Origin of the sequence: Mucilaginibacter sp. 3215 (assembly GCF_050433785.1) — a bacterium.
In the GTDB taxonomy this organism is placed as follows: domain Bacteria; phylum Bacteroidota; class Bacteroidia; order Sphingobacteriales; family Sphingobacteriaceae; genus Mucilaginibacter.
Genome location: NZ_JBNPWO010000008.1, coordinates 1 through 57,671, shown reverse-complemented (window position 1 = coordinate 57,671; position 57,671 = coordinate 1). Strand labels below are relative to the sequence as shown.

Below are 57,671 nucleotides of genomic sequence, written 5' to 3'. Positions count from 1 at the left end.
AGCTGGATATATACAAACCGCAAAAAAACCGATACATTATCCCGAATTCCCTTACTTCCTTCCGCCCTTGAAATTATGGAACGATACCAGGAAAATCCACAATGTCAATGTGATGACAGGGTATTGCCGGTATTAAGCAATCAAAAGATGAACGCCTATCTTAAGGAAATAGCTGATCTGTCCGGAATCACTAAAGTACTTACTTTCCATATTGCCAGGCACACATTTGCTACCACCATCACGCTGAATAATGGAGTGCCAATAGAAAGCGTTGCTAAAATGATGGGACATACCAGTATCAAAACCACACAGATTTATGCTAAGGTGATGGATCATAAGATCAGTGAAGATATGAGTCTGCTGAAGCAAAAGTTAGCTACAAGTTGATCTGTGATCGAACATGGGGTTCTTACCCCTAATCATAAATTTGCCCGTGTGGTGCGGATTGAATGTCCCGGCAATGTCACCACATGGGTGAGCGTTACATAATCAGGATAGAGTTCTTGCGGTAACTTCTCATAAAGAATACAGAGTTTTATCAAGTTGGTACCGCTTGGCATTGTCTTGCCGGTTTCCCACGCGCTTATTGTAACGGTGTTGTTGTGCCCCAACAGTGTTGCAACGTGTTCCTGCGTATAGCGGGCTTTTCGGCGGATTACTCTCAACTTATTTGGATATTGTTGTTGTTTGTAATCCACGCTTATACGATACCAATAGTCGCAAGTATATTGTAAGTACCCTAAAATTAAATTAAAGTTTATGTTGAAAGCATTATTAGAAAATAAAAAAGCGAAGCTGTTAAAGGCTTCGCTTTCTTTCGACTCTATGCAGATTATTACTCCGTTATTTTAAGTCGAACGGGTGTACCATCTGGCAGATTATATATCTGACGAGCTATATTCGCATTGGAAGAAATGTACCCGGGAAAACTCCGGCTTGACAAGTTGTCCACCTCATATTCTCCGCCAATGATAAAAGGTTTTGTTGGACATAATCTCTTATTTAAATCTAATATGCCTTGCTTTTCCTTCCATTCTCTTGATATATCCTGTCCGGTGTAATATGAGATGTCATCCAAAACAACATCGATCCATTCGTCAAAGTTCTTGGCAATAACTTCCTTCTCTCCTGTTTCTATATTGAGAAAAACAATTCCCTGTTTTGAGAAACCGAACTGGTTGGAGAAAATTTCCTGAGCAAAAAAGAAGATGCCTTCTACTATCTCTTTGTACTCATCCGCGATAACCTGATTTATGCGAAAGATATTATTGTAATCTCTATCGGTGTTAATAGAATAGATTTGCAGTGAACGGTCGTAAAAATACCCCCCATTACAGATTGTATCTATAAAAGATATATAAGCGTCATCTTTGGTTATTTTCCGCAACTGTTCCAAGTTAGCCGAGTCGACCGTAGGGTTAGCGAAAAGCTCATTTGAATTATCAAGCAAATCTTTATAATTTTTCATTGTGTTACTACCATTTTAACTTTAGTACCATTGGGGAGCGGTTTTAGTTGTTGACCGATTGATCCACCTGCGCCCCTATTGTCAGATGGAGTAATAGGCCGAACACTGGATCCGCCAGTGCCGTTGTCGATTACAGCAGGAGGGACCTCATCCCGGTCTTTTCCTGGAACAACGTCAACGCTTTTCAATTTTTCTTTTCTTCGTTTCGGACCGCCTGTACGATCAACAACTCCTTCTGGATTAACTCCGTTTTTTATTGCATCTTCCAAATGTTGAGCTGATTCGGGGTATTTACTTTTAGAAATTCCAATTTCTACTGGTGGAGGATCGCCCTTATCTTCCCCCTTTCCAGTAATAATGTTCACTATAGCATTTTTTATAGTAAATGCTCCATGAGTTATCAAAGTACCTCCCGCTGCTGTTAGTCCCAATGAAACGCCCCCTGTTTCAGGCGCAGCTACAATACCTGCTGCACCAGCGGCACTGCCTCCTTGCATTTCGCCTCCGCCAACAAAGAGAGCCGCTACGTGCCCAAGCCTGCGTCCAAAGTTATATACAGTGCGACTTGAATGTCGAGACATTGGTGCATTTGCCCCCGTCATATCGGAAGCCAATGCATTAACAGCTCCTGCTAAGATATCGTTAGTATTACGTGCAATCCGCCCCCAATCAGGCCACATGCCATCGGGATCTTCAAATCTAATGGGATCATCGAAGCCATAAACATATGGCCCCCACCTTCTTCCTTTCTCCGCTAATGGGTCTACGCTCGTCCACCTTCCTATTATTGGATCATAGAACCTTGCGCCATAATCATACAGCCCAGTTTCTTCCTGCAACTCCTTATGGTTATAAAGATACTCATTTTTAGGAGATATGGTTTGCTGTGTCGACTGGATGCCATACCCAAAAGCGTAGTAATCATTCTCCTGTAACAATTTTGCTGTTTGCTGGGTACCATCATTCGGGTCAGGCGTCAGGGTTACCCTCGTGTTACCAAGATGGTCTTTTAGGTCATATTCATACACATAATTGCTTCCGCTTTTCCTGGCACGGCCTTCCTCGGTCTGGATGAACGCAATGGTAGAAGTACTGTTATCGTACTCGATGCCATCTTCATATTCTGTAGTCGTCGTAAGACCACCTGCTACAAGTATTTTTCTCAGCTTGGTACCCGATGCACTGTAAACATAGGTCACCGTGCTGCCGTCACTTTTAGTGATCGTTTGTGGCAGGTTCAGCATATTGTAGCTAATACCGCTGATTCCTTTGTTCTGGTCTTGCAACTCGTTACCATTGCCGTCATAGGCGTATTCATGGGTCGCCTGTACGGCATCTTTGAAACCCGCGTTCCCTGTATAGCCTGTTGCTGCGTCATCGATTTTGTCTACCAGATTGGTATTGGGTGTATAGGTATAGGTGAGGCTGTCGATCCGGGTCCGCACCGGACTGGCCGTGGTTCCGGTATTATCATACCTGCCGAGACCAGTAATGTTTCCCATATTGTCATAGGTCACATTTTCCCCGTATAAGTTGTCTTTGGGGCTGCTGGTGTTCGTTATCGACACCGCAGATAGAAGCCGGTTCAGGTTATCGTACCCGTAATTATAGGTTTGCTTTACCGGCGTTATCGTTGATCCCCCGATGACAATTGGGGCCGATTTCCAAACTGCCGTAGCTATGTTACCGCTATATTGTTTGGCCGCCGTTGTCGCTCCGTCATAGCTCAGCTCCTCGCCAAACTTATCGTTACTGTCATTATTGGTCAGCCCGCCGTCGCTGTTCAGGTTCGCGTTGTTGATGCTGCTTAGCCAGCCCCTCGGGTTATACCTATAATCAATGGTTTGCAGATAGTTTGCACCGCTGTTCTTTGAATGCAGCCTTTTGGTCTTAAGCTGCGCTACCTCGTTATAATCACTCCGGGTCAGGATCACTGAATCCTGTGCGGCATTACTGCCATCCTGTAACTGGTTGACGGTTCTTTGCTTACGCCCCATGTGATCATAGGTATAGCTGTTCCGTTCGGTTAGTGTCAGTACACCTGCAGTTCCATTCGCGTTTTTCAGGTAATGTAGCCGTTTTAGCACCGTAGGCTGTTTTACAAAGTTGTAGGTGGTTTGGATATCATCATAATTGTACAGGCTCAGCAACGCGTTACCGCCAACATAATGCTGGTCAAATGTCCTGATCACCTGTCCCTCATTATCATAATACGGAACACTCCATAGATAATCCCCTGTATTCAGTACCAATGTTTTCGAAGCCGTCAGTAGGCCGGTTGTCTGCTTGCTGTACGCGGTGTTGGCCGTTTGGTCATAAGCAGCCGGAAAGCTCGGGATACCCGCATAGCTGTCATAATAGTTCACGCTCAGCGGGGTTGCTATGGCTCCCGGCCAGCAATTGGTGGTATAACCGTTGCCGGTGTTAACCGGTGTTTCCCATTGGGCACTCTGGTTATCCACCAGTCCCTGGATCGCCGCGTGGATATCCGTACCTGCGGTACTGCCCGGGTGCTGATAAATGCCCGTCAATACCGTCCTGCCCATCGCGTCATATTTAGTGATCGTCCACTCCTGTGTAGCTTTCATCCTTTGTACAGAATCCTGGGTCGCTACCGGTTGGTCGAGTTTATTATAAATAATGTATTCCCAGCCCTTGCCCGGGATTTTCTTCTGCACCAGCCTGTTCCGCGCATCATAACGGTACTGGTAACAGCGGTTGTCAAGGGTTGTTTGGGAAATAGCCGTACCTTGTGCATCCGGGTTCGCACCCGGCGGCAATACAAAGCACAGGTTGCCGAAGTCATCATACACATAATAGGTCGAGAGCATCTCTGCTGCCGTTCCCTTGATATTATACGTGCGTTTCAGCACCACGTGACCTTCCTTGTCTTTATATTCCTCGGTGGTATTGAAACAGCCGTCAGATGATGGCAGCGACTTCCAGTTTTCGTTACGGGTGATCGTTACCATTAACTGGTTAGGAGAATAGGTGGCGCTGCTATTACTTCCCCGCCCCAGCGTCCGGCTTTGGTTCGCGTTGATGCTTGCCGTATACAGCGCTGCCATTCTGCTGCCGTTGTTGCCTGTTACTGCTGCGGTATTAAAGTTACTGATTTGGTCATTAGTGGTGTATACCATCCGTACTGAATGGCTGTTGCTACCGGCATCAGGTGTAGTGCCTAACTGCCAGGCCGTTCCCGGTGCACCCTGCTCAATCACCCGGTTAAGCGGTGATGGCTCGAAGCCCGTTTGCGCAAATGGAAATGAGGTGTTCGGCACACCGTTCGTTTGCTGTGTTGCCGATGTGTTGCCAGGGTTATAAAAAGTGGTCAGCGCTCCTGTCAGCGCATCGCTCTTGTAGCTGCCGTCGGTTGTCGTAGCCGCATAAGGCAGGTATTTCATCGCTTCCCTGCCATATTGATCATAGGCAAAGGGCTGCACGATATCTTTTTTCAATGGTGAGCCTTTGATCTGTACTGTTTGCAGCGGCCGGCCCAAGCCGTCCATATACTGCACCGTCTGCACCAGCTCGCAGGTGGTGCGGTTGGCTAAATCACCGGTATTGATCCCTGTTCCTGCATTCTTCATGCCGCCTACCTGCGGTACCGAGGTGAGGATATAGTTCTGATTCGCACTTAACGATATCGTCTGCGGAACACAGTCTGGCGCTACGATATAAAAGTTCAGGCTGCTTCCTGCGGCGGCTGTAAAAATAAAGTTCGGGTTTAAAGTGATACTGCTATTGCTGTAATAGGAGCCCGCTGCCGGTGCGGTAGTTAGCGTTGCCGGTGGCGCGATATAGGTCTGCGCCGAGACCTGCATAGCGAACATAAACAGTAGCAAAATGATGGCTACCGTAAAACGGCCATGATAATGAGCATTTCTTTTCATGCTTCAAATATTAGTTGTGATTGGTTTGGTTAGTTTTTATACCCTTTTTGGATAGCGGTGAGTTGCTCCTTCAACAGATTGATCTGCTCCTGAAGTGAAGCCAAAAGCTTATCCTTGGTTGTTTCCCTTTCTTTATCCTGCCGCTCGTTCTCAATTGCGTATAAAGTCAGCTCTTCCACCTTCTTCATCAGCAGCTTGTTCATCTCGCCGAGATTCTGCCCGTTTTTTTCAACTTCCTCTGCGGATGGGATTTCCGGCAGGTGCTGGTTCTGGTCGATGTACGATTTTACTTCTGCTAAAGACGGAAGTTGATAGGTTGGCTTGAAAACATAGTCCGGCCAGTTCGCACTTAGTTTAATGGTCATTGAGGTTGCGACCGCACTTCCATTCACTGCAAACTTATAACCTTTGGAATCGTTGGTACCAATGCTAACATTCCCCATGAAATAGCTTGTTTGACCAGGCAATGCCCCTAAACTGACATTGGCATTACTTGCAGGGTATAGCCAACCCGATAATAAAAACGAATTACCTGACAAGGAAATTCTACAGGCACTTTCGTTAGACCACCACATCATACTTGCGTCATGTCGTATACCGCCTTGGTCACTACCAATTACGATATCAGCAGAATACGGATTAGTGGGATCAATCGGGTTATTACCGGTTGTAACAACCTTAGTTTGCGCAAATGTAGCTTGTACTACCAGCGTCGCTATAATTGAAAAGACTGTTGTAATATTTTTCATTTTTGAGTTGCGTTATTTTGAATGTCTTTTTCCAATTGCGCCATCCGTTTACGGAGCTCTTCCAATTGTTTGTCTTTCTGCTTGTCCTGCTGGTCTTTTTCAATCAGGTACAATGTTAACTCCTCTACTTTCTTCATCAGCAGCTTGTTCATTTCGCCCACGTTCAATCCATCCTTTGCTATTTCATCCGCAGATGGAATTTCAGGCAAGTGCTGGTTCTGGTCGATGTAGGTTTTCACTTCCGTTAAGGACGGAAGTTGATAGGACGGTTTGAAAACATAGTCAGGCCAGTTTGAGTTCAATTTTATAGTCAAAGACGTTACTATTGCACTGCCATTGACCGCCAGCTTATAGCCGGAAGGCATAGTTTGAGTACCGATAGACATACCATTATCATTGATGTTTAGAATATCAAAGGTGTCACTGGTGCTTCTGAATGCAAAACCATAGCCGGTAACAGATCGTAATTTAACACGACCGTCATTATCTAACCAAATACCTCCCCGTCGGTCATTGGTGGTATTTGCGGCGTTCGGATTGGTAAAGAGATAATTGTTATTGTCGCCACCTGCTCCGACTACAGTAGATGTTACCGTACCCATTACTTGTAACTTCCCCATCGGATTTGCCGTACCGGTGCCAATACCTACGTCGTTACTTGTAGAGGTAATTGTTCCAGTTGTGCTCCATTGGGCATGAGCGATGACTGTAGCAAAGAATATAAATATTAGTGATAATAAGGTCTTTTTCATTTTTGACGTCTTTTATGCTTTGAAGTATTATTTTCCAACTCGGTTAAGCGTTTCTGCATGCCTTCCAGCAACTTGTCCTTTTCCTTGTCTTTTCGCTCATTCTCAATCAGATATAAAGTCAGTTCTTCGACTTTCTTCATCAGCAACTTGTTCATCTCTCCCACATTCAAGCCGTTTTTTACTATCTCCTGTTCTGATGGAATGTCCGGCAAATGCTGATTTTGGTCGATGTATGATTTTACTTCGCTCAATGCAGGCAACTGGTACGTTGGCTTAAACACATAGTCCGCCCAGCCATTGAGGTCTATCTGAACTTGCTTGGCATGAACAGTACCGTTCACGTCCAACTTGTTTTGCGGATGAGCTATCCCAATGCCCACATTCCCGTTATACAGAATGCGCATTTTCTCAGTGTTGTCATTGGTATTGAAAGAAATGCTTCCTCCGGTCGTACCGCCACCCCGCAAAAAATTGATGGAGCTGTTGGTCGATCCGTAGAAGCTGTGCTCAATCGCAAAGCTTTTCACGTCCGTCACATCAGTGATTGTTCCGCTCGGTTGCGTGTTATAGCCTACAGTACCGAGATACGTCCCACCACCAGCGCTATAGCCTTCAGAGAGTCGGGCCAAAATGGTACTTACCTGCCCAGGGTTCAATGGTTTGCCCATATCCAAAATTGCCTTCGGGGTCGACGTTCCAATCCCCACATTACCGGTATTGCTGTTATAAATATCATTTCCACTGGGCGTCCATTGAGCAAAAAGATAGTTCGATATGGAAACGAACAGAACTGTGATTAGCGTTAGTCTTTTCATATTGATATTGTTTAGGTGTTATTGTCCGCTGTAGTGGTAGTCGAAATGCTTGACGATATAGCCGCCCTTGTCTTTGATGTTTATTAAGCGCTGATAAACGTCATATTCGTAATAAGACACCTGGCTTTTTACATCAGTTGAGCTGGTTAATCCGACCAAAGGATCATATGTATAAGTAGTCATCTGGCCACCTAAAGGATAAACCCGTATCTCGTCGATATTACCCGTACCGGACATCGTGATAGTTGTCTGCCCTGTCACCAAATGTTGATAATATGTCCAGCCATTATTGGAAGCTCCTTTTACAGGGTAGCCAGCAACTGTTCCTGTTATAGATAAGGCGGCGGCATTACGTGTCCAGTAAGAAACGACGTATGTTTTGGCAGCAGTCAGCCCGCTTTTACTTATCGATCCATTTGACAATACATATGAGTTTTTGCCGGTCAGCGCTGTGGTGTTATCACGAAGCATAGACCCGACTGACCATCCCGGATCGCCGTCAGCTTCAAAACTGGTAAAAGCAATTTCGCCGGGACTTGCATTTTCGGCTTTTGCCAAAGGATAAGAAAGGCTGCTTCCCCAAAGAAAGGCTGCTGAACTGCCTTTCTCTAGGTATTGTTGTTGCAATCGTCCCAGATTGTCATATTTCATCCGCAACCGGGTCGCATAAGCTGAGTTCTTTGAAAACGTTGAGCCTGCTATTGAAGAAAACGCAAAGGAATTCAAAGGAGTACTCGATTGCAGCACCTGTATTTCTTTTACTGTTGGCTGATCCAGGTTAAAAAGGTTAAGTAACCCGCCAAAGTATTTTTTGGGGTCAGACGCTGTGGTTGTTTTACGTTCAGTATAAGATTCCACAGGTACGATGATGTGTTTTTGCTGCAACAATTTGATTCCCGCAGCCGCGGAGTCAAGCCCGGTCGCATTTGTTAAATCCTGGTAATCCTGCGGATAGCGGTAAAAAGTACTCAGCGTATCATTTCTGGATGTTCCGGTCGCTTTTTTTATTAATTGAAAGTGCCCCTGTGTTTTATCGTATGTATAGTTTTCATAAGTAGATAATGTTTGATTTCCCGCTACATCGTATTCAAAATGTTCTTTCCGTTTCACGATATTCCTGTAAACGGGGATTGGGAACTGATGCGCATAAATCCTGAATATTTGTCCGTTGTCAAAGCCCGGAGAGGTATAGTCGCTCAGCCCGGAATTAAAAAGCATTTGCCATATCTTTTGCGGATTGTCCCTGTCATAATAGTAATAATCACTTGAGACGGGTACCAAATTGCTTCCTGACGTTTTATAATGCTTTTCCTCAATCAGGTCTCCACGCCCTCCGGGAACAGAAGGAACGGTTGCCATTATCGGATTGACAATTCCTGGACTGCTTAGCGTATTGCCATAATACAGCATCGTATTCACATTAAAGTTGCTGGACGCATTATAGTTAAATTCAGATATTCCGTTCAGGTTATTGCTGTCACTCTCCGACACTTGCACTTTGGAGTACCCGAAACAGGCAGCGTCGCGACCATCGCAAAAAGGATATATCGATTGCCCGTACAGATATCTGAAATTATTGGCGACATCAACAACGGGAGGGCCGGAACTCTGCAGGTAATTATCGGTTCCTTGCTGGGAAACATAGATAGGCATATCATCTTCCCTGCCATCAATGTACGTGAACTTCTTGATATTGCTTGTTTGCGTTGCCGGGTCATAGTTTGTGATCTTGCTGACCCTGAGCCCGCCCGAATAATGGGTCTTGTCCACATAAACGGTCGTGCTGCTGACTTCCTTAAAATAAACCTGCAACCTGATCTCGCAGTTGTTAAAAAAAGTCTGTGAATACGGTTCAAAATAGACCCGGTAGGTGCTTCCTGGAGTTACGACGATGGATGAGTCAATGATGGGTGTATAACTACTAGCTGACGTTGCGATTCGCTTGAGAAAATTTCCGTCTTTGTAAACCAGTATGTTTAAAAAGTAGTCTGCTGGATAAGTTCCGTGCCGGTCGACAAGGCAGAAAATGTTCATTTTCCTCGGGGCCCCCCAATTGGGTTGCGCGACGAAATTGCCGTTGGCATCCATGAAACCGGAGTAGGACACGGCTGTTGCGCCAGAGGCCTTATACCCGTTGCTTACCGTATCCCGATACGTTGTTACCGGCTCATTTCTGATATAATTGTTTGTTTCGTAACTAAATGTTGTCGTTCCCCCCGTAGGATGTTGAATTGATGTTAAAATGTTCGCCTGCATATAATCTGGGTTTGCGTCTCGGTTGGCTCCGGGTACGCTTTGCCAGGCGCCATTTAAATAGATATTGGCAGACGGCACTAGCTGGCTGTTGCCCGGGCCGTTGTAATATCCCCAATGATCTACAGCTAAAGAAAGCTTCGCCGGAAGGTTGAGGGCTTCATTGTATGTGTATAGGGTTTGTTTGAATTTAATCAGGCCTAAAGAATCAGTTTCAGAAACACCTTTCAGCTTTAAGCGCTTATAATGGTTATCACTGGTATACTGGCTCAGGTTATTGAAAATCGCGCTAAATGCTATGTTTCCTGAAAAGCCTGCGGTAGCGGTGAAATAAGCATCATTATCTAATACTACTTTTCTTACCAGCGACCCCTTCTTGTTTCGGATCTCAATTGCCTGTAAACGTCGTGCGCCCTGAAGGTCGGCACGGGTCTCGGCATATACGAATTTCACGAAACCATCTGAAAACCTGATCTTGTCGATGTTGAGTTGCTGGTAGATCGAATAGCTGGCAGTCACGTTGTCGCGGTTTTGTTGGGTGTGCGGTGACGGGTTTCCAACCAGGTAGGTCTCGCCGATGTTCGGCAAAGGATGGGTGAAGTTTTGAGTGGAGTATAAATAATCAAAATTAATTTCTCCATTGAGCGGAGAGACGATCTTCGTTAAATGCCAGGTGTTTAACGTAATCGAAACGCGGTTTTCCACAAAATAGGGGTCCGACGAATTTGTTGAATTCAACTGCCTCTGCGTGAAAAAATAAATGATCCCTTTCTCGTCAGTTATCTTCCAATCGGGATAGATGCCGTTTGGGAGTAGCTCGATCTTCAACGCGCCGTCTCCTAAAACAACGGGTTTGAAATTATTGTCAAAAATAAACTTATAGCTGCGGTCGCCGATGCTTACAGTGTACAGATCCGACGCGAAATCGGGGCCGTTGCCGTTGTATCCCACCTGAAAGTAGTTGAAATACTCTTTACTAACACCGTTATGAGGAAGCGATAAGCCGCTGTAAACCGTTCCGGAAACGCCATTGGCAGTGAACTGGTTTTGATTATTGTTCCAGAGGTAGTAAAAATTGTCGATACTGCTTAAGGGCGATTTTGAAGACAGTATCTGATCGGGGTTATCCGGCATGTCGACATATGTATTTGCGAACCCAAGCCCTTCGAAATCAGGCGCCCCCCTGACGGTGCTAACAATCGATCCGGACGCGCTCAGTGCCCAGCCCAATCCGATCTCGCTGGCATCTTCTTTCACCTTTATTCCACCAGCATGGTACAGCAACGAGATGGGAAAGCTAAGATTTCCTTCATTGATCGTATAAACGGGGTAACTGACCGATGGTATGCCGGAAAAGTTACTGACAGGGATTAGCCCAAACTTCCCTAACGCACTTACATCAGGGGGTGGTGGAACAAGTACTTGAGGTTTGGGCCCGGTTTGGGCAAAGATAGACACGGCGGTCAATAGGCATACAGCCAGGCTTGCTGAGTGTAAGACAAAGGCACGAAAATTCATGTGATCTTGGATATGGTAAAAAAATAGAATTTAAAACAGGAATTTACATTGAAAAACAGCACATAAATGGCGTTAAAGCCATTTATGTTCAAGTGCTCGATTAGGAAATCAATGACTTATTCTCAATTTGATTGCTGAATATATCTCGCGAAAAGGCGTGCAAAGTTAGAATGAATATTAATGTTGAGTGTTGCTGAAACAAGGAGATTTATCATTGTAGTAAGATAAAGGTTAACGCAATAAATATATGTGTATTATTTACAATTATCCAAATAATATCGAAATATCATCTACAATAAGTTTCATGCTACATCCCACACCACATCAAGCAATCCATTTGCTATATCTGCTGATAATCGTAAACGCGGTGAGTTAAAAAATTGCTCTACCTCGCAATGGATTTTGTGTGCTTTTATAAGGAGCCTTACGAATAATAAATGATAACAAAGCGAATATTAGCTGAATATTCATGGTATTTGTGATATGAGGTGTATGGTATTTTATATAATTGCGCTAAAGTCAAATATTGTTCTTTTAGAATCCAATATGTGTTTTAAACAAAGAACAGGGGTTAAAACACCGATTAGCCCTTACTTTGGTAATCGTCGACAAATGATTTATGTTTACTTTTCCCCATCGCAAGAGCACTATACCTATATTACTTAAGATTTGCAAAAAAATCCCCTGAATCTATCTCAAGACTTTTGTGCAACTTATGCATTTCCCACAACGGAACGTCGCTGGCTCCTCGCTCTATCTGAATCAGGCTAGCGACCTTGATGGCCACCGTGTTGGCCAATTCTTCTTGGCTCAACATTTCTAACCAGGCATTGACCTAATGGGAGAGCCTGTCGATTCTGAAGCAACTGTCTTTCCAAAGGTTAACTATAATTATACCAGGGACCTTTTAAAAGTCTGGCCAAAAGAGGCAGGCATAAATAAACATCTAACTTTCAGTTGCCTCCGGCATACCTATGCTACTTTACAGCTTGACCATGGAACAGATATTTATACCATATCAAAGCTATTAGGGCACCGGCACCTTAAAACCACCCAGCGGTATACCCGTGTTATGGACAAGGCAAAAAAAGAAGCGGCGAACCGGATTGTCTTCGACTTTTGAACTGCGCACACCCAGTCATATCACCGCTTAAACAACAGGCGCTGTTAGCAGGAAAACTGTCAAGGCCCGGCGATAGCCGGTTTATATAGCCTTGACTGTTTTCCTGCGTAGCTAACTTTGTGACTGCGGTGCTGTGACTAACCAATAATCAGCGGGCGGGACAGGCAGGTGTGTATGAGGAACGAATACACTCCTGCACGCGCGGCGGCAAGGCTGGCGGCGCAATGAAACCCGGAGTGAAGCGCGTGGTGTAATGGAGCCGCCTGCCGCAGCCGCATGGCCCTTGTGATCATACTTAGCGTGATAGCTGTTGTCCCCGATCATAATCCTGTCCCGGTCGTTTTTTCTTTTTGCGCCTTTTTCCGTCGTCTACTGTCGGCGGATCATAGTTTTTGGCGGCACCATCAAGCAATACCTCCAGGATCCCTTTGCTATGGCTTTGCTGGAACAGGTTACCAGACTCCTGGACCCTCTGTTTTTCCCTGAACTCAACCTTTTGTTCGTAGCTTCCATTTTTCATAGCATTCGCATATCCAAACGATTCTTTGATCTCCCTTTCATAATTAAACATCCGGTCAAAGATCTGCTCCGCCGACTGCTTAAAAGCTACCCGGTCAAACTGCCCGACGATTTTACTATGTTCAGCATTCGTCCCTTTTGAATTATTCAGCGGGCTTAACTTGATGGTGTTACTGGCATCCTTCCTGCTGACAATGACCTGTACATGCATCTGCTCCCCCGGCTTGACATCTCCTCGGCTGGCCATGCCCTTCCTCACTTCAAGGTCTTTGTAAGTGTAATACCTTTTGTTTTCCAGCTTGGCATAATAAACCAGGTCCTGGTTACCTTCTACCCGGTCACGCTTAAAGTTTTTAGCATAAGCATCCATTACCTCATTGGCATAAGCTTTTAAATAGTTCTTCGCGCCATCCTTTCCAAACTTCTCTTTCAGGTATAATAACTCTTTTTCACTCGGGCTGATGTTCACCAGGAAAAACTTGGCATCGTCCTTTGAAAGTTTCGCTACGTTATTATCGATACCCGACCTTACCTCATAGGGCTGCATATTATTCCGTTCGTGGTTAAACCAGTACTCAGGCTTGTAATGCTTACCTTGTGCTTCGGCCATACGGTTCTCTTTTTCCAGGTAGGCTACCAACTGGCTGCTGCTTCCTTTATTGTTCCCGGTTTCACTGGTTGTAATATTAATGTGCATTCTTTTCTTGATTAGTTGTAAATAAATACCCCAATACGCGCTGGCTCATTATTGCTGTCAAAGACTTTCCAACTGTTCCCTTGCAAAACGTACCAGCTCATCCTTATCTGCCTGCTTCGCAAATACATTTAAGTTCTCCCGCTGGGAAACGTAATGGTCCAGGATTGATTTGAAACGGATTTTCAGGTTTCTTTTTTCCAATTGCAGCCTGTCTATGGTTTGCAGGTATTTTACGATCTCTTCAATTGCTTTTCGTTGGGCTGCATAAGCTTCTTTCTGCTCCTTATTATGCGCGATGATATATTGGCTAAAATAATCCACGATCTTCAATTGTGAATTGATCATACGTTCCGAATCTTTTTTTAAGGGCATCAAAAGTTCCTGCTCCTGTGTCCTGATAAATGCAACGATATTGTCCGTCTTCCTGTTGATCGCATTTTTCAATAGCTCATCATTCAAATCCCTCGGATCTTTCTTTGTCTTATAAAAATAGTCCACCATGAACACAAACAGGTTAAGCTTCGAAAGACCGCATTTATTAGCAATGATCACCAGCTTTTCATCTGTCTTCACCGGGAACCGGATCGTTTTTACATTTTCATCCTTGCTCATAAGATCTTTCGTATTACAATAATTGAGTATACCGCCAGGTATACTGTTTTCTTTATCTGTAGTATAAAAGCGGGGGGAAAGTATACCGCATGTATACGCAAAACCGCGTTAGCCCCGCAGGGCGAGCGGAAAAGTCGGGTGTGCCCGACTTCCGCTCGCTCCTTTCGCGAAGCGACCACCGCTTTTTTTCCTGATTTGCAAAGCAAATCATTACCGGTGCAGCTATTGGCTGCACCGGATTTATAGATTATATAGCTGGATATCTGACTAAGCCTATATCGGTATAACCGGTTATTCAGATATACAGTTATCCGTATAGCCCGATATACAGCTATGCCGATATAAAATACTGGGCTACACTTCCCAACCGGCAGGCCAGTAAACCTGGCTGCCGAGTCTGGGATGGTATGACGGCTGATAACGGATATATCCATATTCATCGAGTTCCTTGATACACTTGTGATACGTTGCAATAGATGCGATCCGGCTAAAAGCCATCAGCGTTTTTCTGGTGACAGAAAACGGGCTTTTAAAACCAGCGCGCTGCCATTGGACGAACAATGCGCTGAACAAGCTGATGTGTGTCGTATTCAGCCGCCCGTCCATGCTCATGCGTTTAAGCAGCTTACCATAACCAGCAAGTTCACTCACCGCGATTTTATTGTTACTCATTGCATCCCCCCTTCCAGTAGCTTGTTGATGTCATCGAGCTTGTAATACATGATACTACCAATACGGGTATAACTCAGTGTCCCGTTGATGCGCAGGTTCTGTAAAGTGCCTGGTGATATTTTTAGCAGCTTTCGAACCTCGTTACTTTTGAGCCATTTTTTGGACTGGCCATGGCCATCCAGCTGAACCAGTTTCTTGATTTCTGTTAACAGTTCACTTTTAAATTCATTCAGATCTCCTTTAGTGATCAGTTCACTTGCTTGCATAGTCGCCTCCTTCGTTAAATCATTACCTAATACTTGTACCGCCGGTACCGGGTACGAAGCAAAGGTGTGGGCAAAGCGATATTGTTCATTACCATAAACCAAGCTATGGTAATGGCACACAAAGCTTAGTGCTGAAAAAGAGCGTACTGAATAGTTTAAAGGCAATTGTTAACGTTTGCCCGCAAAAGAAAAATGAATCTAAAATCCGATCTTAACTTGCTCTGCGTTTTGCCGGAATTATATTGAAATGCTGGTTTTCGGAGGGGATAGCAGATGACCTGCCGCTCGGGTTACCAGCATCGCGCGGGTAGTAGCGCCGCACGCGGTCTAATTTGATGGGTTCACCATCTTCCTGGAAGTACCGGGAGATCAATTTGGCCCATGTGATGGGCATCTGCGAAAATACCAGTTCCTTATCACCAACTTTTAGCGCCTCGATCTTCTTGAAAAGGTCAACCACAGTGAGGAAATGACCGCTTGAAATATTGATGGGATAGTCGGTATCCAACTTCTCAGCCTCCCTGCGCTCATCAATCAGGCGTTGCACTTGTTCTTTAAGTATCTTGATCTGGCCTTCCTTCTCTGCAATAATTTCAGCCTGTGTACGGCCGAGGTTCCACTCATCGATGCTTTGAAGATATTCTGAAAACCGATTAAGGTGAAACTTATTCCGGAAGTTGTCGGCGTGGCCGGAGGTATACCGGTCCTTATGTCTTAATTGTGCAATGGCATCCTGTATGACCTCCCACACATACTTGAAGAACTCCTGTTCGGTTGCATTATCGTATTTTGACAGAAAAAATTGCAGATGGTGGTTATACAATTCATTGAATTGTTGTTCACTCTTGCGATAAAGCAGGTTAAGAAAGTGATTATCCTCAACTTTTTTATTCCAAAAGAATGGGCGGCCTATATCTTTGGAGTATTCGTTAAAATCGAATGGAGCCCGGTGTTTAAAGTATTGTTCGCGCATAAGTTAACTTTAATCTAAAGTTAATATTCTTGCACGGGAATTCGCATTCAGAAAACAGAACAATTCCGTTGTGTCTCAAATCTTAGGTATGCAGAAGTCGTTTATAAAAAGTAAAGCATTTTCTCGACCGCTTAAATTAGAATTTTCGAATTCTAACCCATGAGCAACATAGTTTTGAGCCCAGCCAAAAGACGAAATCCACCGATCGGGCCACTAAAGCCCGGCTTTTGTATGCTTGGCTTCCCGGGGCGGATGGTGTGCGATGCTTAACCGGCCACTTCCTGCCAATCCGATCTCAGGCACTCAGCCGAATAATTCTTGCCAGATAATTTAAGTTTTGATGTATACGATCATATGGTTGTGCCTTACCAGCATTAATTGAAGTTTTTGTTATATTTATCAGCAAACTTCTTCCTTATACACTATGCCTTTAACCGAAATTGAAATTGTTGATCAGTTAAAAAAACACTGGCAAATTGACACTCTTACGCTAGAAGCTGAATATCATATTCCTAAAAATGCAGATGGATCTCCGAGAAACATACAGGGCGGCTTTTTCAATAAGCTTACTATTCCTGGTGAGAAGGACATATTAAGATACCCTTTTAATTCTGAGCTACAAGACGAAAGAATAAGTATCCGTTACCATGGCCGTTTTGAGTGTATCGATGGTAAGCGCTATAAGATCAACCTGGTCCTGGACGATGAATCTAAACGTATTAAAAATCCTTTTCAACTTCGAGTAACAAAGGTTGAACGGGCGTCTCCCCAAAATCGTGCAGCGATCAGACCCCAGCTTGATATTTTCGTTTTTTATGGACAATACATTCATATAAATGAGAGGCCTTGTTTCACTGATCTGATGTATAAGGAAACAGGTGACGTTATTATCAATAAAAATGGCACCAGAGCTTTGGCATTTCTACCTATGAACTTTGGGCCGACATTAGAAGAAAACGCATTCTATGAATTTCATGCTCAACTGATACCTGACCCAACCTGGGGACAAAAAGTTAAAGTCATCTCAAATACCATTGTAAAATACAGCGGTCAGCCATACCTTGAAGTTGTAAAAAAATGCTACGACAGGATGGACGGACCTATGTCTAATCGAATCCTAGCAGATGTGATGCGCGAGATAGGTAAAGGACTATATTCATCCAGACAACGGATGGTCTTTGAGCTTTTACAGAATGCGGATGACACACCATCAGGACCAACTTTGATATTTAATCTTAATATCGCAGGAAACTACCTGATGGTATATCATAATGGATTACCATTTAGCAGCAATGATGTTAAAGCGATTACAAGTGCAGGGCAAAGCACTAAACGGTCGGATGCTGCAAAAACCGGTTATAAAGGAATAGGTTTTAAATCGGTTTTTACCGAAACTGATGAAGTATTAGTTCGATCTGGTGGATTCAGGTTCGTTTTTATGCGTGAACACCCAGCTTTTGAAGATTTTGAAAGATTCTATTTTGACCGCGAAGAATATAAATTATACCCAGGTTTAAAGGAAAGGAAATTAAAGGATTTTAGCCAGGAAATGCAGACCTATAATCCAAGCGAGGATATACCATGGCAGATGATACCGCACTGGGAAAGCAAAGTAGCAGATGATATCGTCAATAGCGGGAAGGCTGGAATATATAGCAACGTTTTTTTTGCGATAAACTTTGGAGCAAAGGTGGCAGCAGAATACCTCAAAGCTGTGGATGTCTTTGCTGAAAGGCCACATTTTATGCTGTTCCTGCGGAACGTTACAGAATTCAATGCAGGACCTGATCTTAGCGTAAAAAAGTCATTTGGAAATCCTGTAGTAATAAACAGAGTATCAAAAGGCAAAGAATCAACAATCACTTACTTAAAGCGGGTTTTTACCGGGATCAAGATCAGCGATGATGCATTCGCAGCAGAAAATATCCAGCTATTTAAAAAACAAAAGGAGAACAGGTCAAATAATGTTACTTATTATTTCGCCGATGGAGATGGTAAACAAGTTGAATCGATCCCACCCAAGCTTGCTGAATTTGATGAGACAATACTAACGCTTGCAATACCTGTATTTAATGGCATGGTACAGGCTGAACCAAATTATTTATCTGGTGATGATACTTCATGCATATTTACGTACCTCCCTATGAATGAGGGCAGGATACGTTTACCATTTCTGGTTAATGGGGATTTTGTACCATCGTCTGACCGTGAGGTTTTGCAAGGCGACAACGCATGGAATGTTTTTATAATGGCTAAGATTGCGTACTGTCATGTTGCCTGGCTGGAAGAATTAGCAAATGCCGCTTCCGAAAACATCCACACCAACAAGCATTACCTATCTCTGGTATTAAAAGAACTTTTGACAGGTAATTTCGCCGTAACAGCTTTGCTTGTTAAATATAATGAGGTTTATACTGCCACTTTATCCAAAGCGTCATTCATACTTTCAGATGAGAATTCTGTTGTTAGGGCGGATGAAACAATCCTGGATCAGACAGGCATCTCGAATTTTGACGGAGGAGGCTTATTCTACCAATTAACAAAAGCGCGCAAAAGGCTTCCCCATCCTGAAATTAAAGATAGTTATTTAACGCCAGCCTATTTAAATATCGCTGTATTTACGGACGAGCAACTATTGAAAATTTTGATAGATCCAGTAAACGCAGAAGTGCTTAGCACATTTATCAGCAGCTATGGCATATCTGCTTATCAGGCATTCATTGGTTGGCTTGAATCTTTTCTGACCAGAACCGGACAAAAGCTTTCCGCGTTGCCACATCTGCCTTTGATCCGAACAACTGATTCTATATTGACTTTCAATGATGCCATTTCTCAACCAAATTTGCTTATCAAATTGAAAAAAATGGCAATAGTGGAAGACATACTAGTAAAAGCAGGCTTTCAATTTTCGGAATTCTATCTTGATGACTACCCGTCGATCTACGCTGAATTCCAAAATGGGGATCATTATCTTGCAAAGAATGAAAGGTTATTTGAACGTATCACATTAGCACCTAAGCTTACAAAGCTTAATCCAGAAGATAAGAACCAACTTGTAAAATTTGTTTCCAAAGAGATCAGCATCGGACAAAAGAAGTTTACAGCTGAACTCAAAATGTTTTGTTCGCCGGATGACCATGAAAACGGGAAGGCACTTATTGAAATGACCGTATCGGATTTGATCTCTCCGCAATCATGGTTAATAAATCATATGATCAGGTCGGATGAAGAGGTCGCGCTCGATGAAACTTTCAGATCTTATCTGGTTAAAAAAGATGAGGTCTTTAAGAAGCTACTGGCAACACCATCAATTTTCGAGAAAATTGCTCTTAAACTTAAACAAGAAGAAATCAGCGATTTTTATTCCTATATGACCTCAGAAGCCATTAAAGCAGCAAAAGAAGATAAGGAGCCGTTCCAAACATTTAACTGCATTCTATCCGACGGCGCATGGAAAATGCCGGCTGAGATATACTTTTCTCCCAGCCTTGTCAAACTCACTTCGGGAAAATATGATAACATCCGGAAAGCTGCATCAGCGTTATCAGGCGCGATATTCCCGCACCCTGCAACCTTAAAATTCATTAAAGCAGCCGACCTCCAGTGCAGAAGTGAATTAAACCTGTCCAAACCTGCAATTCTTGAGAGGGACCTTCTGATCGACTTTTTAAACTGGTTGGACGACAAGTCGTTCTTTGATACCGTTTATATACAGGAAAATGAAAGCGGCGGATATATGGTTGACACCAATAATGATGTCGTTCAGTATTTTAATGATGACCCGGCGCTTCAGATCATTATTGATGAACGATCTGAAGATGCAGGCATGGTAATGCTTCCATCTCCGCTCTACACTCAGGAACTTACCTCTCTTGGGCTATTGAATGGCGCATCTTTACTTGAATGGATGATCGATAATGGGTTTGCGGACTCTGAACTAGGTCCTTTTATCAGTAAACTTAAGAACGGAAATATCACGCTTAAATATCTTGATGCGCTGGAAGGACTTGACCTGGATGAAGAAACAGAATATGGGCCTAAAACCCGGGAACATATTATTTTAGATCTGCTAGTCAATCAAAGCAATGCTGATGATGCGTATTTAAACTCCTTTTCGGAAAAGGTCACTATAAATGGTAATAATCTCGCAACCTACAATGTGTCCGACATCGTGAACTTTAAGTTCAAGGATGAAAATAACCGGATCGAAAGGCAATTCGAACTCAAGCTATCCAATATTCTGCCCGTTTATAAAAATAGCGCAAAAGCTGTAACTACTGTACTTGATCACATAATTGACTTTAAGGGTAAGCCATCGCTCCGAGATAATGTTTTCTGCGCCACAGAAAAGCCACTTAAAAAGATCGCAGCTGAGATCGCAGCGGACCCTAAAGAGTATTTGACCACCTGGCAGGTATTCTATTTATTATTGTTCCAGGAGAAGTTTCCGGATCAGGACGCATGGGGTAAAAAAGAGGATTTTGCTGTTCGGTTCAAAGACAAGGATAAAGCTAAATTTATCAGGTGCTGCCAAAAATTAATGGACATTTTCTATGAGCATAAATACAATAGTTTCCTTGATGATTTTACCTTTGGAGATTCAATAGATAATGGTTTGGTCATCGGTAGCGAACTTATTACCGGTGATGAAAAAGTGCCCGACTGGCTTGAAAGCTGGCTGCAAACCGGGCAAACCCGTTCAAAAATTACCTTCTTAGTGCAAGCTGGATTGCAGGGGCCTGAAAGCCAGGTCGTGTTGTTGCGCGATGCTGTGCAACACTACAAAGTAGTGCAGTACGAAAAAAATTTAGCCAATCTTGAAGATAAAGAACAACTTTATCGCACACTGATCTGGATGAATGATAATCAGCTGTCAATACAACTTCCGCTCACTGCTGAATACTTAAAGCCTCTATATAAAAGATGCGGCTTACTAAAACTCAACTCGACCAATCTTATTATACCAGTTATGGTATCTTCAGAAAGTCCATTATACCGTCTAATAGATTACAGCGAAACGGGTGATGTCCATTTAAAAAATAGCGAATGGACAGGCTATGAAAAAGAGATCTTTAACTATGTCAAAGAGCAAAAAGGTGAAGTTATCGATGATCTTATGCCTGAATCTTATGTTAAGACCCTTTCACAATTCACAGAAAGTGTTTTACAACAACCTGATGAAAATTTACTGATAGCTCAATCTTCCTTACTTCGTGCCGGGTTTTACCAGGAATGGCCGGATAAGGTGCGCTGGCCGGTATCAGTATATCCGGGTGACACGCTTCCCGGACAGGCCTTATATTGTGGTCACGTGATCAAAAAGATTGGTTATGGCGGAATTTGCGCGGTTAAGGGCAACTATTATTTACGGCGGTACTATGACTTGGAAGATCTTATGAATCTGTTAGGAAAAGTACTTCCGGATGTAGCGATGAATGCTTTATATCGATTTAAGACAGAATACGATGAACGAAAACGAAGAGAGCGGGAAGAGGCCAACTATACTGAAGATGAATTAGCAGCACTGAACCAAATGTTCAGTAATAAAGTTCCTCCTTCATTTTTTAAAGACCTGAATCTTGCAGCGCTCATTAAAGGCCTGTTTTTTCTGAAAGCTCAGGGTTATAATGTTGACGAAGCTGAATCAAATTTACCTTCAACACATCAATATAGCCATCTCAGCCCTGTTTATCCAAGGGGAGTTGTTGCGAATGCGCAAAATGCGCTTACTATTAGCTGCCGATCCGCAAAAAGAGGCCTTCTTTTTCTGACCGCTAAAGCATGGAAAAATCTCATACGGCCTGATATGAAATTATACATACTCACCGGTAAAGACCATACCGACAGTATCTTTTGCCTTAAAAGAGATGATATACTGTATGATAAGGAAGCGGATTTTCAACTGATGCGCATCAGATCAGGGCAAAATGCGACGGCAATCGATGATGTGCTTAATGGCGAATCGGATCTTAACGACCTTCAACTGGTTATCCGTATTCGGAAAAGCGACCGATATGACTCCGTTTTCGAAGATGTTCTAAGAAAACAGCAGGGTGACACGATACGAAATGTTCAGGTAGATAACGAAGATCTGTATTAATGATAACACCATTACAGCACGCGTCATTTTTTGACTGGCAGCTCCGGCTACAGGAAGAACGCTGGATGGCGTACGCAGGAACGCGGATGAAAGATCTTCTCGCCGCCAAGAAGTTATTCGCGGGCAGGATTTGGGGTATACAAAGATCGAACGGTATGGTCATCCTTCGTTTTCGTCACGGAGAAGAACCGCGAATGAAAACACTTTTCCAGCTTTGCCTTGCCGGTGATATCGGAAATATTCCGCCTAATCAATGGGAGTTTACTTACAAAGATTACCGGCAGTCGGTTACGCCCAGGCTTTCCGGGAAAAACACTCAGGTAAAAACACAATACTACCTGAGGGCCGAAGATAAACAGTGGTCTTTTATAGGTGTTTCAGGATTTGATGCCGGACTGCTGGATGAAATAGATAAAGAGTATCTTGAATTACAAAAGCATCCTTTGATAACGCTATCGGAAACAGATCCGCCCGCTGAATATCTTATCGCGCTTCGTAAATATGTTAGCACTGAAGAGCGTATGATTGCCAATGCCATTTCTGAAAAATTCTCTGAGCGTTCATCACGGGTATTATCAGGCGAATCTCAAAAGGCTATAACGATAAGTGAAGCTTTAAAAAATGAAGGTAATGTAATCGTTCAGGGTCCGCCGGGAACAGGCAAATCTTATCTTGCCGCAGAAATTGCTGCCGAGCATCTTCATCAAGGGAAAAATGTAGTGATCGGTGCCCTGACCAATCATTCTTTGTCTGAAATAGCTGGGCAGCCTCCTCTTCGTGTACCAGTCTCACAGGGTAAAGTATACAAAACAAACTTATCAGCGGATGAACTGAAACAATTAGACGGACTTAAACCATTCACCGGCACACTTCCGATCCAGGGTGATTTACTTCTGATAACTTTTTATCAGCTGGCTGTTTTAAATGAGCAATTAAGTGCCTCATTGCCTTTGGCCGACCTGCTTATTATCGAAGAAGCGTCCCAGGCATTTTTAGCAACAATATCGATGTTTCTGCCTTTAGGATCAAAAGTCTTAATGATTGGGGATCATAAACAATTGCCTCCCGTTGTCATTGACCGTCATGAAGCTTCAAAGATCATAGAGCGACCGGATGAAATAATTAACGGTTTTTTATCCCTTATTCTCCACGCTCAAAACCATCCATTCTTAATGACCGGAACAAGAAGGTTATCATCTGCGGCGGCTGCTTTGACCAGTTTATATTACCGATCACCATTAAACTCTCTTGCAGCCCGTGTCGAAAACGACCCGATAGCTCATTCCTGCCTTTCCCTTTTTCATCCAGAAGGAGGAATCTCGAAGGCATTATATGATCTGCGTTCGATAAATGGCGAACCACGCCGCGTTATCGAGCTTTGCTGCCGTGCCGCCACAGAATTGCTTTCAATAAGCGCTAATACTGAGGTTGCTTTACTAACGCCATATGTATCGGCAGAAACACTTATTTACCGATCGTTCAGCGAACTTTCACCAGAGAACCCCAATTTACTGATCAGCACTATCCACAAGGTACAGGGAATTACTACCGATTACACTATCTTGATCCTTCCGCTCGATAACCCATCATTTGAATTAGATGATCAGCTATTTAATGTCGCCACAAGCCGGGCGAAGCGCGGAACACTGATCATTTCTCCGGAACATATAGATATGGTGATCAATATAAGCACAGCTACTTCAGCATTCATAAAAGGGTCAAAAGATGTGAGTCAGCATTTTAAAGAGCTGCTTCATTTGATCTCATAGATCATCAGACAATGTTGATATATTCCAAAATTCGTTCCTCATTATTGCAACCAATGTTTTTGTTATATAATACTATAGTTTAAGCATAAATTGGGGCTTGCCTCTTAAAAATAAATTATTTAAACTATTACAAGATACTTAGACTGCACTAACACCTCACACCTTCCATGAACAAACTACTCTATATCTATATCGAGAATTATGAGGGATTTGCCCCGATCGAGATTTGCTTCAGCAATAATTTCGATATTAATTTTGATGAGGATGGCACATTAAACATTCTTAAAAAAACCGATCATGTTGGCGATCTCTATGGCCACAATATTGAAGACATCAATATGATCGCCGGGGAGAACGGGGTTGGTAAAACAACCTTGCTCAAATTGATCGCAGCTATTTCGAGAGAAAAGGATAGCTATCAGGATAGCTACACGTACGATTACATTCAGGTCGTTCAAACTGCATCAAATCAGGTCGACGTATTTGTAAGTATCAAAAATCACAAATTCAATGTCGTCAATTCTCCCGGTATTGAACATGAACTTCACGAAGATCCAACTTATGAACCCGGCAGAAGTGTAATCTACTATTCTCCATTTTTAGATTTTAATATGCTGGAGTTATCATCAGATGAAGATTCCCCGCAGCCGGCAATAGATATATCGGCCACCCAAATCATTATGGATGACATAGACGATCCCGACGATGATAATGAAGCAAACGATTCGGTGTTACCATCTTCACTGCTTGCACATAAAGTAAAGAACATCAAAAGGCAGCTTGCATTCGTAAAGGGGCTGACAGACAAATTCACTTTGCCTTTTGATGTTCCGGAAAAGTTTTGGATAAGTTTTCATAGAGTTCACCCGGATAAGGATGACCTTTCGCAGGAAGACTATGATCTTTATTCTAAGCTACAGGCTTTATGCGCCACGTTCTTCCGCGAGTACCCAGAAAACAAAATGACCAAGAAGACAATGGGGCAGCTAATGTTCCTGCGAAATCTTGTTAGTCTTTACTTTCGGTCATTAAACAAGATAAAAACATCGTCCATATTAACTCACCGTTTCAAAAACTTTGATGTTAAAGAAGTGGCTGAGCATAAAAGTGATGACCCGGATGACCTGATCAGCCTGATACTGAAGTTTTTCACACAACAGGAGATCTACGACCGATCAATATTTTCCTATTTCGTTAATATCGTTTTCAAAGCGATAAATGGTAAAAATGTATCTTTTGAAAGCGCCAACACTATATTAAATCTTAAACTTGATCTTTCAGATGACCTGATTGATAATGTTTTCTCGATGCTTAATGCACCTTATGAAGAGAATGAGCGCAGGCATTTACTGCCGGGACTTTCAGGATTTATATCATTCGACTGGAGTAATGTCAGCAGCGGTCAAAAGGCTTTTTTAGATCTTTTCTCCCGGCTTTATGATGCCAGGAAAAAGCTTAAGGCTGTAAGTGATCCTGTTTTGATGATTATCGATGAGGGAGAAATGGGATTTCATCCGGACTGGCAGATCAAATACATAGAGACTTTAACTACCTATTTCAATAATTTCTTCGGCACAAATGATTTTCAATTGCTGCTGGCGACACATTCACCGCTGGTACTTTCGGATTTTCCGAAAGAAAGGGTACATCTGCTAAAAGTAGATAAAACAACAGGGCTGCGAAACAAAGTTGGATCAATTGGGACTTTTGCTCAAAATACAAATGAGTTACTTGCAAATGATTTTTTTATCCAAAGTAGCCTTATCGGCAATATAGCGCGGAATTTTATCAATCGTATATTAAAGGATATAGCGGAGCTGAAAGCGATAAAAGTTAAGAAAGCTAAAAGCCGTTCGATCATGGAGCGAATCGAACTGGTAGATGAACCGGTTATCAGACAATTGCTGATCAACGAATTGGAAAGGTCGGCCAATGCTTAAAGTTCATTACAGCGTACCGGCAATGAAAAAACATGCCGCTGACCACGCGAAAAAATTATTGCCTATAATAAAATTCCGGCTTAAAAAAACGGACAATAAGCTGCTTGCTGAATATTTCAAAACTGATGCATTGATCAAAGAGTTTTTGAGTGCTACGCCTAGGAAACTTTTGAACCTAAATGAGTTGATTTATACTTCATTAAAGCATCACGCGAAGAGTGATATTGCAGATGCCGCCCAACGGGTATTTAACTATGATGAATTTGGAAAACGTAATCGTGCGAAATACCGCGCGGATAATATGTGTAAAACATTGGATTTCAAAACCTGTCCATATTGTAATCTGACAAAGATCGGGGTAACACTTAATAAAGCGGGCGTGGTGATCAGCAGGCCCCCTTTGGATCACTTTTTCTCTGACGCAAAATTCCCGTTGCTGGCTTTATCATTTTATAATCTAATTCCTGCCTGTACCACTTGTAATACCAATTTTAAGTTAGGGGCAACGATGTCACTTAGCAAGAACACACATCCGTACATTAATGGCTTTGAGAACGAATGTGTGTTCGATATCGCAAATTTTAAGGATATTGACGATATACTGGGTAAAAAGGAAGGTCCGTTTGATCTTGTTTTTGATAATAAATTCAAGAAGAAAAAATACAACGGAAACATTTCCCTTTTCAAACTTGAGGACCAATATGGTACTCAAAAGGATTCAGCACGGATAGTTTTGAATAAGGCGATCAGTTACGGGCCGTCTATATTAAAAAATATATTCAAACTCTCACATCAAAACCCGCTGAAAGCCTTTGAACATGCTTTCGGATCGAAAATTAAGCCTACTGAATTTCACCACATCCCCTTATCGAAAATGAATAGTGATATTATCAGGAAGTATGGCAATAATAAGCTGAAAAAAATCTTTAAGATCACCTGAACTTAATCCTGCTTAAGTCTTTTTCGGGCTTTTCATAGCCGGGTAGATCTTCTGGAAGATATACTCAACGCTCTTGTATTGATGGGGAACTGCCATATATCATACTCTTGCACATGGTGAACAAATATGGCTGGGTGAAACTCATCGCGATTTATGAACCTACTCACAAACATAACAAGTTCGATGTCGTCGCCATTCTTTGCGATATATAGTTCATATAAGATGGTGAACACAGCACTTTAAGTATTGGAAGTAGCTCTAATAACGTCTTAACCTATGCCCTGAGCGATAGCTTTGGGACAGCCGGTGGGGGATGCGAATTGTCAGTTTATGACAAAAAGTTCAATTCAAGGGACTTTGCATTGACTTTCGCCTTGAGCGAGTTAAAGCGATTGACGAAAGAAAGATGGACACTTCAGATACCTCTAATTACAAGGCAGATCGTCCACTTGGCACTGAACCCGATCAGCAAATTTGAAACAGAACGTGTTCAGCTGACCTTATTCTGAACATAAGGTACATTGGCGATATATCGGAAACGACACCAGGCTTCATGCCGCTAATAAAAGCGACATGAAGCTTGGTATCGCGAGATCTTATTCCTCCGGGGATTCCGGATCTCTCTCTTCAAAATTGAACCCCGTTTCATCAGCGGCACGCTTTAAAGCGTTCTTGATATGCTCCGGCAGATCGGGGTTACAGGCAACCGAACATTGATGCTTACTACAAGCGATTGTTGTCCCGATATTAGTAAAATCTTCACCGTTGCTTCTGTACAGTACTTGCACAAAATCACTTTTTTCTTCCTTCAGGTCAAACCTGCCATCTTGGGCTAAAAGCGCCACAAGAAAATTGTCAAAACGAGTATCCATAATATTATAAATTTCTACAGGGACATCAAATGCCATGCTGAAAATTTGGGAACATCGCGAAAAAAGCAAATGTAAATTTAGTTTTAATTTAGTGTCTGATTATCAATACTTTAACTCAATAAAATTTAGCTGGTAAAATTTATTTTACCCCCGGGTATTAAAGTTTTTTAGACTACCAGAAAAAGGTCATAAGTGTATCCGTTTCCCTACACACCTTGGAAATGGTCAACGTCATATTTGGAAGTGACCCTATCGGTGATCGGCTGCGGGATACCCCCCTCGACGATCTCTTCTTCTAATTTAACAGCACTCTCGTAAGTTCGTACGGCATCGATATCGTTAAAATCGTGAAGGAAGTTATTGACGTGCCCAAATAATTTGACCACCTGATTCACCTCGACCGAGCGCGAAAGATATGGATAGAACACTTGGATCTTATTATCGAAATTACGCTCCTGCGACGCTGTAAGTTTACGATAACTCAATGAATTGATACGATCGATCCTCCCGGTCCGCTGCTCCATTCCGCTGGGGTTCCAGGATATGCCATAGTGATATACAGCCTGACAATAGGTATGCAGGTCTTCTCCTTCGTGAAAGATATCCGTAGCGATCAATGCATATGGGAATCCTGGCATGCGGAATCGCGCGGCTATCGCGCTGCGGTTCTTATCCTGTCCGCTTGCGCCGACCACCGGAGAACGGTTCTGAAGCAGATCACCGATCGTCTTAGGGTCTCTGTGCTGAAAGTTAACGGAAACGATCAGGTCATGATCCGTTATGATCATTTTAATTTCTTGCAGGACAAAATGGAACGGGCTGTCAGCATCTTTAAGCAACGCGATCAGGTCTTTACTAAATTTACGATCGGCCGATTCGGCAACGAATGCAGGCAATAGCCCGCTGCTATGCTGAAAAACGGAATGTAACATAGCTTCCAATACGGCTATGTCTTGCAACACCTCAGAAAGAGGCAGATCTCGCCTGCTTCCTTTCCAGGCTTCCCACTCCGGTGCGCATATATTTAACAGCAATTCCGTTAGAAAAGTTGACCTATATAATGGATTGCCATTTTTCTGACGTGGAAATTTCATGGCCGGAGCTTCCAAATTCAGGCAAGCGGTCCTGAATGCGTCCTGATAAATGCTAAATAATCTGTAAGCCCGTATGTTGTCGGTTAAATTAAGCATTGCCGGGGTCCGCAACCGTGCTGCCTCAGCCTCGATCTTCCATTTTGCTTCAGAGCAAAGCAGCTGGTAATAATTGACATTGAACCAATGCTCACGATAGGTCTTTGTTCGGAAACGGTAGCCTTCCTGGTGCCTTTTAAAATAATTCTTAAAGAAAGAATCCGCGCGGAGTTCCGGTTCATCGTTATTAGCTTCTTCGATTTCTTCGCTGCTCTGCGCCTGCCACTGCGTATGATATCTTTTCAGCGCGGAGAGTGCAGCATATTTTTGTTTACGGCGAAATCTACCTTCCTTCAGGTAGTCATCCAACGCTGCGATCAGTTCAGGTATATCACGCAGATAACAGTGGCGAAGATAACCGGAGATATTATTATCACCTTCATATGGGTAGAGAACATTCCACCATTCCGAAACTTCGTTCAAATCTGAAAAAAGAAGTAAAGCATCATTGCGCTTTTTGTCTTTATAAAATTTATAGCAAGCTTTTTTGAGCGTGATAACATCCGGCGACAAATACTTTTTCCATTTACCATCCAATCGCAGGTATTGTTGGCTCACTATCTCCAGGTCGTAACGCTGAAGCAAATGCTGAAGCAACTCGTCAACAGTAGCCAAACGGAGAACGAAGACCAGCGATTTTTCCTGTTTTCCAAATTGCGCGGTCAGTTCCGACTCAAGTTTAGAAAGCTTTGGGTGAGGAGGCGGCTCATTACCAAAATTATCCCTGTAAGAATCGATAAGCGAACGGATGACATTTGCATCCTCGCTGTGCTTTTGTGTTCGATGATTTATCAGGTCATATTCCTTATCGGTATTCACCTCGCCTTCGTCATCGGCCTGCCTCGCGATCCGTTTATCCATATCCAGCTGATAGCTTTCAAACCCTGCCAGCATACCGATCTCAAATGAAGCACCGGCTTTTTGAGAAAGATGCTTAATAGATTTGTACTGCAATAATTGCCAGAATACGCTCTCTATCCCGTCGCTCAATGTGATCGGCTGACCATCGGGCTGCTTATCAACGTTTCCATTACGATGTTCATGCCGGCATTGATTACGGGAAAATTTCTCACCGCCAAGGACATATTCCATATTGCCGCGTATCAAAAACTTTGGCAGCAGATCTTTAATATCCTCAGGGGTCTCGCAATCCAGCAAAGGGTTTGCGTTAGTAAAGCAGCCGATCTGATTCTTTAGCTCAAGTAAGTGTCTGTCCTTTGGCGTCGCCGAAAGGCAGATCACCTTTTCTGCCAGCGGATATTTCATTCTTATAGTTAGCTCGGGAAATTCAGCAATGATCTCATCATCTACGACCGTACCAAGAAAACGGGCAACGACCTGGTTTCTTATCGCATCGCTGTGAGGACCTTTTTTATAATTGTGCGCTTCATCAATGATCAGGCAATTTACTTTTGCAGACATTGCATTGAGCATACAAGCGACAAGGCGGATCAGTAGCGATCGGTTTCCATTGTTATAATAACCTTTGTAATGAGCTTTCCATAAAATCGCACTACAGAAGGGATCCGAATTAAACACTTGTCTATCCAGATAATCCCTTAATTGATTTCTTGATGAAATGACACTACTGAAGGAAGTATTTCTTAAGATGGTAAACCCTGCGTCAGGTTTGATCGGACGGAGACGCTCACAGATAATGTTTTCACTTCCTGTCGCATCAGCGTATCCTGGGCGGGCCATCAAATAATTGTTCTTGGCAAAATTTCGTAATTCTTTCAGCCATTTGTCTTGCAAATTCTTTTTAGGGACGAGGATAAGATCGGTGAATGCTGCATTTCCATTAAAGTGATGCCGTAAAAGTGTAGCGATACCAAGACCGATATATGTTTTACCAAGGCCAACCTCGTCGGCGATATAAATGATGCTATTCTGCGGCTGAGACAAAAATGCATAAGCTTTTTGGATCACCGCCAGTTGCCGGTCAGCCACGGACTGAGCGATACCGGGGTGTGAACGCAGGTCAAGTATTGCTTCAGGATCAGTCATGGTTAGAACGTAGTTGAGTAATGATCCATTCTGCTTTTTCCTTTAGTCCGTCGATCAAAGGGGCTATCGCAGCCGATTCCGTGCTAATAGCTTGTGAGGCAGACACGATACCTGCTTTAAATTTAGCCCATTCGCCGGACATCATTTTCCGATGAGGCCATTGCAGAGCCCTGTCATATATCCTTGTACGGAGGATCTGTAAGATCATCCAATAAAAACTTCTGCTGATCCTGTTCTCAGATAGAGCGGTTCGAAGCCCTTTAATATAGAATTGAACGGTATCAAGATTTTCTGTCAGCAAGTAATAACGCAGCGTACGAAATTGCTCAGCAGGATCATGGTACACTTGATCAAAAAGTTTTTTTTCTAAACTGTTCACACCAGAAAAATGACGTGCCATATCATTTAACAGAGATGGCGATTCAAAATCGTCGGGCGCTACCTCACCGGAAAATTCATCCGTTACCTGTTCGGCGATCCGTCCGGTCAGCTCGTCCTCAAAATAAGGATCGTTGCCGGATAGCCAAAAACTTAAGATCGTCTCCGGGTTGAGCCTAAAATCAAGCGGCCTGCTGTCGATTTCAATTTGTTGCGGATAATAGGTATAAACTAAACTTTCGTCGTCAATAGATACTAATTCGATAAGCGCATTTTTTGTTAGTTGCTTAATGTCCTGCGCACTAAGTTCAAAAGTAGTGCGCGCCTTGTGCAATTCGGCATAAAGCAGTAAGCTTTTAAAACGAACCCGTGCTTTGGATAGCTTACCGTTGGATGATAGTTGTTTGGTTTTCCAATTAAGGGTAAAGGTCAGAAAAGGTGCGTCCCGGCCTGCTGCTCCTGTCATTTCGGTTATATTGACATCATCTCGGGAGAGAAACTTCAAATTATTGATATTAAGGTTCGGTATTGGCCGCAGCCATTCTTCCTGTGTATTATCTTCCCAGTGAATTATCGCAGATTCTATGTTCGCATCGTTACCGGGTCCGGTATCGTGACGCCTCCATGCAGGCCCGGTGAAATTTACCGAACCGGTAATGGTGATGACCTTCTCTTGGCCATAAATCCGATAGACCTTAGCATGCAGGTTCCTTGGTTCGTTTCCGATCGAGGTGTTTATCCAGTTACACCATTGGACACCTTTTTCCATCATACCTATAAACACATTCTTACTAAGCAGCACTTCATTCGTTTTCAAGGAAGGAACAAGGCAATAGATATCATTGATGCCTATGTGATCGAGTTCCGTTAAAATCGCAGCCTCCCCATACATGTATGGGGCGATGATCTCCACCCGGTATGGAGAGATCCTTTCGCTTATATTTTTCACAACCTCAAAAAATGGCAGAAACAGGTTGGAGAAATATTCGTCAGAATCGTTGGTATATCTTAGGGCATTATAAATAAGATCCTCCGCAGGGCTTAGCACTTTTTCAGAGGCAAGCCCGCTAATGGTCTCCAATAGCTGCTGGCGCTTCGTACGAGTTTTGGTCTTCGGATGCGAGTTTCTTCCGAGCGAGAGAACGGTACAGCATTCCAAATTTTCACACCAGCCGGAAGGGGTCAGATTTGCGGAGGAATTTACCTGGATCAGTTCGTTATCATCTAATAAAAGCCAGCATTCCTTCGGATGAAAATTGACAAGGCTACCGGATCTGCCACCTAAACGGACACACCTGATCTCATAACCGAGTGTTGGTGCCATTGCATTATCCTTAGCATAATGATCGCAGTAAACAGTTACCGGAGGAACGATCCCCTCCTTTGCACAGCGACGCCAAAGAATATTATTATAAATAGTTTCGTTCTGAAATGTTTTGCCTGGCACCAGCAAAGGCATAACATAGTTCTCAAAAAAAGCCGGGTCGAAGTTGAATGTATAAAAAAGCGCCGCTTTCACCGTACGCCCGTCGATAGCCTCTTTTATCTGTTCCTTTAAGATCTCGCGCTGCAATTAATTTAGCTGATTAAATAAGTGAAACCAGGTATTCAAAAAATAGGTATAATCATTTTCGGTAAGCGGATCATAACCGGGCCGTGTAAATCCTCCCTCAAAATGGTTGACCTCAACACCTCCCGGGGTAATGTTCAGCCATGGTTCGGATTCCCTGCGAGCGCAAATCTCACTGTTAATTGCAGCTAAACCGGTCACCAGGTCCCGATTATTACTATTTAGTATCGAAGTGTATCGTTCATCAACGAGTGTAGGCCCTGAGATCGGTGCGCGTTTGGTCCAGTCATGGATAAGTTCATCGTTCTCAAGTTCTGCAAAACTCCAATAGGACTGGCCCTGCAGATAGCGAAACACCCTGTTCAACGGGCTTAGCACCCGTTCTGTAGCGCGTAATTTTTGCAGTTGGAAAGCAAAACCTTTGTCTGAAGTTTGCGTCTCCATGACATCGAGCTGCTCATAAAAAGTCATGCCTGTTAATTCAGGGGAATCTGTTGCAAGGTTTAAAAGAATGCCTCCGTATGTATCTGTCAATAGGTGATCTATATAACACTGCCTTTCATCATTTTGCGGCACTTCAAATACGGAGGTCAGATCTTGCAGATCTTTTCGGTCGATCTTATGCAAAGCCCCCTTCTTCGCTGCAAGCTTCTCTATGACCTGAGCAAGCTTTTTATTTTCATCAAGTTTCTGCTGTTGCACGCTGTTCAGTATAAGGTCATTCCCTAAACCTATCTCCTCGAAAGGCCGGTTATATTTACCCCAGATACCATAGCTTTTTTGATTGGACAACAACTGATCCTCCCCGCCGACAGATAAAGACAATTGCTTCTCATCAGCGGACATTATACGGGTTACTTTGTCGATGCCATTAAAAGAATCATAACCATCGGATTCGACAAATCGGACGTAGGCCATTAACTGCTCAAAGCATAGGAAAAAAGCAAGTTCATCGCGTTCAGAGACATGAAAGGCCTTTTGACAATATCTTGCTAAAGCCATGACCTGAAAATCACGGATGTTGTTGGAAACTGTAGACAACGCAGGAATGATCGTACGCCCTGCTTTTTGCCAAAGTGCCTGAAAACCTAGCGGATCACGGGAACCTTTGACCATATAATTCGGATCTTTTAAGGTAAAAAAGTACATGCGATAATGTTGGCCATCTAATATAGAGATTTAAATTATCGCTATTCTTATGATATTGGAAAACGTTATGATATTACTTGTTTTAGCCCCTTAACCATCAAGAACTAACCAGGGAAGTGATTTTTTTCTCTATCCTTAAATATTGGTTCTTACCCAATCATTGTGATGAATCAGCTTATTGCTTTAAAATAACTTCCGATACAGATTGACTTAGAATTTTATCTACATCTTTTGCATCATATATTAACTTTATTTAAAGCATTGTGGGAGATCTTTGACTATCAAACATTAGAGGCGGATGGTCTGGACAATTGTTCAACTGAATTAGCATTCATTTTTCTCACTTAATAGATTTTAAAATGAGCAGTATTCCATCCATGGTGTAAAAAAAGACCAACCGATCAGCCCGGAAATTTCGGGTTCCATTAGGAGATAAGGCATAATTTGACGCTTTAGGCGCCCTAAAATAATCTTCGACCTCATATTTATAATTTCCCTGTAAGTGTCCATCGGCTTTTGAAGTTTCGCGTTACTTGAAACCAGTGCCTGATTCCCTGATAGTTTTTTATTTGGTTAGTTTATTTAAATAATAATTCTGTTTTCTCCTACTTGTCGTAACAAAATTTCTAGCCCTTCCTCCCGCGTCATCGTATTTCCTAATTCCTTTAATGAATGTTCATCTTTATATATCCCATTAGGATCATTCCATGAAAGCCATTCTATAATATCCTCACGACTCATTCCATCAACCAATAAAAGTAATTTATCCTCTTCTAATAACGTTAAAGAGTGAAAATTGTACCCTGAATTAATCCAAAATTTCATACTTGAATGTACGAAAAATTGAGCAAAAAAATGGATTTTTAACATAAATTATTAAAAGAACACCCTGCAAAATGGCTGATACGCATTCAATTGAAACTCGAAGTTATAATATGTCGAGAATTCGCAGTGTTAATACAAAACCTGAATTAAAAGTGCGTAAATTCCTTTTTTCAAATGGATTTAGATATCGCCTAAATGTAAAAGAAATGCCCGGCAAACCTGATTTAGTTTTGCCCAAGTATAATGCTGTCATATTTGTTCACGGATGTTTTTGGCATGGTCACGATGGTTGTCGATATTTTGTAAAACCCAAAAGCAATCAATCCTACTGGCTTCCTAAAATTGAAAAAAACATTAATAGAGACAAAGCAAATTTCGCTCGGCTAATAGAGCTAGGATGGCGTGTTTTAGAAGTTTGGGAATGTGATTTAAAAAAGGGAAAAATTGAAGGTACACTTGAAAAATTAGTTCGGACGATAAAAAATATATAATCAATGCAGTTGGATAAAAGCTCTTCTTATAAAATTAAAATAGAATACGTTAGATATGAACTTCTAAAAAATATAGCATTAAAAAATTTAGGAATTAAAAATCTTAATCAATTACGCGACAGATTTGAAGGACAAGTTTATTTCAACAATTTTTTAGTGAGATCCTACGGGGAAATTGCGTTAGAAAAACTTTTGGGAACAACAAATATCAATGCAGTTCGAAAAGCTAATGAAAAGAATTATATACCTGCGTTTAGCTTGAACGGAAAAAAAATTAGCCTTATAACATTTCAGTTTGGAGAACTGCCCAGGATTTTAAATTCAAATTTCGATTTTGCTGTTTTCATAGCAGTAAACATAGGAAATAGAACTTGTGAAATCTTAGGATTTATAAACCAAGAAAAATTAATACAACTCATTGACAGGAAGTCACTTTCTCCTTTAGATGAAAAGAACTATTTAGGCGTGTTTAAAACTTTTGACGAACTATGTCCAATTAATGACTTAAGTTTATGCTGACTAACTGTTCTCAATGCTAAATATATTAGTATTTTTGATAAAAAATAAAATACATGACAACTCAAAAAAAACCTAAAGTTATCTCGCTCTTCTCCGGATGCGGTGGTCTTGACCTCGGCTTTCACAAAGCAGGTTATCAAACGGTTTGGGCAAATGATTTTGAACATTTTGCTTGTGAATCATTCAGCTCATATTTTGGCAAAGGAATAATTGTAGAAGGAGATATTGAACAGATTGACCCATACACAGATAGGTCCATTCCAGATTGCGACATTATTTTAGGAGGATTTCCTTGCCAAGACTTTTCGATGATTTGGAAACAACCGGGCCTTAATGGTAAACGGGGCAATCTTTATAAGAGCTTTTTACGCTTTGTTGATGCAAAAAAACCAAAGGTCTTTATCGCAGAGAACGTTAAGGGATTGTTAACGGCAAATAACAAAAAAGCTATTCAGCAAATCATTAAAGATTTTGAAAGCATCATGCCTGGTTATATTGTTACTCCTAAGCTATATAATTTTGCAGACTACGGCGTTCCGCAATTTCGCGAACGAGTGCTAATTGTTGGCGTCCGTATAGATACTGGATTTAACTTTACCCATCCCGCCCCAACACATGGCCCCAAAGGGCAGTATCCATACGTAACTGCGGGGGAAGCTATTGCCAATGCTAATGATATTCCCTTCAATAATGAACACATGAATATTGCAGAGCGAACTAAAGAATTATTAAAGCTTATACCCGAAGGAGGCAACTTTACAAGCATTCCTAAAGAACACCCACTATATGTTAAAGGCATGATTAGTCACGTTTATAGGAGGCTAAAATTAGATGAACCTTCAAAGACTATAATTGCTGCCGGAGGTGGGGGAACTCACGGATATCATTGGCCGGAGCCCCGTGCATTAACTAACCGCGAACGAGCGCGGTTGCAGTCATTTCCTGATGACTTTATATTCAAAGGGACAGTAGCAGATGTTAGAAAGCAGATAGGAAACGCAGTACCTCCGAGCGGAGTTTTTGCTTTAGCTAAATCTTTGTTGCCCTTGTTTACCGGTAATTATCATCATGCTGATCTTGAAAAGAAAAGTGCAGAGTTTCAGAGTATGACTTTAAAAGAGCGCCTTGATCTTAGCATAGCAGTTTAATTTGCATGGAATTACTTTTATCTAATTATCAGCCAGCCGTTTTTAAGTGCAATACTCCAAAAGATTATATGGAGGAGGCGCTGAAAATTTGCGAGACTTTAAAAATAGCGAGTGGTTATATATCATCTGATGCGTTAATCGATCTTAAAAGGATTATCGAGTTAAATGGAAGGCCGCGGCTGGAGTTATTAATCGGCATGCATTACTTTGACGGATTCACCAAAAATCAATATGAGGCCGCGCGAACCCTAAACGCGTTTCTTCAAATCAATGACCTGGGGTTTGTTTACATTGCCAACACCTTAAAATTTCATGGAAAAATGTATTCCTTTACCATGATCGATGCAACGAAATCAGCGGTGGTTGGTTCGTCAAACCTGGGCAGCCTGTACGATAAGGTTAGCAGGCAGTACGAGGCTGATATTTTACTAAAAGGTGAAGAATCGTCCCTCATTCACGCCTCGCTGGAAGAAATAATAACTAAAATAGGTTCGCCTTTTGAAAACGTGCCTGTCACTAAGTTTGTTGAATTTAATCAACTGCTTGAAAATCATGAAAATGTTAGCAAGGTCGATAAAGATGAAAAGGCGGGCATCTTAAGAAATCTAACTGGAGTGAAGTTTGAAATACCAATTAAATCTAAACCTAAAAGCAATCTAAATCCATATTTCGGCAAAGGAAGGGAAAATCAGCGAGGCTATATTGCTCCTCGGCCTTGGTATGAGGTAGAGCTTATTGTTAGTAAAGGCATTACTTCACAGCCAGGATATCCATCGAATCAAACCTTCGAGGTATTTACTGATGATAACTGGGCATTTAAATGTGAAACTAACGGCGATTACAGCAAAAATTTTCGGTCTAAAGATGATTTAAAAATTCTTGGCAAGTGGATTAAGGGCCGCATGGAAGAAAGCGGGGCTCTAAAAATGGGTACACCTGTAACTGATAATGTAATTGCAGCTTACGGAAGAAATACTATCGGTTTATTTGCTACCAAAGACCCAAGCATTTGGTATCTCGATTTTGACGCCTCGAAATGAATCATTTAGATCACTACCTAAACTTAATCAAATTGCAATCAGTATCGTTACGGGATACTGTGGAAGAAACAAGTTCAGCCGTATTTAATCTAATTTCTGAAAAGTTCGATTACCGAACACACATGACAGGTTTGTTGCTCGGAAATGTACAAAGCGGAAAAACGGGCCAGTTGCTCGGGGTTGTGAGTTCGCTTGCTGATAACGGCTTTGAAATCTTTATCTTGCTCACTACAGACAATGTTTATCTTCAAAAACAAACAACGGAAAGGACAGCCGCATCTTTAGGAACCTTTAATGTTTACAGCGAATCTGACGATCTGCCCTTTTTTACAAATAAGCTTTTAAAACCGATCATTGTCATACTAAAGAAAAATACCAATGTTCTTAGGAAATGGCGCAATTTATTATCTTCATCGGGGTATTGCAGCGGTCGGCCGATTGTGATAATAGATGATGAAGCTGATGCTGCAAGTTTAAATACTTTAGTTAATAAAGACCGCGTCAGTACGATCAATAAGCACCTCAGCTCAATAAAAGAACTATCAACAAGCAGTATTTATATAGAAGTTACTGCAACCCCCCAGGCAGTACTGCTTCAAAGTAACATTTCGGGATGGAAACCTTCTTTTATATATTACTTTAAACCAGGTAGTGATTATATTGGAGGCGACTTTGTCTACGCTCAGCCAAAACCGTTCTGTATATCTTTTACAGATGAAGATGAATTGGACACAATCAAAAACGATGAAGGTTATATTCCAGAAGGCCTAAAAAGTGCGCTTCTAACTTACTTAATAGTTTGTGCTCATAATTACTTGACTAATACAACAACATGTAACTTTCTTGTTCATCCTAGTGTTAAGATAGCTGATCATCGTACTTTTTCAACGGTTTTAGGTGAACATTTAAATGAGTTTTTAATCGCTGTTACCGATGACTCCGAAAGCTTTATTAGGCCACAGCTTGAAATACTATGGAATGACTTACGAGCTACAAAGCCCGATATAGAAAGTTTCGAAGATATATTTGAGGCAATTGCGTTTTTATTAGAGAATCAGCTAATAAATGTTATGATGCTCAACTCAACAAGTGATATCGCCGTAAACTATCACAGCGGATACAATATCATTGTCGGGGGAAATAGTTTAGGCCGTGGGGTTACTTTTCCAAAGCTACAAACCGTTTATTATTGCAGAAAGTCCAAAACGCCACAGGCGGATACATTTTGGCAGCATGCTCGGGTATTCGGCTACGATAGAGATAAAGGATTACTACGAATTTTTATCCCCCCATCCCTTTACAATCTTTTCAGCGAACTGAATGTTTCAAACAAGCTGCTTATCAAGCAAATAAGATCGGCTCAAATTAGTGATATTCAATTATTTTATCCTAAAGGCATTCAACCTACCAGAAAAAATGTTCTTGATAACAAGGCTATAAATTTAGTAATGGGAGGTGTTAACTTTTTTTCGTCTTATCCAAGACAGGATACTGTTTCTATAATCGATGACCTTGTTAGTGAGTATGACGAAAATGAGCATTATCATATAGTCAATGCAAGTGTACTTTCTGAAATACTAAAATTTGTAGGTGATGAAGGCAAAGAAGATTGGGATAATGACAAATTTATAAATACGGTAAATACATTGGCGACTAAACGGCCAACTACACGCTTTGCTTTGATTGTCCGAAAAAGCAGAGATATTGGAAAAGGCACAGGAACACTTCTTTCGCCAACAGATCGAAGAATTGGAGATGGCTTGAAAGATTGGGTCGTTTTAACCTTGTATAGAGTTAATGGTTCAACTGATAAAGGTTGGTTAGGAAGTCCTTTTTATATTCCCAATATTAAGCTCCCTAATGAGGTTTGTATTTACGACACTATCGATATTTAAATTATGGTCAAAAAGTCGAAGTTTCCGGATGTTCCACAGGTAAATGAGTTAGTCAGACCAACTGTTCAAGCATTATTGTCTTTAGGAGGGTCCGGTACTAATCAGGAGATAAATGATAAAGTTTATGAAATAACCCAGTTATCTGATGATGTCCTGAATATTCCTCATTCGACGGACGGTCGGACTCAAATTGATTATAGATTAGCTTGGGCGAGAACGCGCTTAAAACTAATAGGTTTGGTAGAAAATTCCTCAAGAGGAGTGTGGACATTAACTAAGCCCAATTTAAATATTAATGATTATGATTTCGAACTCATTCAGCAGAGCTTTGATAAAAAACGAAGAAAGTCTAGAGACAAATTAAAAATAAATTCAGAAGCCACTGCTCCATTTGAATTAGCAGATGAGGAAAACCCTAATGTTCCCGACTGGAAAGAAATATTGTTAAATAAATTATATACAATAAGATCTGATGCTTTTGAAAGACTATCGCAACAAATTTTACGTGAGAGTGGTTTTATTCAGGTTGAGGTTACCGGGAAAACTGGTGATGGAGGAATTGATGGGAAAGGGATTGTGCGCATAAGTGGGTTACTTTCATTTCACATTGTATTCCAGTGTAAAAGGTTCAAAGGCTCTGTTACACCAAGCCAAGTTAGAGATTTTAGAGGTGCAATGCAGGGAAGAACAGATAAAGGGATTATTCTGACAACGGGAACATTTACGCGTGAAGCACGCAAAGAGGCTACACGAGAAGGTGCATATCACATTGACTTGATTGACGGAAATCTTCTTTGTGAAAAATTAAAAGATTTATCATTAGGTGTAAAAACGAAATTCGTTGAAGAGGTTATAGTTGAAAATGACTGGTTTGATTCATTATAATAAGGCTTCTCATTTAAGGAGTTTATATACTTTTCTAAGGTGCCCGAGATCTTGAATAATTCACCTAATGAACTTCAATTTAAGTGTAAGCGTTGATTAGTAATATTACTCTGAAGTTCTTTTACTTTGCTTACAGAGTCATCAAGGACATTGAAGGCGGAGTGGATATTTAGCAATTGCTCTGATTTTTAATTAAGTATTAAAAATTTCATGCCAGCAAACAAATGTTTACATTTGGATTTGCGATCAATCTGTATCGAAAACGCGGTGAGTAATTCGGTGAGTAGTGAATTAGCCCGTTTGTAAAATACTGAATTTCTTATGATTAACGGCGTAGTTCGATTCTCGTCGGTGAAAACAAGTTTCCCTAACTGCGCGGAATTTGAACCGCTTTTGGAATGGTGTTGTTTTCCTAAGGGAGTTTCAGCAGAATGCCCAAAGGAGATCAAAAGAGGGGATAGGATGGGATAAATCCAACAGCATAAATTTCGGGCATCTATAAAAAAACGATCGAGAAAAGTCACACTAAATTTAACAAATTAATGAGCGACTGTAGGTAGAAATTCGCCGTAATAACCTCATGATTACAGCGAATCTCTAATCATTAAATTTTAGTTTAGAAGTGTTAATAAAACTAAAATTATTGCTTTTCTTTCTTGGTAGATATCAGTGAGGTGCCTATCGTAAATCCCAGCCAGGGGCTTTTACGATAAGCCCAGTTGTCTTCGGCCTTTCCGCTTAAAATATCGATCCCTGTCATCACGCCGAATGAGACCCCATGAAACTCCCAGTTAAAACCTGCAAAAGGGGTGAGACCGAGCAAGGTCGTTTTGGATGTCACCACTTTAGGCACCGTTTTCTCATCTACATCGATACTTGAAATATTGGCGCCGAAAAGTATTGATAGCGTGTTCTCGGAAAATGCACCGCCGTAATTTATCGTCCAGTTTAATGCTGGCCCTACACTGATGCTTTGTCCGAAATCGAAATCACCTCCTGTCTTGTTCCTGAAACGCAATTTGACAGGTAGAACAACACCGTCCACTTTAAATAATCCTTGTTTTTTCTTGAACTCATCGGTTGCCGAACTCACGAAATCCTCGTCTTTTATAAAGAACGATAAACCGTTAATTGCTTTATCAAGGGTGTCGATAACGGGTAAGCCTCTTGCAAAGGCTTCCTCTTCAGGCTTTTTTTGGCTGCCGTCTTTGGAGAAAGGCCAGAATACGATCCGGTAACCCGATACCGGTTTAGCCCCTATGAGGGTCTTTATTTTTTGTTTTACCGTAAAAATATTGCCCCTTATCGCCCGGTAATAGTGATTGTTCGAATCCGGGCTTTGTGTTGATTCATTCCACTTGAACACACGCGTGTCCATGGTAATGGCGTAGTCCTTTGTTTGTCCCAGGGCCTGGGTTTTTAACACAAACAAAAGCAATATGGCTGCGAAGTATTTCATATATCAAGATTTAAGTTCATGGACATTCTGGTCGGTTTAGAGAAATTGATCTGTTTGGGCAATTACAAACAGGTAAACCGGTTTGTAAAACAATACCTGGTCGGAACTCTAATTTATTTTTATATAGTAGTAGACCGCTTTATTGATTGGCCGTGTTTCCGGACCTGTACTTAGATCTGTCTTGGTTATACCAGTTGGTGCTTTTTCCGTTGACAGAAAATCACCACAATGATCACAATTTAACTGCCCTGTTGCCGGAGGCCTCGATCCCCACGTGTCTATAGTTTGACCTCCTTTTCTGTAAGTATGAGCATGTCCTGGATCTGTGATCGGGTGGTCATGGGCCTGCACCGCCTGGGTTTGTAACTGTCCGGCGGTCCTGGTTTCGGGATCGAGTTGCCTTGGGTCTGGATTCGGATTATTTACAGGGTCAAAAACGTTGAGGCCTCTTAAAAATACACCCCGGAGATCCGGCACGGTCGCTATTCTTTTTCCGTAGGCTGAACCACTCACGTTCCTGCCGTCAGCGGGGACCCAGACTAGATCGGCGTTATTGCCTATCGACGGGATATCGCTCAATGCACAAAAGGTACTGTAATCCAGCTGGGATATAATGATGGTTCCGACCGGAGTATTGAAATTCTGGTTCTTACCCCGTTTGATTAGGATCTGCTGACTGGGGAAATTCTCAAAATCAAAGGATATGATCACGTCCTGCGAAGGATCAATTCTTTTAAAAAGGCCTGATATGGAGTTCAATGGTTTGATCTGTACTCCGGTCTTAAAATTGAAGTCAACATTGCTGGCGTTGGCAATCGACATGGACCTGAGCGCTGATACCTGGTTCGGGTTCCCGCCGGTGATCACCCAGCGCGCTGTGACAATGATGTTGTCGCCGGTGGACTGCTGCTCAAAAAAAAGCCCAGTTCCGCAGGTCGCTCTCACGCAAGCCAGAAATGTTTCGTAAGGTGTTTTGTTGATCAGCCGTTGTGAAACATTTTCAATGGCATTTTGGGAGAGGCTCCTGGAATAAATGTACGTGCTTTTCTGCCTGTTGAACTCCTCTTTCTTTTGCGCTTCCGTACCACTGTTGCCGAAACTGAGACTATAAACAGAATAGGCAGCGTCAAGGGACTGGTTATGGGACGAAGAACTTGAGTAATGCGACCAAAATTCGTAATCATAGGAAAATAATGTGTTTACGCTTTCATCAAGAGAATAATTGGTTTCCCGCTTGAATTCATCATAAGTCCCGTTCTTTAAAGCTTCTGTACATGCAGAGCAGGCGTTCACTGTTGCATTTGGTTGCGCTCTTAAGATGTTTGTCAGGATCAGCACGCTCAATATGCTGGTCATTAATAATTTTTTCATGGTTTGATTAGTTTTTTTGTTTACCTACTCTTATGGCCTTTCGGGTACGCCCTGTTGTGACAGCGACACAAATTTCAGTGGCAGAAGAAGATGTACTTACCGTTTATGCGCCCTTTATGACAGGGTGATTTTACGGTAAAATAAAACGCTTAAATACCTTGATTTAGTGGTAGTTAATGGTGATTTTTGGATTGAGAAAATCAACAGGATCTTCAAACCTTAAACCCCCAGTTATCATGAAAACACCAATTGTTCTTTTATTGCTTATTTTAATGTTCTTCGCAGGATGCAAGTCTTCAGGTCAGAAGGATAAACAAAAGGATTCTACCAGAAAAAAGGATACCTCTAGAACGGCGAACACGGCTTCTGCTCAAGGTGACAGCAGCAGTCTCTCCTTTGAGGAGGCTGATACATTAGTTTCTGCTTTCCGTAATGGCCGTACCCGTTATAATCACAAAACGAGTTCCTGGTTCAAGAAAGACCTTATTATGCAGTTATGCACTCTGCTGGAAAATCCGACCAATAAACTTGATGGGATCCGGGTCTATTTGGCCTGGAAGAAAGGACGACACACTTTTTTGATCGTCCCGACCAGATTGGGCGGTTCTTACATTCCTCAAAAGCCCGCCTGTGATCAGCAAGCCGGTCAGAAGATCGATATCCACGAAGACGTTTTTAATATAATGGTTCCCGGCATTGGAAAACCGGTACATCGGGGTGCCGACGAATATGGAAATGATGAAGGGGCGGCCCTTGGCGATTCAGGTAGCTGTTCGTCAACTTTGCGTGACACGAAATACGTATTTTTTAATCTTGAGAACCACACTCAGATCCCATGTTCAGTGGCCGGCGGCTGGGTAAGACGGGGCATGGATCCCACAGAAAATATAAACACCTATAGCGAATGGTTTGATTTTGATTTTGTTCGTTTGCTTAAGCAAGAGTTCGAAAAGACGGATATGACCAGGGACGGGGTGAGGATCTACCTGGCACGTAAAGACACGATTGACTGTACGCAAAAGAAACGGCACGTTTTTCTTTGGGTTACGACATACCCAAATACAGATCCGAAGACTCCTAAGAAAATGCATATTGACGATTATATACCTAAGATCCATCATCTTATTGTCGATAATGGTGAGCAGTGTTTGAACAACTGCAACGGTGCCAAATTACCCGCATCAAAATAATTTTAAATTAAAATGAGTTACCTTAACATAAACACCGGATCGGAATTGTGTTGCCTTTTGGTCGGTATCGCTGTCATACCGGCCTTAAGACAATGGTCCTGGCGTGGAATACTGGGGCTTATGATTCTTACCTGTCTTGCAGAAATTGGAGGGATCTATGTGAAACATAGCGTTCCGGGGGTATTGACCCGGAATGAATGGTTATATAATTTACTGCTGCCCTTTCAAGCCGGGTTGATGACATGGATGTTCTATGATCTGCTCAGGGACTACCTGCCAATGAGATGGCTTGTCGCAGCGTTTGCGTTAACTTTGTTCGGACTTTACGTTGAAGAACTTCGTGAACATGGATTAATTGTCTATAACCAGATGACCAATTCGGTTTTGTTGATCTCCATAAGTTTATACAGCTTGTTATATTATTATTTCCTGATCAGGGACCCAAAGTACCTTAATTTAATGAGGCACGCTGATTTCTGGTGGGTAACAGGGATCTTTTTCTTTTATTTCGGGACTACCGCGTGTAATATCTTTTACCACCGGCTGGCACCCCATGCGAACGACTTTATCAAAAATCTGACCTATTATATTTATAACGCCTTCATCTTCGTGTTATACGGATGTTGGAGTTATGCATTCATATGTAAAAAATGGCAAGCGCGGACCTTACAGGCTTAGTATTGACCACTACGCTCATCTTTACACTGGCCATCGTGTTCATCGTGTTGTATATCATGAATTACAACCAGCGTAAGCGTAAACATGTGGAAGAAAAAGAACGGATGAAGCAGGAATTTGACAGGGAGATCGTGAAAACCGAATTAGAGGTGATGGAACATACGATGCAGACCATTGGGAGTGATCTGCACGATAATATCGGGCAATTGCTTAGTCTGACCTCATTTACGCTTAACTCGGTTTCGTTACATGAACCATTGCGAGCCCGTGAAAAGATCGACTCAGCCATTGAACTGACCAGGAGATCGATCCGGGAAATGCGTCAGCTTGGTAAGCTGCTGCAGGGAGAACAGTTGCTTGCACAAGGGCTGGAATCAGCCATAGTACAGGAGATGCAATGGCTTGAACGTTCAGGCCAGTTCCATGTTTCGTATCATATAACGGCCGGATTTCCTGCTGAGGTTCACCCGGAGATCGATCTGGTAGTATTCAGGGTTTTGCAGGAAATATTGAATAATATCATCAAGCATGCGCAAGCCAGTCTAATCGAATTACAGCTTGACCGGAAAGAGGGTAATTTGTTGATGAGTGTGAGTGATAACGGAATTGGTTTCGACCCTCAGACTGAATGCGGGATAAACAACGGAATGGGGCTCCGGAATATATGTAAAAGGACTTCGCTTATAGGCGGTCTGACCCAGATCGAATCGGTACCGGCACGCGGGACAACAATTAAGATACAAATACCTTATAACTAACTGATGCACCAACGGGTAATTAAAATAGCAATTGTAGATGATCATACCTTGTTTCGCAACGGTGTTGCCAGGATGATGGACGAATTCAACGAACTGGACGTATTGTTCGAAGCCGGTAACGGGCAGGAACTTCAACAGCGGCTACAAAGACATGAACTGCCCGACGTGGTCTTGATGGATATCAATATGCCTGTGATGGATGGTTATGAGGCTACACTATGGCTCAAAGCCAATTATCCACAGGTTAAAGTATTGGCTTTAAGTATGTACGAAGAGGATAAAGCTGTCTTGAAGATGATCAGAAATGGAGCAAGCGGGTATGTATTGAAAGAAGCATCCCCGCTTAACCTGCTGGACGCCATTATAACTGTTGATCTGAAAGGTGTTTTTATTAACGAATTGGTCAGCGGTAAATTGATGCATTCGGCACAACATAAACATGATGATATCAGATTGACAGGCAAGGAGACGGAATTTCTCCGGCTTTGCTGCTCTGAACTTACTTACAAAGAAATCGCCGACCTGATGTTCGTCAGTCCCCGGACAGTTGACAATTACAGAGAATCGCTTTTTCTTAAATTGAGCCTTAAGTCCCGCAGTGGATTGATCTTGTATGCTATCCGGGAAGAAATTTTCAAGATGCCTGTGTAACATCAAATTTTTAACGATAAATAAACCGTCAGTATGAAAAAGATACTTATCACCGCAGGCCTGCTATTGCAGGTTATCTGCCTGTTCGCACAGCAATTGACGAACAAAGGTTTTGAGCTTTCCGGTAAAAGAATTAACCTGCGTGAGCCTAAAGACACGGCATGGAAGAAACGTTTGGGAGGTGTTTCTGGAATTGAGCTCGTTAATGAGAATGTATTGCAGGCCGATTTTGAAGAAGTTCCCTGGAAGTGTGCGCCCCGGAAATCGCCCGGCGAAAATAAGATGGTCACGCTCATGGTTGCCGACCACCAGGAAGAAAAAGAAAGGCAGGTGAGTTATGCCTTTACTATCAATAATAACAATGTGTTAGAGCGCATATACAGGATAAGATCGAAGATCTCCTGGGTAGAGAGTATCCGTTATAATAGCGCTCTAAAAAGATTCTTTTTTTGCTATGAAAATGATACGGAAACGGGCATTGGCTATTTGGACGGATCCAGCTATCACGTTATCTTCCGTGAGCCTATTCCCTCGGAGAACACAAGTGCTAACCGTGGGATCGAAGGTATATCTTTCAGCCAGGATGGTCAACTTTGGATGGCCTTTGAATCAGGCGGGGGAACAGACTGCGGTACGAATAAGGTCGTTTTTAACAGGATGAAGGTAGACGCTCAGAATGGGATCAAGCTTACTCTCCAGCGATTTTATTATGATTTTGAAAAATGTTCATGCCTTTTACCGCCTTCCGGAAATCAAAAAAAAGCGCCGTTCTCCGGAGGACATGGTTCCGGCGTATCGGAGATCCTGTCGCTTGGCAGCCCGGATTCGTTGCTCGTTATGGAACGCTGTTTTGATAGTTTGAATAGAAAAGCCAAGGTCAAATTATATCTGGCAACGGTACAACCAAGTTCCGATCTTTTAAAGAAGGAACCGTTGCTGGATGTTCAATCTTTGTTACCGTTTGAAGATAAACAGCATAATGTGAGAGAAGAACCCGGCAATATAGAGGGACTCGCCTGGTCAGAAGATATCGGCGGACGCGCCGCGATCACCTTGCTAACGGATAATAATTATAGTAATACATTAAAAACTATGGTCATGACCGTAGTTCTGGCCCCTGGACTTAAAAAAGACCATTGAGCATCTCGTAAATAATTTAGTCGCGCAATTTAAGCTGTTATATTTGAAACAATGAGAAATGTTAGTGCAGAGGTCTGAATTTCTGAAAACAGACTATCTGACCTTCTTCGTTAAGGGTATGGCCATCTATAAACGCCAACTAATCGGGTGAAAATCCAACTCTTAGATTAAACGTACGTTTTGAACGATTTGATAATATTTAGTATTCTTAACTGGAATACGAACCATTGTTGGAGCAAATGTACACGTTAAACCCGGTGGAGTACTTTTCACAATCCGTAAATGGGGTCGACTTCGAACCAATTAGCTAATAATGCGTTCGATATCCTTATAGGTTAAAGAAGCAAAGCAGTCGAGGAGAAACTTCTTGAATCCTCTTCCGGAAGATTTGCGATTATTAGCAATTATATAATTTCACGGACTAAATTCTCATTATCGAACTATTGACTTTTTTTATTACACACTTTCATCTTATCATTTGAATATATCCTTCAAAAGGCTATCACTCACGCTTGTATTTACGATTTTATAGGAAGGATTTTTTTTTGAGACTCAATTTCTTCAACTTGTCAGCTTGCAATACTAAATTATCATTACCTGTGCTTATAGATTAGGATAAACAACGATTGTGATATGGGCATCGCAGTAAAGGCCTTTGAAACCCATCCTCTTTTGAATCTTTCCAGACAGTTGTTATTTAATTGTAATTTAACTATCTTTATCTAAAATCATTTGGAATCAAACAGTCTTAAGATTATAGTGAGTTTTTGGAGAGTTACTTTTCAACAAGCTGTTAAAATATTGATAATCACATTGAATGAGATATGGTTCGAGTCCCGTCCATTCCGCCAAAAGCCTTACTGAAAAGTAGGGCTTTTTTGCGTTTTAAGCTTTTTTTATTTTAAGTTCTACAATTTGTGTAGATCAAAAAGGTTTGTATATTTGCAACCCCAAACGGGAGGAGTGGTAGTTCAGCTGGTTAGAATACATGCCTGTCACGCATGGGGTCGCGGGTTCGAGTCCCGTCCATTCCGCTAAATCAATATTAAAATTGAGTAAAACCCTTCAAATGATGTCATTTGAAGGGTTTTTTGTTTTCGGAGCTCACCAAATTATTCATCTGAAATCATAATTCTGGTGAGTAATGCGGTGAGTCAATCAAAGTAACTCAATGACTCACCAATTCTTTTGCAACTGTTTGATATACAAGCGGTTCAGGATATGAACATCTTGCGCTCAAGTGATGAGAAAATTAATTTTGTTTCATTATTAATCCTCATTTCCATGAGAACAAACGTCAATCTGCTTTTCTATTTGAAAAAGCCAAAGAACTATCAATCAGGCCCAATGCCCGTTTATCTCCGGTTTACTGTTGACGGTAAACGATCAGAAGCCACTACCGGGAGAACCTGTGAGCCGTCCCGCTGGAATAATAAAGCCGGAAGACTTACAGGAACGAAAGAAGATGTCCGCGCTTTAAACAATTATCTCGATGGATTACAATCCAAGGCCTTTGATTGCCACCGGATCATGACACTGCACGATGAATTAATTACTGCTGAAACCTTGAGGAATAAATTTATCGGTAAGGCAGATAAGGTAAGAACAATTACAGCGGTATTCGCAGATCATAATCAAAAAATGAAAAACCTGGTAGGGCAGGAATTTGAGAAAAGCACTTTGCAGCGCTATTCAACTTGCCTGATGCATATTAAAGATTTTATGCAATGGCAATTCAATGTATCGGATCTGCCTGTTACCAAGATTAGCTTTTCCTTTTTAAATGATTTTGAATACTATTTAAGAAGCATCCGCAAATGTGGTAACAACTCTGCGATCAAATACATTAAGAACTTCGGTAAGATCGTTCGAATCTGTCTTGGTAACGGATGGTTGACCGTCGATCCTTATCTCAACTATAAACCGAAGACTTTAAAGGTTAACCGAATAGCACTGACTAAAGACGAACTGAATGCCCTCTCAGAAAAGGAGATGCCAATGGAGCGACTGAAACTGGTTAAGGATATTTTCCTGTTTAGCTGTTACACCGGCCTTGCCTACGTAGATGTAAGTAAGCTTAAGCGTTCTGAAGTGTTGAGGGGAATTGACGGCGAAAGTTGGATTTACACAAACCGCAAAAAAACCGATACGCTATCCCGGATCCCGTTGCTTCCTGCGGCCCTTGAAATTATGGAACGATACCAGGAAAACCCGCAATGTCAATGCGATGACCGGGTATTGCCGGTATTAAGCAATCAAAAGATGAACGCCTATCTCAAGGAAATAGCCGATCTGTCCGGAATCACTAAGGTGCTTACTTTCCATATTGCCAGGCACACATTTGCTACTACCATCACGCTGAACAACGGCGTGCCGATAGAAAGTGTTGCAAAAATGATGGGGCATACCAGTATCAAAACCACGCAGATCTACGCTAAAGTAATGGATCATAAGATCAGCGAAGATATGAGTCTGCTGAAGCAAAAGTTAGCTGCAAGTTGATCTATGATCGAATACGGGATAGTCTGCTATCCTGTGTTTCTTAACTCATAATAAGGTTCTGATAATTTAAAAATGACAATGGCAAATAATGAATTAATACCCGAGGAGATCGTAGTAAAACAGATTTATTACATAAGAGGCCAAAAAGTAATGCTGGACAGCGACTTGGCGGCGCTTTATCAAGTAGAGACTAAACAATTGAAGAGACAAGTCAGGAGGAATATAGAAAGGTTTCCGGGTGAAGACTTTATGTTTGAACTAACGCCGGATGAATATGCGCTAATTTCAAGGAGCCAAAATGGCACCTTGAAGCAAGGTTATAATATTAAATATGCGCCGATGGTTTTCAGTGAATTAGGCATCAGTATGCTTTCAAGTGTTTTAAACAGCGCATCAGCGATTCAAGTAAATATCAGGATCATGCGAATTTTTATTCGTTTGCGCCAAATACTTATAGACAATACAGAGTTGAAGCAGGAGATAGAACGTATCAGAACAAAGCTTGACGTCCAGGATAAAAATATCGAAGTTGTGTTCTCTTATTTAGATGAGCTATCGAAGCGCTTAGACAATTCCGAATATGAAAAGCAACCAAGAAAAAGAATCGGTTATATGCCGGATACCGATAGCTTTTAATTTTAATCGACAAGCATACTATTTTACCTATACGTATTTCAGGAACACTGGCATGGATTTCCATGCCAGTGCATCCTTTATTCTATCTATGCATCGATTGTTATTGTCTTGCCGCAATCAAAATTGCTATGCTCATCCTGATGCACGTATCCGAGTTGATTGGTCAGCAGCTTAGTTTTTCCGATATCAAATTCAGGAGTAGCATCGTGATGATGGCCGTATATCCAGTAATCAGCAACGCTGTCCTCAATTAAAGCATCTAAATCTGTTGCAAAAGCCTCATTCAAAACGCTATCTAAGTATTGCCTTGGATAATGCTGAAAGGTAGGCACGTGATGCGACACAACGATGTTCCTGACATCCTCATTCCCGTTATCCACTCGAACCTTTAATGCAGTTTCGAGAAATACTATGGAATTGGAATGTATCTCGTTGTATTTTTCTACCGAGAACCACCTACCCTCATCTTTGATCACCTGAAAGTCCATCATCCCGCGTTCAATATTACGGGCTTTGTATTTCGATATTTTCGACCATAACGTCGTAAAATGGATTTTGACCTGCTTCAATTCAATAGTAGAATTGTTAAGCAGCGTCACGTTAGATCGGATCGATTCCCGAAAAGCACCTGACCTGTTGGCGATATCGAAATAGTAATACTCGTGATTACCGGGGACCCAATAAGTATGCTCATAACTGTCAGCAAGCAAACTAAAGAAATCACCATGGCGGTCAATATCTTTTAATGGAATAATATCGCCAGCCAATAAAAGGATATTCCCTTTGGCCTGTAATGGGTTTAAAGCCATATAATTCCGGTTTTCTGGGAACTCCAGGTGAAGATCCGAGGCTATCTGTAATTGCATAATTGTAAATGTATTTAGTATTTATTTAACGATGGCACATTAAGGCTTCAGAAATCATTCTTATCCGCATCTTTCAGCCAATCATCCTCAATAGGATTATAAGGATCGAGCCAATCTGCTTTGGCATTTGCCCAGGCAAACCATTGCGGATCGGGATCCGGCTTAGCCATTGAATATTCCCGTATAAGCTGAGCTCGCTTCCAGAGATCGGCATCCCTCATTAATTCTTTGTAAGCGTCTTTTTCCTTTTTCTTTCGGGCTTCAAATTCAGCTTTTTCTTTTCTTTCCCGCTCCCAGTTTGCCTGCCAGATTCGGGTTTTTTCCAAGTAAAGTTCTTCCTCTTTTGCGGCCAGTTCAAGCTTGGCAAGTATTTTGGGTAATTGCTCTTCCAGCAAAACCGCTTTGAGATCCTGCCATTCTGATTTCAGCCTCGTATCAATTCTGAAAACGACTTTCCCGTTTGGATGCCATTCGTAATTACGATAAGATTTATCATAAATCCTTACCTTGGTTGTCCGCTCCCTGAATGCCACTTTTAACCTGATGTCGCGTATCACGACATAATTGCCATCGTCATGCAGTTCAAACAAATATCCGCGAGCCCTTACGCATTTGATTAGCGTATCCATAAAGCGGAGTGCGCGGCCGACATTAGCAGGTGAAACTTTGATATCCAGTTCCCGCTTTGCCGTCATGGCCATGCCGGGAAAATTCGGATCAGTCAGCCTTTTTAGGCTCTCCCTGGCAGCGAGTGTAACCGGCTCGGGTCTGACGAGACGATCAGGCACTCTGAAAGGCAGCTTTTCAGATGCTATTTTCCTGGTATTAATTTTTAACTGACTAACCTTTTTCACCGGTACTCCGGCAGGTCGTTCCTCAAGTACAGCCGGTTTATAAATTTTGCCGGTTACCGGCAGAGCCGGCTGTTTCACTTTATGCCCTGCCTGGATTTTGGCCCATTGCCCCCGTTTTGGAACAGGGACGTCCATCCGGATACATAACTTACGAAAACCGACATCCGATATGATATATTTCTTCGCGATCAGCGTCATTGGTGTTTCCCAAACAAGCCGGTATACCTCTTCGCGTGTGAACGTGATCATAATACCGGGGCTGCTGCTTTTAATTCCTCAGTATCGAATTCGCCCAGGCTGCGCAGGTATTTCAATGTGATAACCACTGAGGAATGTCCCATGATCTTTTGCACCATATAAACATCCTTCGTTCGGCGGAACACGTCAATCGCCGCCGTATGCCGGAAAGAATAAAGGGTTTGCTTGGGATAAATCAGGCCGTGGCTTATCATTTTCTTTTTTTCACGGTTCCATTGCTTTCCAAAATAGGTTTGGTTGAAAGGTTCGCTAACACCACTGAAGATATTATCTTCCCTTTTTAACTCCTGTAATACCGGTTCCAGCTCTTCCCTGACGTAATCCGGGACGTAAACCACACGGATTTTGCCGCCTTTGTTTTCTGAACCGTCCAAATGGATTTCTGTATTGTCCTTCCTGAAGTGTTTCTTAGTTAACAACCTGATCTCTTCATGCGGACGTAACAGGCAACCATAAGTCATCAGGCAGCACCGGTAGAGGTTTGTGTGGTTAGCCTTCAGGAAAGTAAATACGGGTTCTAACTGTTCTTTTTCGTAAGCTAAATGGAGTGTTGCCTTGATTCTCCTGGATTCTGTTCTTTTCGCTGCCATCAAATCCTCGTCGATCATTCTCGAAGCGAGATTAAAAAGTATGTTCAGTTCCCGCCGCCTGTTCATATAATACGTTGCAGAAGAACCGAAAAGCTGTAAGAATTCTTCAATCCTGGAGGTGGTCAATTCCCTGATTGACATTTCACGCCCCTCCGCTCCAAGGAACTCCATGAAATGGTTAAAGGCATAGCGCAAATTGTTTTTGTGGTGCTTGCTTAGGTCGGATTCGAGCTTTTTATTCAAGGCCTGCTGGAATAGCAGGCCGATTGAATCATTTTTTATTTTTTCGTTCATTAAGCAAAACTCATTCACCGACCGCCAAAATGTTACTCACAGCGAAGCTGGCAGGGCCGGGGAATAATCCACGACCTCTGCCCGAACTTCAACTGTGGTCCTAGCGGTGCCCTGTACGGTTTCTTTTTTTGCCAGTTCTTTTATAAGATCAAGAAAAGCCTGAACCTGCGTACATAACAAATCGGCTTCATGATCAAGCACTTGATAATTATCTTTATACCTTGCGTCAGAATAGCTTGTGGCCAGCACCCGGAATAAATGTTTTTCTTTTGAAAAATGCCTCCGAAAAAGCCTCGATGGTTCCGGTGAAAAGCAGTTGCAAAAGTCAAGCAACCGGCTGATGTTATGGATGTCGGAACGGTAACCTGTAAATAACCTGATCAATGCCCGGCACCCCTGTTCTACTGCCTGGTGAAGCAAGAAAATAACGTTATTATCAAAGTTGTTTTCGAGGCAAATGAAGGCGCTCTCCAAAAAGCCGCAAGCGAGTTTGTAAATTCTTTCAAATGCTTCTTTGTCTTTCAATACTGCCTCTTTCGATTTTGCTTCTTCATAATCAGGGATCATTGTAAAACCATCGGATGTATAAATGAGAACTCCATTCAAACAGGCGTTCAGGAAAAAGAGATCATAATTGTAAACAGCTTTCATTACGGTTTCTTGTCCATGCTGTAAAATGAACGTTCCCGGAAATAATTTATTAATATAATCCTGCATCGCATGCTCTATCCGCGTAACCTCCTTGGTTAGGACTAAAAGATAGTAAAAGGTCTCCGACGAAGATTTTGGTTCATCAAAACAAGTCTTGTATTTGCTTGAATTGTTTATTGCGCCAAAACAAATAATCTTCTCTATTTGGTAATGATTATCAAGAGCTTTTGCTATTTCTTGCAATTCTTTAATTTGTTGATCGGTTAATTTTAATACTGTATTCTTCATAGCGTGAAAATTCATTTTGAAAAAGCTTAATGATTATTTGCAAAATGGCGTATCTGTTCCCCTCTGTCGGATTATCCAGGCTGCCGATATAAGTTTTTTTAACTTTTTAAACAGAGAAATAATTTCCTCTGCGGTCATAGAATTTACCGAATGAGGCGAGAATGCAAAATCAATACATTCCATTAGATAGTCCCTAAATAGTTGAGGTTTGATTTTTTTAATAATGCGTTTGATCAAAACGTAAGGACAGGACAGTTCCTGCTCAGAAAGATTTTCAGGCATCCAGTACCACGTGCTCCGTTCGTTATCTAATTGTTCTTTACTTACTTTTCCTGAAGGTTCATCTTCGTTGACCAAATGCAAAACATATAAAGCATCAAGTAACTTCAAAGTTGAATGATACTTACTCAATAGCTTACCTGCACCCAGTCTTTCATGATTATAACTTTCATTCCCTATTACAAAAGATCGCCACGTCTTTAAATCTTTGAAATGGCCATTAGGCCAGTCAAAGTCAAAATACTGTTTGAGAACAATTAATGGATATTGCAATTCCTGGAAACTAAGACTCTTGGGAAAATGATCCCAGGGAACATGTTTACCACAGTACATCATAATCTTACTATAAGCTTTAAGGGGTTTCTACTTGTTACTAAGTTTTTAAGATTCCGTTACACGTTTAAAAGATCACTGATAAGCATCAGCAAATCAGCCGTCTTAACCATCAAATCCATTATATCTTGTTCTGAAATATCTAATTTATCCCTGACCGACTCAGGATATACACTTTGCAAAAGATCAAACAATCCCGCGTGCCCGGCTTTTAAATCGAGAAACCAGTCTGACACCGTCTTATCAATAATCAAAGTCATCGTGATTAACCGGTTTAAATTGGGTATGGTAGTCTCAAAACCAATCTTAACATCCAGGTATTCAGCTAATGCTGCCTCTATAGAACGGTGTGCTGAATGAAGCGCATCCCCGAACTGTTTTTTTCTGATGTAATAACCTATCCCTGTGTAATGAAGTCTTGCGAATTTAAGTTGTGTTTCGAAGGGCGGAATGTTTAATATAGTTTCTTTGATCTTACCCCTCAGGGCATCGAGGCCAAGCCCTCCATTTTCGTAAATAACAACGCCATTTATGAGCGACCAGTTCAGAAACCTTCTTTCTAAAGGATTGTCGTTTTTGATAATTGACACACTTGAAACAATCGTAAAGATACCGATTAAAGGCTTGAGACTGTTCTCGATCAATTCATTGACAAGATAATCCAACTCATACCGGGCTTCATCGATTAGTAGATAAAGGATATAACCGAACGGATTCTCAAGGGTACCGATTTCGATAATCGCCCTCACACATGGTTCAGTATTTAAAATCGCTTTTACAATTTCTTTTAGTGCCAGAATCGATGCGGGAGATTGCTTTATTAGCGATGTTGCGGTGTTCAAATCCGCTTCTGTTACATTACTTCTCCCGTCTTCCAGTGACTTCCCTTTAGTGGCTTTAAACTTAAAAAATGTATGCTCAGTTTCCCGCTGGAAAATTAGCCAGGCTGCCGAGTACATCTTTTTGAGATGTTCATATATCGTGATTATTTCGCCGGGTGACATGGACTCATCAACGGCATTAGTTGATAAAGCAGCAGCGAGCCATTCGGCAAGATGATCCCGAAATTCCTGCGGCTTAACTTCATCAAATGCTGCTTCGAGTATGGTGTACGGATCTAACAATTCTTTTTCTGAGAGCTCAAGAGGAAACCAAAGCCAATCATTTTTCTCCGCACTAAGCTGCTCCACATCAACCTTCTTTTTATTATAGGAAAACTCCTGATGCTCGAGGAAAAGCAGGTAAAGCCCTTCTATAAGCCGAACGTTAAGCTCATAATCATGAACAAGGACTCCCGGGCCAAAGCGTTTGTCACTGTAAAATCCGTCATTCACAACATGGTGACGCCAGGCTTTCAAAGTTTCTTGGTGTCCCTCTACATCATCGGTATCAAAAAAATATTTTATAGGTATCATCGGATCCTTCACTTCTGAAAAACGAAGGAACTTCGGGGCATGGTCCCAGGGAGCATATACACCACAATACATAAGCCTTGAATTTGACACCGCTCTTCATTAACCGGCACTACAAATGTCAACAGCAAAAAAATGCTAAACTATTCTGAGGCTTTCTATGCAATACTATTAAAAGGCATATTTAACCCGATATTATTTCTATATTAGATAATGCAGGGCTTTTTATTATTTTGTTTAATTTTGAACGAACCCTACATACTTACTTATGAACAGCACTGAAACACCAAAGAATATCCACCAAGGCCGCAACGTTAAACGCTTCCGTGAAATGCTGGGGTGCGCCCGTAAAGGCGCTTTGATAAATATACTTTAGCAAGTATTGGGCATGTGTTCCAAAGCCCATCATCAACCGACCTATCCTTGAGGGAAA

Annotated in this window: 44 protein-coding genes and 1 tRNA gene (1 of these 45 running past the window's edge); 20 read left to right on the top strand and 25 right to left on the bottom strand. The window is 41.9% G+C overall.

The genetic code is table 11. The features are described from left to right. Positions 1 to 387: the final stretch of a site-specific integrase gene (locus ABIC84_RS15000; RefSeq protein WP_429264065.1), read on the top strand. 831 nt of this gene lie to the left of the window's left edge; the window shows 387 of its 1,218 coding nt (coding positions 832-1,218); its start codon lies off the left edge, out of view; its stop codon occupies positions 385 to 387. Positions 388 to 419: 32 nt separating this feature from the next. Here the strand turns inward: ABIC84_RS15000 and ABIC84_RS14995 are convergent, their stop codons facing one another. From ABIC84_RS14995 to ABIC84_RS14965, 7 genes are all read right to left on the bottom strand, one after another. Then, positions 420 to 698 (bottom strand): helix-turn-helix transcriptional regulator, encoded by a 279-nt coding sequence (locus ABIC84_RS14995; protein ID WP_429264064.1) that lies wholly within the window; start codon positions 696 to 698, stop codon positions 420 to 422. A gap of 137 nt (positions 699 to 835) precedes the next feature. Further along, the gene (locus ABIC84_RS14990; protein ID WP_429264063.1) at positions 836 to 1,468 is read right to left on the bottom strand and encodes an SMI1/KNR4 family protein; all 633 of its coding nucleotides are present in this window, start codon (positions 1,466 to 1,468) and stop codon (positions 836 to 838) included. After that, entirely contained in the window at positions 1,465 to 5,361 is a 3,897-nt protein-coding gene (locus tag ABIC84_RS14985; RefSeq protein WP_429264062.1) for a DUF6443 domain-containing protein, read from the bottom strand. Before ABIC84_RS14985 ends, ABIC84_RS14990 begins: the two co-directional genes overlap by 4 nt. Positions 5,362 to 5,390: 29 nt before the next feature. Continuing rightward, the gene (locus tag ABIC84_RS14980) at positions 5,391 to 6,110 is read right to left on the bottom strand and encodes a hypothetical protein (RefSeq protein ID WP_429264061.1); all 720 of its coding nucleotides are present in this window, start codon (positions 6,108 to 6,110) and stop codon (positions 5,391 to 5,393) included. Continuing rightward, positions 6,107 to 6,862 (bottom strand): hypothetical protein, encoded by a 756-nt coding sequence (locus ABIC84_RS14975; RefSeq protein WP_429264060.1) that lies wholly within the window; start codon positions 6,860 to 6,862, stop codon positions 6,107 to 6,109. The genes ABIC84_RS14980 and ABIC84_RS14975 overlap by 4 nt, the downstream gene beginning before the upstream one ends. Next, positions 6,859 to 7,677, bottom strand: a complete 819-nt coding sequence (locus ABIC84_RS14970; protein ID WP_429264059.1) for a hypothetical protein — start codon at positions 7,675 to 7,677, stop codon at positions 6,859 to 6,861. Before ABIC84_RS14970 ends, ABIC84_RS14975 begins: the two co-directional genes overlap by 4 nt. 18 nt (positions 7,678 to 7,695) lie before the next feature. Further along, positions 7,696 to 11,214: a hypothetical protein gene (locus ABIC84_RS14965; RefSeq protein ID WP_429264058.1), complete on the bottom strand. Its 3,519-nt coding sequence runs from the start codon at positions 11,212 to 11,214 to the stop codon at positions 7,696 to 7,698. Positions 11,215 to 12,286: 1,072 nt separating this feature from the next. On the opposite strand from ABIC84_RS14965, the gene ABIC84_RS14960 reads away from it, so the two are divergent. Continuing rightward, positions 12,287 to 12,571: a tyrosine-type recombinase/integrase gene (locus ABIC84_RS14960; RefSeq protein WP_429264057.1), complete on the top strand. Its 285-nt coding sequence runs from the start codon at positions 12,287 to 12,289 to the stop codon at positions 12,569 to 12,571. 295 nt (positions 12,572 to 12,866) lie between these two features. On the opposite strand, the gene ABIC84_RS14955 is transcribed toward ABIC84_RS14960, so the two are convergent. From ABIC84_RS14955 to ABIC84_RS14935, 5 genes are all read right to left on the bottom strand, one after another. Further along, positions 12,867 to 13,787, bottom strand: coding sequence for a DUF5712 family protein (locus tag ABIC84_RS14955; RefSeq protein ID WP_429264056.1), 921 nt, complete (start codon positions 13,785 to 13,787; stop codon positions 12,867 to 12,869). Between the two features lie 57 nt (positions 13,788 to 13,844). Beyond that, the gene (locus ABIC84_RS14950) at positions 13,845 to 14,399 is read right to left on the bottom strand and encodes a BfmA/BtgA family mobilization protein (RefSeq protein ID WP_429264055.1); all 555 of its coding nucleotides are present in this window, start codon (positions 14,397 to 14,399) and stop codon (positions 13,845 to 13,847) included. A 354-nt stretch (positions 14,400 to 14,753) separates the two neighbouring features. Then, positions 14,754 to 15,071 (bottom strand): hypothetical protein, encoded by a 318-nt coding sequence (locus tag ABIC84_RS14945; RefSeq protein ID WP_429264054.1) that lies wholly within the window; start codon positions 15,069 to 15,071, stop codon positions 14,754 to 14,756. Further along, entirely contained in the window at positions 15,068 to 15,502 is a 435-nt protein-coding gene (locus ABIC84_RS14940; protein WP_429264053.1) for a helix-turn-helix domain-containing protein, read from the bottom strand. The genes ABIC84_RS14945 and ABIC84_RS14940 overlap by 4 nt, the downstream gene beginning before the upstream one ends. A 46-nt stretch (positions 15,503 to 15,548) precedes the next feature. Continuing rightward, entirely contained in the window at positions 15,549 to 16,310 is a 762-nt protein-coding gene (locus ABIC84_RS14935; protein WP_429264052.1) for a hypothetical protein, read from the bottom strand. 424 nt (positions 16,311 to 16,734) lie between these two features. Here ABIC84_RS14935 and ABIC84_RS14930 point away from each other — a divergent pair, with 424 nt between their 5' ends. The 4 genes from ABIC84_RS14930 (at position 16,735) to ABIC84_RS14915 (ending at position 27,059) form a co-directional block, all read left to right on the top strand. Further along, the gene (locus ABIC84_RS14930) at positions 16,735 to 22,410 is read left to right on the top strand and encodes a sacsin N-terminal ATP-binding-like domain-containing protein (RefSeq protein ID WP_429264051.1); all 5,676 of its coding nucleotides are present in this window, start codon (positions 16,735 to 16,737) and stop codon (positions 22,408 to 22,410) included. Further along, positions 22,410 to 24,179: an AAA domain-containing protein gene (locus tag ABIC84_RS14925; protein ID WP_429264050.1), complete on the top strand. Its 1,770-nt coding sequence runs from the start codon at positions 22,410 to 22,412 to the stop codon at positions 24,177 to 24,179. The genes ABIC84_RS14930 and ABIC84_RS14925 overlap by 1 nt, the downstream gene beginning before the upstream one ends. Positions 24,180 to 24,346: 167 nt before the next feature. Then, positions 24,347 to 26,119, top strand: a complete 1,773-nt coding sequence (locus ABIC84_RS14920) for an AAA family ATPase (protein WP_429264049.1) — start codon at positions 24,347 to 24,349, stop codon at positions 26,117 to 26,119. Between the two features lie 22 nt (positions 26,120 to 26,141). After that, a complete protein-coding gene (locus ABIC84_RS14915; protein ID WP_429264048.1) occupies positions 26,142 to 27,059 on the top strand; it encodes a hypothetical protein in 918 nt (305 codons plus the stop codon). Positions 27,060 to 27,655: 596 nt separating this feature from the next. Here the strand turns inward: ABIC84_RS14915 and ABIC84_RS14910 are convergent. The 5 genes from ABIC84_RS14910 to ABIC84_RS14890 form a co-directional block, all read right to left on the bottom strand. Then, the gene (locus ABIC84_RS14910) at positions 27,656 to 27,967 is read right to left on the bottom strand and encodes a hypothetical protein (RefSeq protein ID WP_429264047.1); all 312 of its coding nucleotides are present in this window, start codon (positions 27,965 to 27,967) and stop codon (positions 27,656 to 27,658) included. Between the two features lie 170 nt (positions 27,968 to 28,137). Next, positions 28,138 to 31,128: a helicase-related protein gene (locus ABIC84_RS14905; RefSeq protein WP_429264046.1), complete on the bottom strand. Its 2,991-nt coding sequence runs from the start codon at positions 31,126 to 31,128 to the stop codon at positions 28,138 to 28,140. Next, positions 31,121 to 33,079 carry a hypothetical protein gene (locus ABIC84_RS14900; RefSeq protein ID WP_429264045.1) on the bottom strand — a complete coding sequence of 653 codons (1,959 nt, stop codon included), beginning with the start codon at positions 33,077 to 33,079 and terminating at the stop codon, positions 31,121 to 31,123. Before ABIC84_RS14900 ends, ABIC84_RS14905 begins: the two co-directional genes overlap by 8 nt. Further along, on the bottom strand, positions 33,080 to 34,225 hold the full coding sequence (locus tag ABIC84_RS14895; RefSeq protein WP_429264044.1) for a hypothetical protein: 1,146 nt from the start codon (positions 34,223 to 34,225) through the stop codon (positions 33,080 to 33,082). Between the two features lie 582 nt (positions 34,226 to 34,807). Continuing rightward, positions 34,808 to 35,095, bottom strand: a complete 288-nt coding sequence (locus tag ABIC84_RS14890; RefSeq protein ID WP_429264043.1) for a hypothetical protein — start codon at positions 35,093 to 35,095, stop codon at positions 34,808 to 34,810. Positions 35,096 to 35,121: 26 nt separating this feature from the next. Between ABIC84_RS14890 and ABIC84_RS14885 the strand changes: the two genes are divergently transcribed. Genes ABIC84_RS14885 through ABIC84_RS14860 form a run of 6 tightly spaced genes read left to right on the top strand, consistent with a single transcriptional unit; the run spans position 35,122 to position 41,028 of the window. Continuing rightward, positions 35,122 to 35,541 (top strand): very short patch repair endonuclease, encoded by a 420-nt coding sequence (locus ABIC84_RS14885; RefSeq protein ID WP_429264042.1) that lies wholly within the window; start codon positions 35,122 to 35,124, stop codon positions 35,539 to 35,541. 3 nt (positions 35,542 to 35,544) lie between these two features. Beyond that, entirely contained in the window at positions 35,545 to 36,060 is a 516-nt protein-coding gene (locus ABIC84_RS14880) for a hypothetical protein (protein WP_429264041.1), read from the top strand. A gap of 53 nt (positions 36,061 to 36,113) precedes the next feature. Next, complete coding sequence (locus ABIC84_RS14875) at positions 36,114 to 37,208, top strand: DNA cytosine methyltransferase (RefSeq protein WP_429264040.1); 1,095 nt, start codon at positions 36,114 to 36,116, stop codon at positions 37,206 to 37,208. A 5-nt stretch (positions 37,209 to 37,213) separates the two neighbouring features. After that, positions 37,214 to 38,248: a restriction endonuclease PLD domain-containing protein gene (locus ABIC84_RS14870; RefSeq protein WP_429264039.1), complete on the top strand. Its 1,035-nt coding sequence runs from the start codon at positions 37,214 to 37,216 to the stop codon at positions 38,246 to 38,248. A 32-nt stretch (positions 38,249 to 38,280) separates the two neighbouring features. Beyond that, entirely contained in the window at positions 38,281 to 40,143 is a 1,863-nt protein-coding gene (locus ABIC84_RS14865) for a Z1 domain-containing protein (protein WP_429264038.1), read from the top strand. A 3-nt stretch (positions 40,144 to 40,146) separates the two neighbouring features. Then, positions 40,147 to 41,028: a restriction endonuclease gene (locus ABIC84_RS14860; protein WP_429264037.1), complete on the top strand. Its 882-nt coding sequence runs from the start codon at positions 40,147 to 40,149 to the stop codon at positions 41,026 to 41,028. Between the two features lie 640 nt (positions 41,029 to 41,668). Here ABIC84_RS14860 and ABIC84_RS14855 read toward each other — a convergent pair. Together ABIC84_RS14855 and ABIC84_RS14850 are read right to left on the bottom strand one after the other, a co-directional pair. Further along, complete coding sequence (locus ABIC84_RS14855) at positions 41,669 to 42,487, bottom strand: hypothetical protein (RefSeq protein ID WP_429264036.1); 819 nt, start codon at positions 42,485 to 42,487, stop codon at positions 41,669 to 41,671. 108 nt (positions 42,488 to 42,595) lie between these two features. Further along, positions 42,596 to 43,858, bottom strand: a complete 1,263-nt coding sequence (locus tag ABIC84_RS14850) for a hypothetical protein (protein WP_429264035.1) — start codon at positions 43,856 to 43,858, stop codon at positions 42,596 to 42,598. Positions 43,859 to 44,094: 236 nt separating this feature from the next. Between ABIC84_RS14850 and ABIC84_RS14845 the strand changes: the two genes are divergently transcribed. The 8 genes from ABIC84_RS14845 to ABIC84_RS14810 all read left to right on the top strand — a co-directional run bounded on the left by ABIC84_RS14845 (position 44,095) and on the right by ABIC84_RS14810 (position 51,413). Beyond that, a complete protein-coding gene (locus ABIC84_RS14845; RefSeq protein ID WP_429264034.1) occupies positions 44,095 to 45,048 on the top strand; it encodes a hypothetical protein in 954 nt (317 codons plus the stop codon). Between the two features lie 120 nt (positions 45,049 to 45,168). Beyond that, positions 45,169 to 45,726 carry a hypothetical protein gene (locus tag ABIC84_RS14840; protein ID WP_429264033.1) on the top strand — a complete coding sequence of 186 codons (558 nt, stop codon included), beginning with the start codon at positions 45,169 to 45,171 and terminating at the stop codon, positions 45,724 to 45,726. Continuing rightward, positions 45,699 to 46,484 (top strand): sensor histidine kinase, encoded by a 786-nt coding sequence (locus tag ABIC84_RS14835; protein WP_429264032.1) that lies wholly within the window; start codon positions 45,699 to 45,701, stop codon positions 46,482 to 46,484. The genes ABIC84_RS14840 and ABIC84_RS14835 overlap by 28 nt, the downstream gene beginning before the upstream one ends. 3 nt (positions 46,485 to 46,487) lie before the next feature. Continuing rightward, positions 46,488 to 47,135 (top strand): response regulator, encoded by a 648-nt coding sequence (locus tag ABIC84_RS14830; RefSeq protein ID WP_429264031.1) that lies wholly within the window; start codon positions 46,488 to 46,490, stop codon positions 47,133 to 47,135. A gap of 33 nt (positions 47,136 to 47,168) precedes the next feature. Next, positions 47,169 to 48,275, top strand: coding sequence for an esterase-like activity of phytase family protein (locus ABIC84_RS14825; RefSeq protein ID WP_429264030.1), 1,107 nt, complete (start codon positions 47,169 to 47,171; stop codon positions 48,273 to 48,275). 960 nt (positions 48,276 to 49,235) lie between these two features. Next, positions 49,236 to 49,309, top strand: a tRNA-Asp gene (locus ABIC84_RS14820). Positions 49,310 to 49,559: 250 nt separating this feature from the next. Further along, positions 49,560 to 50,777: a site-specific integrase gene (locus ABIC84_RS14815; protein WP_429264029.1), complete on the top strand. Its 1,218-nt coding sequence runs from the start codon at positions 49,560 to 49,562 to the stop codon at positions 50,775 to 50,777. A gap of 78 nt (positions 50,778 to 50,855) precedes the next feature. Continuing rightward, positions 50,856 to 51,413 carry an ORF6N domain-containing protein gene (locus ABIC84_RS14810; RefSeq protein ID WP_429264028.1) on the top strand — a complete coding sequence of 186 codons (558 nt, stop codon included), beginning with the start codon at positions 50,856 to 50,858 and terminating at the stop codon, positions 51,411 to 51,413. An 86-nt stretch (positions 51,414 to 51,499) separates the two neighbouring features. Here the strand turns inward: ABIC84_RS14810 and ABIC84_RS14805 are convergent, their stop codons facing one another. From ABIC84_RS14805 to ABIC84_RS14780, 6 genes are read right to left on the bottom strand one after another with little or no spacing between them, the layout of a single operon-like run. After that, the gene (locus ABIC84_RS14805; RefSeq protein WP_429264027.1) at positions 51,500 to 52,279 is read right to left on the bottom strand and encodes a metallophosphoesterase; all 780 of its coding nucleotides are present in this window, start codon (positions 52,277 to 52,279) and stop codon (positions 51,500 to 51,502) included. 47 nt (positions 52,280 to 52,326) lie between these two features. Beyond that, complete coding sequence (locus tag ABIC84_RS14800; protein WP_429264026.1) at positions 52,327 to 53,382, bottom strand: hypothetical protein; 1,056 nt, start codon at positions 53,380 to 53,382, stop codon at positions 52,327 to 52,329. Beyond that, positions 53,379 to 54,275, bottom strand: a complete 897-nt coding sequence (locus ABIC84_RS14795) for a tyrosine-type recombinase/integrase (protein ID WP_429264025.1) — start codon at positions 54,273 to 54,275, stop codon at positions 53,379 to 53,381. The genes ABIC84_RS14800 and ABIC84_RS14795 overlap by 4 nt, the downstream gene beginning before the upstream one ends. Before the next feature lie 36 nt (positions 54,276 to 54,311). Further along, positions 54,312 to 55,214, bottom strand: a complete 903-nt coding sequence (locus tag ABIC84_RS14790; RefSeq protein ID WP_429264024.1) for a HEPN domain-containing protein — start codon at positions 55,212 to 55,214, stop codon at positions 54,312 to 54,314. A gap of 33 nt (positions 55,215 to 55,247) precedes the next feature. Further along, complete coding sequence (locus tag ABIC84_RS14785) at positions 55,248 to 55,829, bottom strand: hypothetical protein (protein WP_429264023.1); 582 nt, start codon at positions 55,827 to 55,829, stop codon at positions 55,248 to 55,250. A 56-nt stretch (positions 55,830 to 55,885) separates the two neighbouring features. After that, a complete protein-coding gene (locus ABIC84_RS14780) occupies positions 55,886 to 57,313 on the bottom strand; it encodes a hypothetical protein (RefSeq protein ID WP_429264022.1) in 1,428 nt (475 codons plus the stop codon). Between the last annotated feature and the right edge of the window lie 358 nt (positions 57,314 to 57,671).

What these genes read in the sequence shown, in the direction of transcription:
- ABIC84_RS14990 (WP_429264063.1), bottom strand. Translation starts at nt 1,468, where the DNA reads ATGAAAAATTATAAAGATTTGCTTGATAATTCAAATGAGCTTTTCGCT.
- ABIC84_RS14985 (WP_429264062.1), bottom strand. Translation starts at nt 5,361, where the DNA reads ATGAAAAGAAATGCTCATTATCATGGCCGTTTTACGGTAGCCATCATT.
- ABIC84_RS14980 (WP_429264061.1), bottom strand. Translation starts at nt 6,110, where the DNA reads ATGAAAAATATTACAACAGTCTTTTCAATTATAGCGACGCTGGTAGTA.
- ABIC84_RS14975 (WP_429264060.1), bottom strand. Translation starts at nt 6,862, where the DNA reads ATGAAAAAGACCTTATTATCACTAATATTTATATTCTTTGCTACAGTC.
- ABIC84_RS14970 (WP_429264059.1), bottom strand. Translation starts at nt 7,677, where the DNA reads ATGAAAAGACTAACGCTAATCACAGTTCTGTTCGTTTCCATATCGAAC.
- ABIC84_RS14960 (WP_429264057.1), top strand. Translation starts at nt 12,287, where the DNA reads ATGGGAGAGCCTGTCGATTCTGAAGCAACTGTCTTTCCAAAGGTTAAC.
- ABIC84_RS14955 (WP_429264056.1), bottom strand. Translation starts at nt 13,787, where the DNA reads ATGCACATTAATATTACAACCAGTGAAACCGGGAACAATAAAGGAAGC.
- ABIC84_RS14950 (WP_429264055.1), bottom strand. Translation starts at nt 14,399, where the DNA reads ATGAGCAAGGATGAAAATGTAAAAACGATCCGGTTCCCGGTGAAGACA.
- ABIC84_RS14945 (WP_429264054.1), bottom strand. Translation starts at nt 15,071, where the DNA reads ATGAGTAACAATAAAATCGCGGTGAGTGAACTTGCTGGTTATGGTAAG.
- ABIC84_RS14935 (WP_429264052.1), bottom strand. Translation starts at nt 16,310, where the DNA reads ATGCGCGAACAATACTTTAAACACCGGGCTCCATTCGATTTTAACGAA.
- ABIC84_RS14930 (WP_429264051.1), top strand. Translation starts at nt 16,735, where the DNA reads ATGCCTTTAACCGAAATTGAAATTGTTGATCAGTTAAAAAAACACTGG.
- ABIC84_RS14925 (WP_429264050.1), top strand. Translation starts at nt 22,410, where the DNA reads ATGATAACACCATTACAGCACGCGTCATTTTTTGACTGGCAGCTCCGG.
- ABIC84_RS14920 (WP_429264049.1), top strand. Translation starts at nt 24,347, where the DNA reads ATGAACAAACTACTCTATATCTATATCGAGAATTATGAGGGATTTGCC.
- ABIC84_RS14915 (WP_429264048.1), top strand. Translation starts at nt 26,142, where the DNA reads ATGAAAAAACATGCCGCTGACCACGCGAAAAAATTATTGCCTATAATA.
- ABIC84_RS14910 (WP_429264047.1), bottom strand. Translation starts at nt 27,967, where the DNA reads ATGGCATTTGATGTCCCTGTAGAAATTTATAATATTATGGATACTCGT.
- ABIC84_RS14905 (WP_429264046.1), bottom strand. Translation starts at nt 31,128, where the DNA reads ATGACTGATCCTGAAGCAATACTTGACCTGCGTTCACACCCCGGTATC.
- ABIC84_RS14895 (WP_429264044.1), bottom strand. Translation starts at nt 34,225, where the DNA reads ATGTACTTTTTTACCTTAAAAGATCCGAATTATATGGTCAAAGGTTCC.
- ABIC84_RS14890 (WP_429264043.1), bottom strand. Translation starts at nt 35,095, where the DNA reads ATGTTAAAAATCCATTTTTTTGCTCAATTTTTCGTACATTCAAGTATG.
- ABIC84_RS14885 (WP_429264042.1), top strand. Translation starts at nt 35,122, where the DNA reads ATGGCTGATACGCATTCAATTGAAACTCGAAGTTATAATATGTCGAGA.
- ABIC84_RS14880 (WP_429264041.1), top strand. Translation starts at nt 35,545, where the DNA reads ATGCAGTTGGATAAAAGCTCTTCTTATAAAATTAAAATAGAATACGTT.
- ABIC84_RS14875 (WP_429264040.1), top strand. Translation starts at nt 36,114, where the DNA reads ATGACAACTCAAAAAAAACCTAAAGTTATCTCGCTCTTCTCCGGATGC.
- ABIC84_RS14870 (WP_429264039.1), top strand. Translation starts at nt 37,214, where the DNA reads ATGGAATTACTTTTATCTAATTATCAGCCAGCCGTTTTTAAGTGCAAT.
- ABIC84_RS14860 (WP_429264037.1), top strand. Translation starts at nt 40,147, where the DNA reads ATGGTCAAAAAGTCGAAGTTTCCGGATGTTCCACAGGTAAATGAGTTA.
- ABIC84_RS14855 (WP_429264036.1), bottom strand. Translation starts at nt 42,487, where the DNA reads ATGAAATACTTCGCAGCCATATTGCTTTTGTTTGTGTTAAAAACCCAG.
- ABIC84_RS14850 (WP_429264035.1), bottom strand. Translation starts at nt 43,858, where the DNA reads ATGAAAAAATTATTAATGACCAGCATATTGAGCGTGCTGATCCTGACA.
- ABIC84_RS14845 (WP_429264034.1), top strand. Translation starts at nt 44,095, where the DNA reads ATGAAAACACCAATTGTTCTTTTATTGCTTATTTTAATGTTCTTCGCA.
- ABIC84_RS14840 (WP_429264033.1), top strand. Translation starts at nt 45,169, where the DNA reads ATGATTCTTACCTGTCTTGCAGAAATTGGAGGGATCTATGTGAAACAT.
- ABIC84_RS14835 (WP_429264032.1), top strand. Translation starts at nt 45,699, where the DNA reads ATGGCAAGCGCGGACCTTACAGGCTTAGTATTGACCACTACGCTCATC.
- ABIC84_RS14830 (WP_429264031.1), top strand. Translation starts at nt 46,488, where the DNA reads ATGCACCAACGGGTAATTAAAATAGCAATTGTAGATGATCATACCTTG.
- ABIC84_RS14825 (WP_429264030.1), top strand. Translation starts at nt 47,169, where the DNA reads ATGAAAAAGATACTTATCACCGCAGGCCTGCTATTGCAGGTTATCTGC.
- ABIC84_RS14815 (WP_429264029.1), top strand. Translation starts at nt 49,560, where the DNA reads ATGAGAACAAACGTCAATCTGCTTTTCTATTTGAAAAAGCCAAAGAAC.
- ABIC84_RS14810 (WP_429264028.1), top strand. Translation starts at nt 50,856, where the DNA reads ATGGCAAATAATGAATTAATACCCGAGGAGATCGTAGTAAAACAGATT.
- ABIC84_RS14805 (WP_429264027.1), bottom strand. Translation starts at nt 52,279, where the DNA reads ATGCAATTACAGATAGCCTCGGATCTTCACCTGGAGTTCCCAGAAAAC.
- ABIC84_RS14800 (WP_429264026.1), bottom strand. Translation starts at nt 53,382, where the DNA reads ATGATCACGTTCACACGCGAAGAGGTATACCGGCTTGTTTGGGAAACA.
- ABIC84_RS14795 (WP_429264025.1), bottom strand. Translation starts at nt 54,275, where the DNA reads ATGAACGAAAAAATAAAAAATGATTCAATCGGCCTGCTATTCCAGCAG.
- ABIC84_RS14790 (WP_429264024.1), bottom strand. Translation starts at nt 55,214, where the DNA reads ATGAAGAATACAGTATTAAAATTAACCGATCAACAAATTAAAGAATTG.
- ABIC84_RS14785 (WP_429264023.1), bottom strand. Translation starts at nt 55,829, where the DNA reads ATGATGTACTGTGGTAAACATGTTCCCTGGGATCATTTTCCCAAGAGT.
- ABIC84_RS14780 (WP_429264022.1), bottom strand. Translation starts at nt 57,313, where the DNA reads ATGTATTGTGGTGTATATGCTCCCTGGGACCATGCCCCGAAGTTCCTT.